The sequence below is a fragment of the Microbacterium sp. NPDC089695 genome (assembly GCF_044749085.1).
Lineage (GTDB): Bacteria > Actinomycetota > Actinomycetes > Actinomycetales > Microbacteriaceae > Microbacterium.
In genome coordinates this window covers 139,983-197,404 of record NZ_JBIVHG010000004.1, presented here as the reverse complement: position 1 = coordinate 197,404, position 57,422 = coordinate 139,983, and the positions used below count along the sequence as shown (strand labels likewise).

General features: G+C 69.6%; 53 protein-coding genes (2 of these 53 cut by a window edge). 41 read left to right on the top strand and 12 right to left on the bottom strand.

Features of this window, described 5'->3' with window-relative positions; genetic code table 11:
- Positions 1-259, bottom strand: partial view of a hypothetical protein gene (locus ACIPYT_RS16720; RefSeq protein WP_401076831.1) — the 5' portion only. It extends 245 nt beyond the left edge of the window; only the first 259 of its 504 coding nucleotides appear in the window; its start codon is at positions 257-259; its stop codon lies off the left edge, out of view.
- Positions 260-763: 504 nt separating this feature from the next.
- On the opposite strand from ACIPYT_RS16720, the gene ACIPYT_RS16715 reads away from it, so the two are divergent.
- The gene (locus ACIPYT_RS16715; protein WP_401076828.1) at positions 764-1,156 is read left to right on the top strand and encodes a hypothetical protein; all 393 of its coding nucleotides are present in this window, start codon (positions 764-766) and stop codon (positions 1,154-1,156) included.
- Between the two features lie 42 nt (positions 1,157-1,198).
- On the opposite strand, the gene ACIPYT_RS16710 is transcribed toward ACIPYT_RS16715, so the two are convergent.
- Genes ACIPYT_RS16710 through ACIPYT_RS16700 form a run of 3 tightly spaced genes read right to left on the bottom strand, consistent with a single transcriptional unit; the run spans position 1,199 to position 6,974 of the window.
- A complete protein-coding gene (locus tag ACIPYT_RS16710; protein WP_401076825.1) occupies positions 1,199-4,663 on the bottom strand; it encodes an error-prone DNA polymerase in 3,465 nt (1,154 codons plus the stop codon).
- Complete coding sequence (locus ACIPYT_RS16705) at positions 4,663-6,201, bottom strand: DNA polymerase Y family protein (RefSeq protein WP_401076823.1); 1,539 nt, start codon at positions 6,199-6,201, stop codon at positions 4,663-4,665. The genes ACIPYT_RS16710 and ACIPYT_RS16705 overlap by 1 nt, the downstream gene beginning before the upstream one ends.
- Positions 6,198-6,974 carry a hypothetical protein gene (locus ACIPYT_RS16700; protein ID WP_401076820.1) on the bottom strand — a complete coding sequence of 259 codons (777 nt, stop codon included), beginning with the start codon at positions 6,972-6,974 and terminating at the stop codon, positions 6,198-6,200. The genes ACIPYT_RS16705 and ACIPYT_RS16700 overlap by 4 nt, the downstream gene beginning before the upstream one ends.
- Before the next feature lie 155 nt (positions 6,975-7,129).
- Here ACIPYT_RS16700 and ACIPYT_RS16695 point away from each other — a divergent pair, with 155 nt between their 5' ends.
- From ACIPYT_RS16695 to ACIPYT_RS16675, 5 genes are read left to right on the top strand one after another with little or no spacing between them, the layout of a single operon-like run.
- Positions 7,130-7,600, top strand: a complete 471-nt coding sequence (locus ACIPYT_RS16695) for a prepilin peptidase (protein WP_401076817.1) — start codon at positions 7,130-7,132, stop codon at positions 7,598-7,600.
- A gap of 34 nt (positions 7,601-7,634) precedes the next feature.
- The gene (locus ACIPYT_RS16690; RefSeq protein WP_401076815.1) at positions 7,635-7,850 is read left to right on the top strand and encodes a response regulator; all 216 of its coding nucleotides are present in this window, start codon (positions 7,635-7,637) and stop codon (positions 7,848-7,850) included.
- On the top strand, positions 7,843-8,487 hold the full coding sequence (locus ACIPYT_RS16685) for a CYTH domain-containing protein (protein ID WP_401076812.1): 645 nt from the start codon (positions 7,843-7,845) through the stop codon (positions 8,485-8,487). Before ACIPYT_RS16690 ends, ACIPYT_RS16685 begins: the two co-directional genes overlap by 8 nt.
- Before the next feature lie 51 nt (positions 8,488-8,538).
- A complete protein-coding gene (locus ACIPYT_RS16680; protein ID WP_401076810.1) occupies positions 8,539-9,690 on the top strand; it encodes a type III polyketide synthase in 1,152 nt (383 codons plus the stop codon).
- On the top strand, positions 9,687-10,400 hold the full coding sequence (locus ACIPYT_RS16675) for a methyltransferase domain-containing protein (RefSeq protein ID WP_401076807.1): 714 nt from the start codon (positions 9,687-9,689) through the stop codon (positions 10,398-10,400). Before ACIPYT_RS16680 ends, ACIPYT_RS16675 begins: the two co-directional genes overlap by 4 nt.
- A gap of 135 nt (positions 10,401-10,535) precedes the next feature.
- Here ACIPYT_RS16675 and lpdA read toward each other — a convergent pair whose 3' ends face one another.
- Complete coding sequence (gene lpdA, locus ACIPYT_RS16670) at positions 10,536-11,933, bottom strand: dihydrolipoyl dehydrogenase (protein WP_401076804.1); 1,398 nt, start codon at positions 11,931-11,933, stop codon at positions 10,536-10,538.
- 9 nt (positions 11,934-11,942) lie between these two features.
- Positions 11,943-12,617 (bottom strand): copper resistance protein CopC, encoded by a 675-nt coding sequence (locus tag ACIPYT_RS16665; protein ID WP_401076802.1) that lies wholly within the window; start codon positions 12,615-12,617, stop codon positions 11,943-11,945.
- A 99-nt stretch (positions 12,618-12,716) separates the two neighbouring features.
- Between ACIPYT_RS16665 and ACIPYT_RS16660 the strand changes: the two genes are divergently transcribed.
- From ACIPYT_RS16660 to ACIPYT_RS16650, 3 genes are all read left to right on the top strand, one after another.
- The gene (locus tag ACIPYT_RS16660; RefSeq protein WP_401076799.1) at positions 12,717-13,202 is read left to right on the top strand and encodes an FHA domain-containing protein; all 486 of its coding nucleotides are present in this window, start codon (positions 12,717-12,719) and stop codon (positions 13,200-13,202) included.
- Complete coding sequence (locus tag ACIPYT_RS16655; RefSeq protein ID WP_401076796.1) at positions 13,202-13,888, top strand: MerR family transcriptional regulator; 687 nt, start codon at positions 13,202-13,204, stop codon at positions 13,886-13,888. Before ACIPYT_RS16660 ends, ACIPYT_RS16655 begins: the two co-directional genes overlap by 1 nt.
- A gap of 98 nt (positions 13,889-13,986) precedes the next feature.
- Positions 13,987-14,532 carry a MerR family transcriptional regulator gene (locus ACIPYT_RS16650; RefSeq protein WP_050723717.1) on the top strand — a complete coding sequence of 182 codons (546 nt, stop codon included), beginning with the start codon at positions 13,987-13,989 and terminating at the stop codon, positions 14,530-14,532.
- Positions 14,533-14,609: 77 nt separating this feature from the next.
- Here ACIPYT_RS16650 and ACIPYT_RS16645 read toward each other — a convergent pair whose 3' ends face one another.
- A complete protein-coding gene (locus ACIPYT_RS16645; RefSeq protein WP_401076793.1) occupies positions 14,610-15,422 on the bottom strand; it encodes a ParA family protein in 813 nt (270 codons plus the stop codon).
- A 93-nt stretch (positions 15,423-15,515) separates the two neighbouring features.
- Here ACIPYT_RS16645 and ACIPYT_RS16640 point away from each other — a divergent pair, with 93 nt between their 5' ends.
- The 3 genes from ACIPYT_RS16640 to def all read left to right on the top strand — a co-directional run bounded on the left by ACIPYT_RS16640 (position 15,516) and on the right by def (position 21,345).
- Positions 15,516-18,923, top strand: coding sequence for a pyruvate carboxylase (locus ACIPYT_RS16640; RefSeq protein WP_401076790.1), 3,408 nt, complete (start codon positions 15,516-15,518; stop codon positions 18,921-18,923).
- A 65-nt stretch (positions 18,924-18,988) separates the two neighbouring features.
- The gene (locus ACIPYT_RS16635) at positions 18,989-20,854 is read left to right on the top strand and encodes a MinD/ParA family protein (protein WP_401076787.1); all 1,866 of its coding nucleotides are present in this window, start codon (positions 18,989-18,991) and stop codon (positions 20,852-20,854) included.
- A complete protein-coding gene (def, locus tag ACIPYT_RS16630) occupies positions 20,854-21,345 on the top strand; it encodes a peptide deformylase (protein WP_401076784.1) in 492 nt (163 codons plus the stop codon). Before ACIPYT_RS16635 ends, def begins: the two co-directional genes overlap by 1 nt.
- Before the next feature lie 58 nt (positions 21,346-21,403).
- On the opposite strand, the gene ACIPYT_RS16625 is transcribed toward def, so the two are convergent.
- Positions 21,404-23,236 (bottom strand): AMP-dependent synthetase/ligase, encoded by a 1,833-nt coding sequence (locus ACIPYT_RS16625; protein WP_401076781.1) that lies wholly within the window; start codon positions 23,234-23,236, stop codon positions 21,404-21,406.
- Positions 23,237-23,366: 130 nt separating this feature from the next.
- Here ACIPYT_RS16625 and ACIPYT_RS16620 point away from each other — a divergent pair, with 130 nt between their 5' ends.
- Both ACIPYT_RS16620 and ACIPYT_RS16615 read left to right on the top strand, forming a co-directional pair.
- Positions 23,367-24,065, top strand: coding sequence for a lysophospholipid acyltransferase family protein (locus ACIPYT_RS16620; RefSeq protein ID WP_401076778.1), 699 nt, complete (start codon positions 23,367-23,369; stop codon positions 24,063-24,065).
- Positions 24,066-24,103: 38 nt separating this feature from the next.
- Positions 24,104-25,444: a class II 3-deoxy-7-phosphoheptulonate synthase gene (locus ACIPYT_RS16615; RefSeq protein WP_401076775.1), complete on the top strand. Its 1,341-nt coding sequence runs from the start codon at positions 24,104-24,106 to the stop codon at positions 25,442-25,444.
- 66 nt (positions 25,445-25,510) lie between these two features.
- On the opposite strand, the gene pknB is transcribed toward ACIPYT_RS16615, so the two are convergent.
- Positions 25,511-27,457: a Stk1 family PASTA domain-containing Ser/Thr kinase gene (gene pknB, locus ACIPYT_RS16610; RefSeq protein ID WP_401076772.1), complete on the bottom strand. Its 1,947-nt coding sequence runs from the start codon at positions 27,455-27,457 to the stop codon at positions 25,511-25,513.
- Between the two features lie 79 nt (positions 27,458-27,536).
- Positions 27,537-28,760 (bottom strand): LysM peptidoglycan-binding domain-containing protein, encoded by a 1,224-nt coding sequence (locus ACIPYT_RS16605; RefSeq protein WP_401076769.1) that lies wholly within the window; start codon positions 28,758-28,760, stop codon positions 27,537-27,539.
- Between the two features lie 203 nt (positions 28,761-28,963).
- On the opposite strand from ACIPYT_RS16605, the gene ACIPYT_RS16600 reads away from it, so the two are divergent.
- The gene (locus ACIPYT_RS16600) at positions 28,964-29,269 is read left to right on the top strand and encodes an Rv2175c family DNA-binding protein (protein ID WP_401076983.1); all 306 of its coding nucleotides are present in this window, start codon (positions 28,964-28,966) and stop codon (positions 29,267-29,269) included.
- An 18-nt stretch (positions 29,270-29,287) separates the two neighbouring features.
- Here the strand turns inward: ACIPYT_RS16600 and ACIPYT_RS16595 are convergent, their stop codons facing one another.
- On the bottom strand, positions 29,288-30,376 hold the full coding sequence (locus ACIPYT_RS16595) for a polyprenyl synthetase family protein (RefSeq protein WP_401076766.1): 1,089 nt from the start codon (positions 30,374-30,376) through the stop codon (positions 29,288-29,290).
- Between the two features lie 96 nt (positions 30,377-30,472).
- On the opposite strand from ACIPYT_RS16595, the gene ACIPYT_RS16590 reads away from it, so the two are divergent.
- The 19 genes from ACIPYT_RS16590 to ACIPYT_RS16500 all read left to right on the top strand — a co-directional run bounded on the left by ACIPYT_RS16590 (position 30,473) and on the right by ACIPYT_RS16500 (position 48,991).
- Positions 30,473-30,850 (top strand): DUF3040 domain-containing protein, encoded by a 378-nt coding sequence (locus ACIPYT_RS16590; RefSeq protein ID WP_401076763.1) that lies wholly within the window; start codon positions 30,473-30,475, stop codon positions 30,848-30,850.
- Positions 30,851-31,126: 276 nt separating this feature from the next.
- The gene (mraZ, locus tag ACIPYT_RS16585) at positions 31,127-31,558 is read left to right on the top strand and encodes a division/cell wall cluster transcriptional repressor MraZ (protein WP_050723728.1); all 432 of its coding nucleotides are present in this window, start codon (positions 31,127-31,129) and stop codon (positions 31,556-31,558) included.
- A 117-nt stretch (positions 31,559-31,675) separates the two neighbouring features.
- Positions 31,676-32,611 (top strand): 16S rRNA (cytosine(1402)-N(4))-methyltransferase RsmH, encoded by a 936-nt coding sequence (rsmH, locus tag ACIPYT_RS16580; RefSeq protein ID WP_401076761.1) that lies wholly within the window; start codon positions 31,676-31,678, stop codon positions 32,609-32,611.
- Positions 32,608-33,180 (top strand): hypothetical protein, encoded by a 573-nt coding sequence (locus tag ACIPYT_RS16575; RefSeq protein WP_401076758.1) that lies wholly within the window; start codon positions 32,608-32,610, stop codon positions 33,178-33,180. The genes rsmH and ACIPYT_RS16575 overlap by 4 nt, the downstream gene beginning before the upstream one ends.
- 40 nt (positions 33,181-33,220) lie before the next feature.
- Positions 33,221-35,011: a peptidoglycan D,D-transpeptidase FtsI family protein gene (locus ACIPYT_RS16570; RefSeq protein WP_401076755.1), complete on the top strand. Its 1,791-nt coding sequence runs from the start codon at positions 33,221-33,223 to the stop codon at positions 35,009-35,011.
- A 28-nt stretch (positions 35,012-35,039) separates the two neighbouring features.
- Positions 35,040-36,452, top strand: a complete 1,413-nt coding sequence (gene murF, locus ACIPYT_RS16565; protein ID WP_401076752.1) for a UDP-N-acetylmuramoyl-tripeptide--D-alanyl-D-alanine ligase — start codon at positions 35,040-35,042, stop codon at positions 36,450-36,452.
- Positions 36,449-37,561 (top strand): phospho-N-acetylmuramoyl-pentapeptide-transferase, encoded by a 1,113-nt coding sequence (gene mraY / locus ACIPYT_RS16560; protein ID WP_401076749.1) that lies wholly within the window; start codon positions 36,449-36,451, stop codon positions 37,559-37,561. Before murF ends, mraY begins: the two co-directional genes overlap by 4 nt.
- Positions 37,551-39,089: a UDP-N-acetylmuramoyl-L-alanine--D-glutamate ligase gene (murD, locus tag ACIPYT_RS16555; protein WP_401076746.1), complete on the top strand. Its 1,539-nt coding sequence runs from the start codon at positions 37,551-37,553 to the stop codon at positions 39,087-39,089. Before mraY ends, murD begins: the two co-directional genes overlap by 11 nt.
- Positions 39,058-40,302 carry a putative lipid II flippase FtsW gene (ftsW, locus tag ACIPYT_RS16550; protein ID WP_401076743.1) on the top strand — a complete coding sequence of 415 codons (1,245 nt, stop codon included), beginning with the start codon at positions 39,058-39,060 and terminating at the stop codon, positions 40,300-40,302. Before murD ends, ftsW begins: the two co-directional genes overlap by 32 nt.
- Positions 40,299-41,375, top strand: coding sequence for a UDP-N-acetylglucosamine--N-acetylmuramyl-(pentapeptide) pyrophosphoryl-undecaprenol N-acetylglucosamine transferase (locus ACIPYT_RS16545; protein WP_401076740.1), 1,077 nt, complete (start codon positions 40,299-40,301; stop codon positions 41,373-41,375). Before ftsW ends, ACIPYT_RS16545 begins: the two co-directional genes overlap by 4 nt.
- A 65-nt stretch (positions 41,376-41,440) precedes the next feature.
- Positions 41,441-42,838, top strand: coding sequence for a UDP-N-acetylmuramate--L-alanine ligase (gene murC, locus ACIPYT_RS16540; protein ID WP_401076738.1), 1,398 nt, complete (start codon positions 41,441-41,443; stop codon positions 42,836-42,838).
- Between the two features lie 2 nt (positions 42,839-42,840).
- Positions 42,841-43,758 (top strand): FtsQ-type POTRA domain-containing protein, encoded by a 918-nt coding sequence (locus tag ACIPYT_RS16535; protein ID WP_401076736.1) that lies wholly within the window; start codon positions 42,841-42,843, stop codon positions 43,756-43,758.
- 212 nt (positions 43,759-43,970) lie between these two features.
- Positions 43,971-45,128 carry a cell division protein FtsZ gene (ftsZ, locus tag ACIPYT_RS16530; RefSeq protein ID WP_401076734.1) on the top strand — a complete coding sequence of 386 codons (1,158 nt, stop codon included), beginning with the start codon at positions 43,971-43,973 and terminating at the stop codon, positions 45,126-45,128.
- Entirely contained in the window at positions 45,125-45,805 is a 681-nt protein-coding gene (locus ACIPYT_RS16525; protein WP_401076731.1) for a YggS family pyridoxal phosphate-dependent enzyme, read from the top strand. The genes ftsZ and ACIPYT_RS16525 overlap by 4 nt, the downstream gene beginning before the upstream one ends.
- 43 nt (positions 45,806-45,848) lie before the next feature.
- Complete coding sequence (locus ACIPYT_RS16520) at positions 45,849-46,322, top strand: cell division protein SepF (protein ID WP_401076729.1); 474 nt, start codon at positions 45,849-45,851, stop codon at positions 46,320-46,322.
- A gap of 3 nt (positions 46,323-46,325) precedes the next feature.
- Complete coding sequence (locus ACIPYT_RS16515; protein WP_401076726.1) at positions 46,326-46,622, top strand: YggT family protein; 297 nt, start codon at positions 46,326-46,328, stop codon at positions 46,620-46,622.
- A 153-nt stretch (positions 46,623-46,775) separates the two neighbouring features.
- On the top strand, positions 46,776-47,378 hold the full coding sequence (locus ACIPYT_RS16510; RefSeq protein WP_401076724.1) for a DivIVA domain-containing protein: 603 nt from the start codon (positions 46,776-46,778) through the stop codon (positions 47,376-47,378).
- 75 nt (positions 47,379-47,453) lie between these two features.
- On the top strand, positions 47,454-48,068 hold the full coding sequence (gene lspA, locus ACIPYT_RS16505; RefSeq protein ID WP_401076721.1) for a signal peptidase II: 615 nt from the start codon (positions 47,454-47,456) through the stop codon (positions 48,066-48,068).
- 2 nt (positions 48,069-48,070) lie between these two features.
- Positions 48,071-48,991 (top strand): RluA family pseudouridine synthase, encoded by a 921-nt coding sequence (locus ACIPYT_RS16500; protein WP_401076718.1) that lies wholly within the window; start codon positions 48,071-48,073, stop codon positions 48,989-48,991.
- A 15-nt stretch (positions 48,992-49,006) separates the two neighbouring features.
- On the opposite strand, the gene ACIPYT_RS16495 is transcribed toward ACIPYT_RS16500, so the two are convergent.
- Entirely contained in the window at positions 49,007-49,606 is a 600-nt protein-coding gene (locus ACIPYT_RS16495) for a TetR/AcrR family transcriptional regulator (RefSeq protein WP_401076715.1), read from the bottom strand.
- A gap of 99 nt (positions 49,607-49,705) precedes the next feature.
- Between ACIPYT_RS16495 and ACIPYT_RS16490 the strand changes: the two genes are divergently transcribed.
- From ACIPYT_RS16490 to hisD, 7 genes are all read left to right on the top strand, one after another.
- On the top strand, positions 49,706-50,323 hold the full coding sequence (locus tag ACIPYT_RS16490; protein WP_401076713.1) for a DUF6230 family protein: 618 nt from the start codon (positions 49,706-49,708) through the stop codon (positions 50,321-50,323).
- Positions 50,314-50,754 carry a DUF6114 domain-containing protein gene (locus ACIPYT_RS16485; protein ID WP_401076710.1) on the top strand — a complete coding sequence of 147 codons (441 nt, stop codon included), beginning with the start codon at positions 50,314-50,316 and terminating at the stop codon, positions 50,752-50,754. Before ACIPYT_RS16490 ends, ACIPYT_RS16485 begins: the two co-directional genes overlap by 10 nt.
- Positions 50,751-51,452, top strand: coding sequence for a hypothetical protein (locus ACIPYT_RS16480; RefSeq protein ID WP_401076707.1), 702 nt, complete (start codon positions 50,751-50,753; stop codon positions 51,450-51,452). Before ACIPYT_RS16485 ends, ACIPYT_RS16480 begins: the two co-directional genes overlap by 4 nt.
- 35 nt (positions 51,453-51,487) lie before the next feature.
- Entirely contained in the window at positions 51,488-52,060 is a 573-nt protein-coding gene (locus ACIPYT_RS16475) for a GNAT family N-acetyltransferase (RefSeq protein ID WP_401076704.1), read from the top strand.
- 67 nt (positions 52,061-52,127) lie between these two features.
- Positions 52,128-55,646: a DNA polymerase III subunit alpha gene (gene dnaE / locus ACIPYT_RS16470; RefSeq protein ID WP_401076701.1), complete on the top strand. Its 3,519-nt coding sequence runs from the start codon at positions 52,128-52,130 to the stop codon at positions 55,644-55,646.
- 133 nt (positions 55,647-55,779) lie between these two features.
- Entirely contained in the window at positions 55,780-57,012 is a 1,233-nt protein-coding gene (locus tag ACIPYT_RS16465) for a hypothetical protein (RefSeq protein ID WP_401076699.1), read from the top strand.
- A gap of 2 nt (positions 57,013-57,014) precedes the next feature.
- On the top strand, positions 57,015-57,422 hold the 5' portion of the coding sequence (hisD, locus tag ACIPYT_RS16460; protein WP_401076696.1) for a histidinol dehydrogenase. The gene runs 897 nt beyond the window's last position; the window shows 408 of its 1,305 coding nt (coding positions 1-408); its start codon is at positions 57,015-57,017; its stop codon lies beyond the right edge, outside the window.

Genomic DNA, 57,422 nt, shown 5'->3' with positions numbered 1-57,422 from the left:
CGTCGGCGTCATCCGCTCCGTGATCGTCGAAGACGCCCACCTCGATGTCCATGTCACCCGCCATGTCGATCGTGTGAAGCCTCAGGAAGAAGGGTCCGCGCGGTTCGATCCTCCGCGCGTGGAGCCAGCCGGCGAGCTCGCTGATCAGCGCGTCACGCACGGCCAGCATCCCGCGGAAGGGGGTGATCACCCGGATGCCGAGGGTCGGCTGCGATGCCCGGTGCTCGACGAGAGGACCCTGCAGGATGTCGAATGCCATGCGGCCATGATCCCGGTCAGCGCGGCGAAAGGCCAGAGGATCGCGACGGATGCTCGGAGGCGCGACCCGGCCGTGTCGCGGCGGACAGGCTGTGTCGCGGCTGACATGGGAGCGATTGCAACGCGAACCGATCCCGTTCCGACCAGGGTGTCGGATCGAGATCGGCTCGCTGTGTGTCCTGCTGTGTGTCCGACCCGCATCCTCCCCCTGAGGATGCGGCCTGGTAGCCCTCTCGAGTCGTCCACCCCAGTGGGATCTCTCGAGAGGGCGCACCGTCCTTCCCGGACGGTAGGGGAGGCGGCGAAGATCTCGCTGCATCCATCGACTGAATCTCCCCAGATTCCAGTCGGTAGCCCCCGCTACTCGTAGCAGAATATCGCGATTCCCGCTTGTCCGCCATTTGGGGGACAAAGAAATCTACGAATGTTTCTACCGAGTTTTCGGCCGTGTCTGGGAGTTCGCATTCACGGTTGCCGTGGCGGTCTTCGCTCTTAGAGTGGACACATGGACAGAAGGCTCGTCGTGCAGGCTCAGCTCGCGATTCCGAACGGCCATCGAATCGATGTCACCGAGCACCTTGATGACGCCACGGGTGAGGCTTCGGTGCTGTCGATCGTCGACCTCGACACCGGAGTCCGGTACCGCCGGATCGACGAGCTCCGCGGTGAGATCCTCCGATGGGTCGGGCGTGTGGTCGAGTGCACCGTGACGATCGGGGCACCTGTCGCCCGCACGACACTGCTCGTGGCGACCGATGACGAGTCCGCAGGGCGTGGCGCCGAGGCGCGGACGGCTCTGCACGGAGCGGACGCCGCGGTCGACGCCGCTAAGGCGGAGGCCGACCGCTGGGGCGGCGGCGACCGTCTTCCCGAGCCGGAGCCCGAGCGCTTCTGGTAGTCGCGCGGACCCGGCGGCGCGAGTTCTTCCGGCCGTGATCCGTCATCGGAAATCCCGCGACCGATGCGCGACTCCGGTGCGGAGATCCTCGAAGGCGTCGGCGAGGATGTTGATGACGCCCTCCGGGGAGCGTTCGAGGATGCCGCGGATGATGAGCGCAGGTGAATCCCGCGCCACCCGGCGGTAACGCCCCCACACCCCGGTCGAGCAGATCACGTTCACCAGTCCGCTCTCGTCTTCGAGGTTCAGGAACGTGACACCGGCTGCGGTCGCCGGCCGCTGCCGGTGCGTCACGAGCCCGGCGACCTCGACCCGGCGACCGGTCTCATGCGACTGCAGATCTCGCGACGAGAGCACGCCCCGATCGCTCAGCGCCGCACGGAAGTGCGCCATCGGGTGGTCGTCGGTCGAGACGCCCGTCGCCCAGAGGTCGGCCGAGAGCCGCTCGTAGCTCGACTGGTCGGCGAACAGGGGAGGCTGCACCGCGACCGTCGTGCCCGGCAGATACCGGGAGCGGTCGTCGGCCGCGGCGCCGGCGAGCCACATCGCCTCCCGACGCTGCAGCCCGAGGCACTCGAACGCTCCCGACGTGGCGAGCGACTCCACCTGCGCAGCCGTGGCGTCGGTGCGCCGCACGAGGTCGTGCAGATCGCGGTACGGGCCGTGTTCCTCGCGCTCCGCCACGATCCGCCGCGCCAGGGGGAGGCCGATGCCGCGCACGCCGCTCAGGCCCAGCCGCACCGCGTACCCGCCGTCGCGCCGATGCGCGGTCGAGACGTCGGGCAGCGATCGATCGAACCGCGGCACCTCCGGCTGGTCGTGGTCGCCGCACGAGGTCAGGCCCGTCGGCATCTTCGCGCGCGAGTCGTCGAGCGCCTCGAGCTGATCGGTGGCGCCCGAGGCGTGCAAGTCGGGGCGACGCACCTCCACCCCGTGCCGTCTGGCGTCCGAGGTGAGCGTCGACGCCGAGTAGAAGCCCATGGGCTGCGAGCGGAGGAGACCTGCGAGAAAGGCCGCGGGGTAGTGCAGCTTGAGCCACGAGCTCGCATAGACGAGCAGTGCGAAGGAGAGGGAGTGCGACTCGGCGAACCCGAAATTCGAGAACGCCTGGATCTGCGCGTAGATGCGGTCGGACTGGTCCTTCGAGAGGCCACGCCGCGTCATCCCCGCGTAGAGCTTGTCGCGCACCTTCTCGATCTTCTCCAGTCCCCGTTTGGAGCCCATCGCGCGCCGCAGCAGATCGGCTTCGTCCGCCGTGCAGTCGCCGATGGCGGTCGCCATCTGGATCAGCTGCTCCTGGAAGATCGGGATGCCGAGCGTGCGCTCCAGGATCGGCTGCAGGTCGCTGTGCGGGTAGGGGATGTCCAGCCGCACCGGCTCCTCGCCCCTGGTCGCACGAGCGCGGTTCTCCTCGTCGAGGGCGTCCTTCGCCATCTTGCGGCGGACGAACGGATGCACGGCCCCGCCCTGGATGGGACCGGGGCGGATGAGGGCGATCTGGATCGCGAGGTCGTAGAAGCACCGGGGCTGCAGCCGGGGGAGCAGGCCGATCTGTGCGCGGGACTCCACCTGGAACACGCCGATCGAGTCGGCTCGGCACAGCATGTCGTAGACGGCGGGCTCCTCCTTGGGCAGGGTCTCCAACGTCCATGCCTCGCCGGTCGCCTCGCGGATCATGTCGAAGCAGTGCTGCAGGGCGGCGAGCATGCCGAGACCCAGCAGATCGAACTTCACGAGCCCCATCCAGGCGGCGTCGTCCTTGTCCCACTGGATGACGGTGCGGTTCTCCATGCGGGCGTGCTCGACCGGAACGACCTCGCCGACGGGGCGAGCAGTGAGCACCATGCCGCCCGAATGGATGCCGAGGTGCCGCGGCGCCTTCAGCAGCTCTCCCGCATACTCGACCACGGTCGGGGGGATGTCGTGGCCCTCTGCCATCTCCAGACCGTGACTCCATCCGTCGACCTGACGAGACCATGCGTCCTGCTGCCCCGGGGAGTGCCCCAGTGCCCTGGCCATGTCGCGGATCGCGTTCTTGGGGCGGTACTGGATGACGTTCGCCACCTGCGCCGCCCGCTCCCTCCCGTACTCGCGGTACACCCACTGGATGATCTCCTCGCGACGATCGGAGTCGAAGTCCACGTCGATGTCGGGCTCCTCCGAGCGCGTGGTCGCCAGGAAGCGCTCGAACGGCAGCCGGTAGAGGATCGGATCGACCGCGGTGATGCCCAGCAGGTAGCACACCGCGCTCGCCGCGGCCGACCCCCGGCCCTGGCACAGGATGCCGAGACGCCGCGCCTCCGACACGATGCCGTGCACGATGAGGAAGTAGCCCGGGAAGTCCTTCTCCTCGATCACGTCGAGTTCGCGGTGGATGCGTCGCCGGCCGTCGTCGTCCAGCCGCGGATACTTCGTCGGCACGGCCTCCCACACCAGATGCCGCAGCCACGTCATGGGCGTGTGCCCCTCCGGCACCTCCTGACGCGGCAGGGCGGGACGCGCCCTGCGCAGGGGGAAAGCGGACGCCGCGGCGAGCTCCAGCCCGTACGAGATGGCTCCGGGGTAGCGGCGGAACCGGGCGGTCATCTCCGCCCCGCTGCGCAGGTGCGCGCCACCGTGGGTGGGGAGCCAGCCGTCGAGCTCGTCCATGCTGCGCACTGCGCGCACCGCGGCCACGGCCTCGGCCAGAGCGGCGCGGTCGGGCGTGGCGTAGTGCACGTTGTTCGTCGCCACGACGGGCAGGCGATGCCGACGGGCGAGGGTCGCGAGGGTGTCGTTGCGCCGTGTGTCCAGGGGGTCGCCGTGGTCGAACAGCTCGACCGCGACGCGGTCGCGCCCGAACAGATCGATCAGACGGCGCAGCGGCGTCACCGCGTCGCCGGCGTCGAGTCCACGGCGGACGCCGCCTTTGCGGCATCCGGTGAGGATCGTCCAGTGCCCGTCGCCCGTCGCCGCGAGCTCTTCGAGGTCGTACACCGGCCGCCCCTTCTCGCCGCCACGCAGGTGCGCGGTCGTCATCGCGGCGGAGAGCCGGTGATACCCCTCGAGGCCGTCGGCGAGCACGAGCAGATGATCGCCCATCGGATCGGCTGTTCCGCGTTGCGGGGCGTCGAGCCCGATCGACAGCTCGGCGCCGTAGACGGTCTGCAGGCGCAGGTCCATGAGCTCGGCGACCTCGGCGAAGCGCGCGGCGCCGTAGAAGCCGTCGTGGTCGGTGAGGGCGAGCGCGGTGAGGCCGAGTCGTTCGGCCTCGGCGAGCAGGTCTTCCGGCGATGAGGCCCCGTCGAGGAAGGAGTAGGAGGAGTGCGCATGCAGCTCGGCGTACGGTACGGCGTCGTCGGGGCGGTCGACGATGGTCGGCGGTGTGCGCTTCTTGCGTGTGCTGACCGGTCCCGGATCCGGGCGGTCGAGCCGGGGCTCGGGGCCGCCGATCGGGTACGGGGACTCCTCGCCGCTCAGCGTGCGTTCGAGTTCGCGCCAGGTCTGAGGAGGGTTGTGCCAGCCCATCAGCGGTACCTCCCCTCGGCCCACCAGCGGTCGCCCGCCGAGAAGACCAACCAGGCCCGATCATGGTCGTCGACGATCTGCAGCCGGTGCCCGCGCTTGCCGCCGGAGCTCTCCCATCGACGCTCGTGGATCGGCCAGGGGCCCGCCCATGCCTGCACCCGGTCGCCGTCGATTCGCGCGGGGGCATCCGAGAGCGCGCCCCGCTCGTCGACGACGATCGTCTCGCCGGCGGACGACTGCACCCCGATCGGTCGGGGAGGGCGGAAGACCTCGGCGGGCAGCGGATCCGGCAGACTGCCCGGCCACGGACGGTCGGGGTCGCGCGGTGCGACGCTCCGTTCGCCCCACGGGGTGAGCACCTGGCGATCGGCGAGCCAGCGTCCGCCGGACAGTGCGGCCGTCACGACGCCCTGGTGGCCCAGCATCGTCTGCACGCGGGAGACGGCGTGATGCAGTCGTTCGTCGGTGCCGGATCCGAACAGGCCGGGCTGGTGGTGGGCGGCGTCGTCGATCGCCACGGGGACGATGCGCACCTCGGCGATGCCGCCGAAGGCCCGGGCCTCGTCGACGGGGTGCTTCGCGGACTCGGTGGCGAGGGCTTCGAGCTGCCAACGCACGCGGTCGACGAGATCGCCCGCGTCGAAGCATGTCGGATGCAGCCACGTGCGCGAGTGCACCCTCCCGTCGTCGTCGGTCAGGTCGATGCGCACCTCGGTGCAGACGACCGAGGCGTCGGCGAGAGCGAGGAGCACCGCGTCGGCCGTCTGCCGCACCGCGAATGCCACCTGATCGGATCCGGCCAGGGGGGACTCGAACTCGATCGAGCGCACGAGCTCGGGATCGGGAGCACGCGGAACGACCGCACGGGAGTCCGCGCCGGCGGCGAGGGCGTGCAGGCGGGCGCCGCGCTCGCCGAAGCGGTCGCGCACCTCGATTCCGTCGAGCGCGGCGAAGTCGCCGAGTGTGCGTACCCCGAGCCGCACGAGCAGACCCGTGAGCTGCTCGTCGCGGAGCACCCGTACAGGCAGCGGATGCAGGAACTCCTCGGCGCGACCCGGCGGGATCACCGTGCAGGGGCCACCGCCCCGCGCCGCGAGCTCGGCGGTGAACGGACCGTCGGCGACGCCGACGCGCGCCTCGGGGTAGCCGGCCTCGGCGAGCATCCGGATCAGCGCGTGTCCGGCCTCGGCCTCCCCCTCGTGGTAGCGGGAGATGCCGCGGGCGCGGAGCGCGGCGAGTCCCGGGCGCAGCAGAGCCGCACCGGGCGCATGCCTCTCGATGAGCTGCAGCACGGGCAGGAACGCCCGCTCGTCTCTGGCCGGATCGTGCGGGAGGATCCGCAGCGAGGAGATCTGCCCCTGCGCCTCCCGCCGACGCTGCCCCGCCCGCACGCCGTGCTCGCGAGCCGAGGCCGTGCAGGCGACGACCGTGTTGGCGTGCACGAGGGCGGTCGGCGGATGCGGGGGCGCGCCCCCGAGGGCGGCACGCAGGGGCCAGTCGGGGAACCACAGCACGAGGACGCGCAGGGGAGCGGTCATCCGGCCACCGCCAACCGGGGGTACAGCGGGGGTGCGGCGTCGGTACCGCTCAGGCTGTGCAGCGGGGTCGGGTCGGCGACGACCTCTTCCGGCACGGTCTCCACGGCACCCGTGCTGCCGGGCAGTCGTACCCGCACGCTCGACGCCAGAGGGCTGTTCCGCGTGCGGGCGGTGACGGTCGCGGTCGATCCCTCGATCAGCCCCCAGCCCTCGCCGATGCCCTGCCATCGCTGGTCGTGCAGGCGGATCGAGCCCTCGCTCTGCGGCCATGCCCCCGAGGTCTCGGACTCGGCGACGAGCAGGGTGCTCCCGCGATCGCGCAGACGCGCACCCAGCCGCGACGCCTCGGCGTCTCGTACCCGACCGCCGGGCTGCACCGCGATCAACGGCACGACCTCCGCGAGGGCGGATGTGGCCGCGAGCCAGCGCTCGCCCGGGTCGGGGACGAGGATCAGTCGCGGCAGGGCGATGCCGAACGCGGCGGCCGCCTCGACGCCGAGCGTCGGCATCCCGACCACCGCACACCAGAGCCCCTTGCCCGAGGCGGCGCTCAGGAGCGCGAGCACGAGACCGGGCGAGGGGGAGACGGTGTACGCGGTGCCCGTCTGGAGCCCCTGTTCGGGGAGCAGGGACGAGAAGGCGGGGTCGAGGGGGAGCAGCGGGTGCTCGCTGCGTCGGCGCTGCATCCGGCTGATCTCGCGGCGCAGCCGCAACACCTCCCCGGCGCGGGAGTCGCCCGCCGGGGAGATCGCCGTCATCGCATCGATCGCCATGCATCCATCCTCGAACGTATCTTCTAATATCTCAACTGGAGGAACACACGTTAGTTCGAACCTCCGACATCGCGTGGATCCCGCCGAGGAGGGACGAGGAGTGGGTTATCCACACGCGTGATCGGTGACCCCACCGGGTCGCCTAGCCTTCGCGCATGGAACCGCGCACCGTGCTCATCGTCTTCGTGTACCTGGTGCTCCTCGTCGTCGCCTGCCGTCTCGCGGTGATCGACGTGCGCACGCATCGGCTGCCCGACCGGATCGTGCTGCCCACCCTCGCCGCGCTCCTCGTGCTGATCGCCGCAGACGCGCTCGTGACCCGCGACACCGCATCCCTGACCGGTGCCGGATGGGGGCTCCTCATCCTCGGCGGCTTCTACGCCGCGCTCCGCGCGATCAGCCGCGGCGGCATGGGCGGAGGCGACGTCAAACTCGCGGCGGTCATCGGCCTGGTCCTCGGCTGGCACGGCTGGCAGGCGCTCGCGATCGGGGCCGCGTCCGCGTTCGTGCTCGGCGCGATGCACGCGATCGTCCTGCTGCTGCTCCGGCGGGCCGATCGCCGCACCCGGATCGCCTTCGGGCCGTGGATGCTCGCGGGCGCCGTCCTCGGGGTCCTCGTGGCGTGACCGCGATCCGACACGGCAGGGCTATGGTGAGGGGATGGCACTCGCACGACTCCACGGAGGCCCGCTGGACGGGCAGATCATCCCTCTCGACGCTGACGCAGACGACAAGCTGATCGTCCCCTACAGCGAGACGCAGATCGTCTACAACCGTCGCGGCGAGCCGCAGAACACGGGTGACGACGACGGTCCCACCGAGGTGGACTACTGGTTCGACGAGTCCCTCGAGGACATCAACCCCTCGGATGACTGACCCGCACGACACGGCCGCGTCCTCCGACGAGCCCTCGCGGGTCGTCGAGGTCGAGCGCAAGTACGACGTCGACTCCGACACCCCGCTGCCCGACTGGGTCGGCCTGCCCGGGGTCGACGCGGTCTCGGCGGGCGAGGTGCGCGAGCTCGATGCGCGCTACCTCGACACCGCTGACGCCGAGCTCTCGCGTTCCGGAGTCGCACTGCGCCGACGCACGGGGGGTCCGGATGCCGGGTGGCACATCAAGGGGCCGCGCGAGGGCGACGGGCGCCTCGAGATCGGCTGGCCGCTCGGAGACGACGAAGGGGTGCCCTCCGGGGTCGCCGAGACCCTCTCGCGCTGGACGACCGGGGAGCTGCTGCCGCTCGCCCGCATCGAGAACTCCCGTACCGCGTTCCACCTCACGGGCCCGGGCGGCGTGATCGCCGAGTTCGTCGACGACCACGTCCGCGCCACCGACCTGCGCGCCGACGTCGTGCGCGAGTGGCGGGAGTGGGAGTTCGAACTCGGACCGGCCGCGCCGGTGGACGAGGCGGGTCGCTCGGCCCTGTTCGCCGCCGTCGAGCGCGCCGTATCGGCCGCAGGAGGCCGCGAGTCGGCATCCGGATCGAAGCTCGCCAGAGCGCTGGGATTCTGAGCGGGGCGCAAGCCCCTTCCCCGGTTCCCCGCCGCATGCTTGAGTGACATCATGAGCCGATCCGTCCTCCTCCGCTCCCTCGCGACGGTGGTCCCCGAGACCGTGATCGCGCAGGACGAGGTCAGGGACGTATTCGCGTCGCAGCCCGGCATCGGCCGTCTCGCTCAGCGCCTGATCGGGGCGTCCTTCAACGAGTCGGGCATCGCCACGCGGCACACCGTGGTCGACGAACTCTCGTCGTCGGTCTCCGTCGACGAGCCGGTGTTCTACGACCGGGAGTCGGGTCTGCTGCTCGCACCGGGCACCAAGGCGCGCAACGACCTCTACGCGCGGGAGGCGACCAGGCTCGTCGTCGAGGCCGCACGGCGGGCGATCGCCGCGGACCCCGACATCGACGCGTCCGACGTCACGCACGTCATCACGGCGTCGTGCACCGGATTCCACGCCCCGGGACCCGACTACGAGGTCGCGCGCGCCCTGGAGCTCTCGGACTCCGTGCAGCGCTATCACCTCGGGTTCATGGGCTGCTACGCGGCCATGCCCGCGCTGCGCGCCGCCCGCCAGTTCTGCCTCGCCGACCCCATGGCCGTCGTGCTCGTGGTGAGCGTCGAGCTGTGCACCCTGCACCTGCGCTCCTCCGACGACCCCGACGTGATCGTGGCCTCCTCGCTGTTCGCCGACGGGGCCGCCGCGGGCATCGTCACCGCACGCGACCTGCCCACCCTGACCGCAGCGGTCGCCCTCGACCGCTTCCACACCGCCATCGCCCCGGAGGGTGAGAAGGACATGGCGTGGACGATCGGCGACACGGGTTTCGAGATGGTCCTCTCCACCGCGGTGCCGCACATCATCGGCGAGACGATCCTCGACGCGGTGCGCCCGCTGTTCGACGCCGACGAGCGGATGCGGAGCGCGTTCGACGCCGGACGCATCGGCGACGAGGTGGTGCACTGGGCCGTGCATCCCGGCGGCCGCGGCATCCTCGACCGCGTGCAGGACCGGCTGCGTCTCACCGACGTCCAGATGGCGCCGGCACGCGGCGTCCTCCACGACTACGGCAACATGTCGAGCGCCACCGTGCTGTTCGTGATCCGCGACATCCTCGCGAGCGGCGCTGCGGACGGGTCCCGGCTCGCGGCGATGGCCTTCGGCCCGGGCCTCACGGCGGAGAGCGCCCTCATGACCGTCGTGGCCGAGGGATGACGATCGACCTGAGCACGCGAGCGACCGATCTCGTCGAGCTCATGGACGATCCGCACGCCGATCTCGGGATGCTGGAGCGCACGTACGACCGGTTCCGTCTCGTGAACGCCGCCGTCGCCCGGCCGGGCCTTCTGCTGCGAGATGTGCTGCCGCGGGCGCGGCAGGGCGCGGTGCGCGTCCTCGACGTCGGGTCGGGCGGCGGCGATGTGAGCCGGATGATCGCGCGTCGCGTGCGACGAGAGGGCCTGGTCGCCGAGGTCACGGCGCTGGACGCCGACGACAGGGCCGTGCGCTGGGCGTCAGCGAACGACGGGGGAGCGGGAGTGCGGTACCGCCGTGCGCTGGTCGCCGACCTCGTCGCGGCGGGCGAGCGCTTCGACGTCGTCTATTCGAACCACGTGCTGCACCACCTCACCGACACCGAGCGACGGGAGATGCTCGACGACACGCGGCGGCTCGTCCTCCCGGGAGGCGTGGTCGTGCATCGCGACATCGCACGGAGTCGGGCGGCCTATCGACTGTTCGACGTCGGTACCGCGGTGCTCGCCTCGACGTTCCTGCGGGGCTCGTTCATCCGGATCGACGGCCTGCTCAGCATCCGCCGCTCGTACACGCCCCGGGAGCTGCGTGCCGTCGCGCCGCCGGGATGGACGGTGCGTGGAGCGCTGCCCGCGCGGCTCGAACTCCGCTGGGAGGAGCCGGTGGACTGACCGGAGCGCACGAAGGGCCCGGATGCCGTGGCATCCGGGCCCTTCCGCTACTGCCTGGGGTTTCGACTCGCTTCGCTCGCTCAACCCTGATCCGTCACGCCTCAACGCTCCTTCGTCGCATTGAGCCGTGCCGCATCAGAAGTTGATCATGTGCCCCGCGAGGCCGTGGAAGCCCTCCTGCAGCGCCTCCGACAGCGTCGGGTGCGTGTGCACGTTGCGCGCGAGCTCGAGTGCCGTGAGGTCCCACTTCTGGGCCAGGGTCAGCTCGGGGAGCAGCTCGGACACGTCGGGGCCGATCATGTGCGCGCCGATGAGCTCGAGGTGCTCGGCGTCGGCGATGAGCTTGACGAAGCCGACGGGCTCGCCGAGGCCGTGCGCCTTGCCGTTCGCCATGAACGGGAACGTCGCGACCTTGATCTCGCGCCCCTCATCCTTCGCCTGCTGTTCGGTGAGTCCGAACGAGGCGACCTGCGGCGAGCAGAACGTCGCGCGCGGCATCATGCGGTAGTCGCCCAGCGTCTGCGTCTCGGCCTTGCCGATGGTCTCGGCCGCCACGACACCCTGCGCCTCTGCGACGTGCGCGAGCTGCAGCTTGGCCGTGACGTCGCCGATCGCGTAGATGCCCTCGACGTTCGTGCGCATGTGGTCGTCGATGTCGATCGCACCGCGCTCGGTGAGCTTCACGCCGGTCTTGTCGAGTCCGAAGCCCTCGACGTTCGGGGCGAAGCCGACCGACATGAGCACCTTGCCGGCTTCGATCGACGACTGCTGGCCGTCCTTGCCGGTGTAGGTGACGGTGACGGACGAGCCGTTGTCGACGACCGACTCGACCTTGGTCGAGGTGAGGATGTCGACGCCGTAGTTCTTGTACTGCTTCGTGATCTCCTTCGACACGTCGGCGTCCTCGTTGGGGAGCGCACGGTCGAGGAACTCGATGATCGTGACCTTCACGCCGTAGTTCGTCATGACGTAGGCGAACTCCATGCCGATCGCGCCGGCGCCGACGATGACGATCGACTCCGGGAGGTCGCGGGTCATGATCTGCTCTTCGTACGTGACGACGTTCTGGCTGAGCTCGACGCCGGGCAGCAGGCGCACGCGCGAACCGGTGGCGATGATGACGTTGTCGAACGTGACCTCTTCGGTCGTGCCGTCGGCCTTGGCGACCGAGATCGCCTTGGGGCCGGTGAAGGTGCCGCGGCCGTTGTACTCGGTCACCTTGTTCTTCTTCATGAGGAAGTGGATGCCCTTGACGCGGCCCTCCGCGACCTCGCGGCTGCGGTCGAACGCCTTGCCGAAGTCGATCGTGAAGTCACCAGAGATGCCGAAGAAGTCGGCCTTGTGCTTCAGGGTGTGCGCGAGCTCCGCGTTCTTCAGGAGCGCCTTGGAGGGGATGCAGCCGACGTTGAGGCAGACACCGCCCCAGTACTTCTCCTCGATGATCGCGGTGGACAGGCCGAGCTGCGCGCTGCGAACCGCAGCGACGTATCCGCCAGGACCTGCACCAAGGATGACGACGTCGTAATGTGGCATGCCTTAAGCCTATCGCCCCGTCGAGTCCTCGGAATCGGGAGAGACGTCCGCCTCGTCCTCCGCGTCGGCTCCGCGTCCGCGTCCCTTCAGGGCGAACGCGACGACGGTGCCCACGGCGATCACGAGCACGCCGGCGATCGCGAGCAGCCAGATCCAGTTCGATGCCGCCGAGCCGTCGTCGGTCGTCGCCGACGGGGTGGGCTCAGGCGTCGCGGCGGACGGCGAGATCGTCTCCTCCGCGGTCGGCGAGGCCGTCGGGGTCTGTGCATCCTGCTCGACGATCGTGCTGGTCGCGACCGTGAAGTAGTACTCGCCGGACGTCGGGTGGCCGTCGCTCGAGACGATCTTCCAGACCACGTGGTACGCACCGGCGGGCGCCTCGGCGGCCAGCGGCTGCGTGACGATCGCGCCGTCGACGGTCGCTGCTCCCTCGGTCACCGACGCCCCTGAGGCGTCGGTCACCACGACCTCGGTGGCGCCGTCGCCCACGATCAGCTTCTCGCTGAAGGTGAGCGTCAGCACGGAGGGTAACGTGTCGACGGTGCCGTCCGCCTCGGGCGACGAGGCGATCAACGCGTCGTGCGCGGATGCCGACAGCGGGGCGATCATCACGAAGAGCGCCGTCAGGAGTGCGGCGGCGAGGGCGATCGGGGTGGCGGATCGGCGTCGAGCTGTGGTTTTCACGTGTCCAGCCTATGGAGTACCGGTATGCAGCGGCTGAGTGCGAACCGGCCTCCCGCGCGAGCCTTCGGATCCGTTAGTCTGGGTTGTCAGGAGGGCACAGTGACAGACAGCGAGAGCCGACCGGCGGGAGACGCCGCGATCCACCGTTCCGGCGAGCAGAGGCACGACGTGACCCAGACGTTCGGGCACGATTCGGATCTTTCCTTCGTGCCGTTCGGCGTGGAGCTCACGGACGTGGAGCAGAGCGCGATCTCAGCGCTGCCCTCCGGTTCCGCCCTGTTGCTGGTGCGCTCGGGCGCGCTGGCCGGGGCCCGATACCTCCTCGACACCGATGTGACGACCGTGGGTCGCCACCCCGAGGCCGACATCTTCTTCGATGACGTGACCGTGTCGCGTCGTCACGCCGAGATCACGCGTTCCGGAACCGCTTTCGAGATCATCGATCAGCGGTCGCTCAACGGCACGTACGTGAACGGTGAGCGCGTCGATCGTAGTGCGCTGGTCGACGGCTCCGAACTCCGCGTGGGCAAGTTCCGTCTGAACTTCTTCGCATCCCCGGTCGATAGAGTCTCGGCGAACGGCTGATGGCGGCGTCCCCCGCCCGTGAACGCTCTGCGTCCGCGGGTCTCCTGAGCATCGGTCAGGTGCTCGCGAGACTCACGCCCGAGTTCCCCGATCTCACGTCGAGCAAGCTCCGTTTCCTGGAGGTGCAGGGCATCGTCACGCCCTCTCGCACCGAGTCCGGGTATCGCAAGTTCTCGAGCCACGACATCGATCGTCTCCGCATCGGGCTCACTCTGCAGCGCGACCACTACCTGCCGCTGAGCGTCATCCGCGAACAGCTCGACGACGCGCAGGCGCACGGCGAGACCGCGGCACTGATCGCACCGCCGTCGATCGCGCCGACGCCGCGACGCTACCGCCGCGATGAACTGCTGTCGGCTGCGGGAGCAGGGCCGCAGCTGCTGAACGATGCGATCAGCACCGGGGTCATCACGGCGCAGGAGTCGTATCCGGAGGCGACCGTCACACTGCTGCGCGGCCTGGTCGCCCTCGATCGCCACGGCATCGAACCCCGTCACCTGCGTTCGCTGCGTCAGGGGGCCGACCGCGAGGTCGCCCTGATCGAGTCGGCCATGTCGGCTCTGCTGCGTCGCACGGATGCCGCGTCCCGGGCCAAGGCGAACGAGCTGGCCCCCACGCTGGCGTCGAAGATCGACGAGGTGCGTGCGCTCTTCGTCAAGGACGCGCTGACCAGACTGCTTTCGTAACGAACTGATTGCGACACACCTTCGCGCTCGCACGGATGTCATTGCCGCTGCCGGGGGCCTGCTCTAGCGTGGAGGTAACAGCCCCGAGGAGGATTCAGATGGATGCGGATGAGCGCGCAGGCGACCCGCGGTTCGTGACCGAACTCCTCTTCACCGACGGCTTGCCCGCCATGGACGACGAGGTCGGGTACCGCGGTGCGGTCGCGGCTCGCGCGGCCGGCATCACCTACCGTCAACTCGACTACTGGGCCCGCACCGAGCTCGTCGAGCCGACGGTCCGCGGCGCGAGCGGATCCGGCTCGCAGCGTCTCTACGGCTTCCGCGACATCCTCGTGCTGAAGCTCGTCAAGAGCCTGCTCGACACGGGCATCTCCCTGCAGCAGATCCGCACCGCGGTCGAGGAGCTTCGTCGCGCCGGCATCCGCGATCTCGCGGGGACCACCCTCATGAGCGACGGCGCGTCCGTGTACCTCTGCACCTCGAACGACGAGGTCATCGACCTCGTCAGCCGTGGACAGGGCGTCTTCGGCATCGCCGTCGGCAAGGTGCTGCGCGAGGTGGAGTCGACGCTCGTCGAGTTCGACCCGACGGCTCCCGACCCGGTCGACGAGCTCAGCGCCCGTCGCGCCAAGCGCTCCGCGTAGGCTCACGCCTCGCACACGAGAAACGGCCACCCTCGCGAGAGGATGGCCGTTCTGCTGTGCGGACGACGACGGGTGCGTCAGGCCTGCGGGCCGGTCTCCGGAACCTGGATGCGTCCGGTGCGGATGATGCGGTCGAGCAGCTGATCGAAGTCCGATGCGAGCTCCTGTGCCGAGTCGCCGGGCCAGATGTGCAGCGGCTTCGCTGCGCCCTGCGCCTGCTGCAGCGAGGTGCGCTCGGGCAGCTGGGGCGACAGCACCAGCGGGCCGAACATGTCGCGCAGCTCCTTGATGCGGAACTGGTGCTCGATCGACTGCGGGCGCACGCGGTTCACGACGATGCCGAGGGGCTGCAGCCGGGGGGAGAGGCCGCGACGGATCTCCTCGATCGCGCGCAGGGCGCGGTCTGCGGCGGCGACCGAGAACAGTCCGGGCTCGGTGACAACCATGACACGGTCGCTCGCCGCCCACGCCGTGCGGGTGAGGGCATTGAGCGAAGGGGCGCAGTCGATCAGCACGAGGTCGTAGTCGGCCTCGACGGCGGCGAGTGCCTCCTCGAGCTTCCAGACGTCGCGCACGCTCGGGTGCGGACCGTCGAAGTTGATGGCGGACGGGCTGCCGATCAGTACGTCGATCGTGCCGGGGTGCACCTTGGCCCAGCCGCTGGAGGTGATCGCCTGACGGACGACCTTCTCCTTCGGGTTCGCCAGGACATCGGCGATGTTGAGCCGACCGGCTACCTGGATGTCCATTCCGGTGGACACATCCGACTGGGGGTCGAGGTCGACGACGAGGGTGCGAACACCACGGGCGAAGGCCGCTGAGGCCAGTCCGAGAGTCACGGTCGTCTTGCCGACGCCTCCCTTGAGAGAGCTGACGCTGAGTACGTGCACGGACTCCACGTTACCTTCCCCTAGGCTGGGTGCACACTCAGCCCCGCCCCGTGCGTGCCGAAAACGTCGCGCATCGAGCTTTCAGAGGTGTGCATGTTCCAGAAGATCCTGGTGGCCAACCGCGGCGAGATCGCGATCCGTGCCTTCCGTGCGGCATACGAGGTGGGGGCGCGGACCGTCGCCGTCTTCCCCCACGAGGACAGAGGCTCGGTGCACCGGCTCAAAGCCGACGAAGCCTACGAGATCGGCGAGCGCGGGCATCCCGTGCGCGCCTACCTCGATGTCGACGAGATCATCCGGGTCGCGACGGAGGCCGGCGCCGACGCGATCTACCCCGGGTACGGATTCCTGTCGGAGAACCCCGAGCTCGCCGAGAAGGCGGCCGCGAACGGCATCGTCTTCATCGGACCGCCCGCGAAGGTCCTCGAGATGGCCGGGAACAAGGTCGAGGCCAAGCGGCACGCGATCGAGGCCGGAGTGCCGGTGCTGCGCTCCACCGAGGCGTCCGACGACGTCGACGAGTTGGTCGCCCAGGCCGAGAGTATCGGGTTCCCGCTGTTCGCGAAGGCCGTCGCCGGCGGTGGAGGCCGTGGGATGCGGCGCGTCGAGACGGCAGCCGAGCTCGCCCCCGCCCTGGCCGAGGCGATGCGCGAGGCCGCGAGCGCCTTCGGCGACCCCCGCATGTTCCTGGAGCAGGCGGTCGTGCGTCCGCGGCACATCGAGGTGCAGATCCTCGCCGACAAGACCGGTGAGACCGTGCACCTGTTCGAGCGCGACTGCTCGGTGCAGCGACGCCACCAGAAGGTGGTCGAGATCGCCCCGGCCCCCAACCTCGACGACGACATCCGCACGGCCCTGCACGGGTACGCGGTCGCCTTCGCGCGCTCGATCGGCTACGAGAACGCCGGCACGGTGGAGTTCCTGCTCGAGACCGCGGGGGAGCGCACGGGCGAGGTCGTCTTCATCGAGATGAACCCTCGCATCCAGGTCGAGCACACCGTCACGGAGGAGGTCACCGACGTCGACCTCGTGCAGAGTCAGATGCGCATCGCCTCGGGACAGACGCTCGCCGACCTCGGGCTGCAGCAGCAGGATCTGCGCGTGCGCGGTGCGGCCCTGCAGTGCCGGATCACGACCGAGGACCCGACCCAGGGCTTCCGTCCCGACACCGGGAAGATCACCACCTACCGATCGCCCGGTGGCGCCGGCATCCGTCTCGACGGCGGCACGGTGCACCAGGGCGCGCAGATCAGTCCGCACTTCGACTCGATGCTCGCCAAGCTCACGTGCCGCGGACGCGACTTCCCCGCAGCCGTCGCCCGCGCCCGTCGCGCCCTCGCCGAGTTCCGGATCCGCGGCGTGTCGACCAACATCCCGTTCCTGCAGGCGCTGCTCGACGACGACGCCTTCGTGGCGGGCGACGTCAGCACGTCGTTCATCGACGAGCGCCCCGAGCTGCTGCGCGGGCGCGCGTCGAAGGACCGCGGGACGAAGATCCTGAACTGGCTCGTCGACGTCACGGTGAACAAGCCGCACGGTGCGCATCCCGGCGTGGTCGACCCGCGCAGCAAGCTGCCGGCGGTCGATCTGACGGCGGAGCCGCTCCCGGGATCGCGCCAGCGGCTGCTCGAGCTCGGCCCCGAGGCGTTCGCGCGGAGCCTGCGCGAGCAGAGCGCCCTCGCGATCACCGACACGACCTTCCGCGACGCGCACCAGTCGCTCCTCGCGACGCGAGTGCGCACCCGCGATCTCGTCGCCGTCGCGCCGTACATCGCGCGCCTGACGCCGGGTCTCCTGTCGGTCGAGGCCTGGGGCGGGGCGACGTACGACGTCGCCCTCCGCTTCCTGGGCGAGGACCCGTGGGAGCGTCTCGACGCGCTGAGGGCCGCGCTGCCGAACGTCGCCATCCAGATGCTCCTCCGCGGACGCAACACGGTCGGCTACACGCCGTACCCGACCGAGGTCACCGAGGCGTTCGTGCAGGAGGCCGCCTCGAGCGGCGTCGACATCTTCCGCATCTTCGACGCCCTGAACGACGTCGAGCAGATGCGGCCGGCCATCGATGCGGTGCGTGCGACCGGGACGGCGGTCGCCGAGGTCGCGCTCTGCTACACGGGCGACCTCCTGAACCCGGCCGAAGACCTCTACACCCTGGACTACTACCTCGAGCTCGCCGACCGGATCGTCGAGGCCGGCGCCCACATCATCGCGATCAAGGACATGGCGGGGCTGCTGCGCCCCGCCGCGGCGGCGAGGCTCGTCTCGGCTCTCCGTGAGCGCTTCGACCTGCCGGTGCATCTGCACACGCACGACACCCCCGGCGGCCAGCTCGCCACGCTGCTCGCGGCCGGCGCCGCCGGGGTGGACGCGGTGGATGCGGCATCCGCACCGCTCTCCGGAACGACCAGCCAGCCGTCGCTGTCGTCGCTCGTCGCCGCGCTCGCGCACACCGAACGCGACAGCGGGATCGACCTCGCCGGCGTCTCCGATCTCGAACCGTACTGGGAGGCGGTGCGCCGCACCTACGCGCCGTTCGAGTCGGGGCTTCCCGGCCCCACGGGGCGTGTGTACCACCACGAGATCCCCGGCGGTCAACTCTCGAACCTGCGCCAGCAGGCGAAGGCGCTCGGCCTCGCCGAGGACTTCGAGCTCATCGAGGACATGTACGCCGCGGCCGACCGCATCCTCGGCCGCGTGCCGAAGGTCACGCCGTCGTCGAAGGTCGTCGGCGACCTCGCGCTGCACCTCGCCGCCGTCAAGGCCGACCCTGCGGACTTCGAGGCGAATCCCGAGAAGTACGACGTTCCCGATTCGGTGGTCGGTTTCATGGCCGGCGAGCTGGGCGACCTGCCGGGCGGATGGCCCGAGCCGTTCCGGTCGAAGGTCCTCGCCGGGCGGTCGGTGCGCGCGGGGCTCACCGAGATCTCCGACGATGACAGGGCCGCCCTTGCCGCAGGCGGAGCCGAGCGTCGGGCGCGTCTGAACGCGCTGCTCTTCCCCGCGCCCACCCGCGAGTTCGCCCAGGTCCGTGAGCAGTACGGAGACCTCTCCGTGCTCGACACGAGCGACTACCTGTACGGCCTGGTGCAGGGGCAGGAGCACCTCGTCGAGATCGACCGCGGCGTGCAGCTGTACGTCGGTCTCGAGGCGGTGGGCGATGCGGACGAGCGCGGCATGCGCACCGTCATGACGACGCTGAACGGTCAGTTGCGGCCGGTGTTCGTGCGCGACCGCTCGATCGCCGTCGACGCACACGAGGTCGAGAAGGCCGACACGTCGGTGCCCGGTCAGGTGGCCGCGCCGTTCTCCGGCGTGGTGACGCTCAAGGTCGCCGTCGGCGACGCCGTGAGCGCGGGACAACCCGTCGCATCCATCGAGGCGATGAAGATGGAGGCGGCGATCACCGCCCCCGTGCCGGGGGTCGTGGAGCGTCTCGCGATCGGGGAGACGCAACAGGTGGATGCCGGAGATCTTTTGGTCGTGATCCGCCCCGAGCACTAATCTTGTGCGGCAGGGCCGCGCTCGATGCAGCGCACCCGAGGCCCGCATGAGTGTGGAGTGACGACGTGATCCCGAAGAATGTGGCAGAACCGCCGGACGAGGAGTCCCGGGGGGTGCTCGACGACGCCGCGTCGATCGACACGACGGGCATCGGCATCATCGGCGGCATCGCGCAGGTGAACGTGCAGATTCCCCAGGACGAGGACGACGCTCTCGAAGACGACGGAGTCGTGGACGGCGAGATCATCGCCGACCTCGTCATCGACGAGCCCGTCGCGGCGGCGAAGGCTGCGGCCGAGATCTCGGATGCCGCCCTCGGTGCACCCATGGTGATCGAGCTGCCGCCCGAGCCGAAGCCCGCGCCGGAACTCGAGCCGCAGTCCGAGCCGGAGCCGGAGCCGGAGCCCGAGTCGGAGTCGGAGCCCGAGTCGGAGCCGGTACCGGAACCCGAGTTGGTGGTCGAGCCTGAGCCTGAGCCTGAGCCTGAGCCTGAGCCTGAGCCTGAGCCTGAGCCTGAGCCTGAGCCTGAGCCGGAGCCGGAGCCGGAGCCGGAGCCTGAGCCGGAGCCGGAGCCGGAGCCTGAGCCGGAGCTGGACCCGGAGCCGGAGCCTGAGCCGGAGCTGGACCCGGAGCCGGAGTCCGAGCCCGAGCCCCAGCCGGAGCCCGCCTCCGCGCAGCGGCAGCGCGAGTCGATCCTCGAGGCGGAGGTCGCCGAGGACACGGCATCCGCGCTCGAATCCGCGACCGCCCCCGCGACGGCGGCGGCAGCCGAGGCGGAGGCCGCCGCCGCGTTCGTCGCGAGGGCGAACGCCGACCTGGAGACCAGATCACGAGCGCGGGCCAGTGTCGCGAGGCCGCAACGCGCCGAGAAGGAGAGAGCCGTGGACGCCCCGACACCCCGCTCGGCGGTCGCGCCGACGACGCGCGCCGCTCGCACCGAGGTGCAGCTGACCTCGAAGCGTCTCGGCGAGCTCAGCGACACCACGCGGGAGAGCAGCGACCTCCTGACCGCCGACCGTCTGCTCGATCCGCACCGCGTGACCAAGCCCGAGCCGGAGGGCGCCTGGAGCCACTTCCTCTACACGATCTCCGGACGGCGCCTCAACATCGGCGACGGACGTCGCGCGCGCGAGCGCAAGGCGCTGACGGCGCGCATCGCCGCGCCACTGCCCGGGGGAGCCCGCTTCATCCCGGTGCTGTCGCGCAAGGGCGGCGTGGGCAAGACGACGATCACCAGTCTGCTGGGGATGGCTCTCGCCGACGCCCGCGAGGATCGCGTGATCGCGGTCGATGCGAATCCCGACCGCGGGACGCTCGCCGATCGCGTCGTGCGTCCGAACCACACGCGCTCGGTCCGCGACCTCGTGCGCATCCACGACGACGTCAAGGGCTATCACGACATCTCGGCGATCGTGGCCCGTGACGCCACACGTCTCGACGTGCTCGCCTCGGACTCCGACCCTCGCATCGCCGAGGCCTTCAGCGACAGCGACTACCGCGACGTCGCCGACGTCGCCGCGCATTACTACTCCCTCGTGCTCACCGACACCGGCACCGGCATCGTGCACTCGGTGATGTCGGCCACCCTCGATCTCGCCGACCAGCTGGTCATCGTGTCGGGCCTCAGCGTCGACGAGGCGCGCCTCGCCTCCGAGACGCTCACCTGGCTCGAGACGAACGGGTACGCCGAGCAGGCACGGGACGCGGTCGTCGTGCTGAACCAGTCGACCCCTGGAGCACCCCTCGTGCGACTCACCGAGCTCGAGGCGCACTTCCGCACCAGAGCGCGGCACGTCGTGAGGATGCCCTACGACCCGCAGATCGCGGGAGGCGGCGCGATCGTCTTCGCCAACCTGCAGCCCGAGACCAGGGTCGCCGCGCGTGAGCTCGCGGCGCTGCTGGTCGAAGGCCTGCGGACGACGGGCGCCTGATGGCGGTCCGCGAGATCCGGGTGTTCGGCGATCCGGTGCTGCGCACGACGTGCGCCCCGATCGAGGCGATCGACGACGGGGTGCGCGCGCTCGTCGCCGACCTCGTCGACACGGTCGAGGTCCCGGGGCGCGCCGGCGTCGCGGCACCGCAGATCGGCGTCGCGCTGCGCGCCTTCAGCTACAACATCGACGGCGACATCGGCTACGTCATAAACCCGGTGCTCACCGAGGTGCGGGGCGAGGCCGTGCCGACCGGCGAAGGCTGCCTGTCGGTGCCCGGCCTGTGGCACGACGCGTTGCGCCATCCCTGGGCGAGGGTCGAGGGCATCGATCTCGACGGAGACCCGGTCGTCCTCGAGGGGGAGGGGCTGCTGGCGCAGGCGCTCCAGCACGAGACGGACCACCTCGACGGGAAGCTGTACCTCTCGCGTCTCGATGCCGAGACACGCAAGGTCGCGATGCGCGAGGTGCGCGAGAGCGCCTGGTTCTGACCCGTGGTCGCATGACGAAGCCCCCGCCGCACGGCGGGGGCTTCGTGCTCTTCGGCGATCAGCCGCCGATCGCGACGTTGGTGGTGGAGACCGGCTCGTCGTAGATGGCGGAGATCTCGTCGGCGAAGTCGTTCATGATCACGTTGCGCTTGATCGACATCTTCGGGGTGAGGTGACCGGAGGCCTCGGTCCACTCGCTGTCGAGGATCGTGAACTTGCGGATCGACTCGGCGCGCGAGACGCGGGTGTTCGCGGCATCCACCGCCTTCTGCACCTCGGCGTGGACGGCGTCGCTCGCGGCGGCCTCGGCGAGCGGCATGTCCTTGTCGAGGCCGTTGTTCGCGAGCCAGGTGGGCAGCATCTCGGGGTCCAGGGTGATGAGCGCCGAGATGAACGGCTTCTGATCGCCGACCACGACGACCTGGCCGATGATCGGGTTCGCGCGGATCGGGTCCTCGAGCGCGGCGGGGGCGACGTTCTTGCCGCCGGCCGTGACGATGATCTCCTTCTTGCGGCCGGTGATGGTCAGGAAGCCTTCGGTGTCGAAGCTGCCGATGTCGCCCGTGTGGAACCAGCCACCGTCGCTGAACGCCTCGGCCGTGGCCTCGGGGTTGTTCCAGTACTCGCGGAACACGTTGATGCCGCGCACCTCGATCTCGCCGTCGTCGGCGAGGCGCACGCCCACACCGGGGAGGGCCGGACCGACCGTGCCGATCTTCGACTTGTCGGCGAGGTTCACGGTCGCAGGGGCCGTCGTCTCGGTGAGGCCGTAGCCCTCGAGGATCACGACGCCGAGGCTGTGGAAGAAGTGGCCGAGGCGGGCGCCGAGCGGCGCGGACCCCGACACCGCGTAGACAACACGTCCGCCCATGGCGTCGCGCAGCTTGCCGTAGACGAGCTTGTTGAAGAGGGCGAACTTGAGGCGCATGCCGAACGGGATGCTCTTGCCCTCTTCGAGGAGCTTCGAGTGCTCGATCGCGACATCGGCGGCGGCGCGGAAGATCTTGCCCTTGCCGCCCGCCTCGGCCTTCTGCTCGGCGGAGTTGTAGACCTTCTCGAACACGCGGGGGACCGCGAGGAGGAAGGTGGGCTTGAAGGATCCGAGGGCGGGGAGCAGCTGGCGCGTGTCGGGCTGGTGTCCCGTGCGCACGCCCGCGTGCACGTTGAGGATGGAGATGAAGCGGGCGAACACATGCGCAGTCGTGATGAACAGCAGCGTCGAGGAGCCCGGCGTCTGCACGACCTCGTCGAGCGCCTTCGCCGAGTTGCGGGAGAGTTCCACGAAGTTGCTGTGCGTGAGCACGCAGCCCTTGGGGCGTCCGGTCGAGCCGGAGGTGTAGATCAGGGTCGCGATGTCGGATCCGACGGCGATGCTGCGCAGCCGCTCGATCTCGGCATCCGTCACCGAGGAGCCCTGCGCCGTGAGCGTGTCGATCGCGCCGAGATGCATCTGCCACACCTCGCGCAGCAGCGGCAGGTCGCCGCGCACCTCGTCGACGCGGGCGAAGTGCTCCGGCGACTCGACGATCAGGGCGATCGCGCCGGAGTCCTCCAGGATCCACTGGATCTGGGAGGGCGAGCTGGTCTCGTAGATCGGAACCATGACCGCGCCCGCGTAGAAGAGGGCGAAATCGATGAGCGACCACTCGTACGTCGTGCGGGCGAGGAACCCGACCTTCTCGCCGGGCTGGATGCCGGCGGCGACGAACCCCTTCGCGAGAGCGACGACCGCGGTCTGGAAGTCGGCGGCGGAGATGTCGCGCCAGTTCTCGCCGTCCGGGACGGCGAACAGGGGGCGATCCGGGGTGGCCTCGACACGCTTCACCAGCAGGTCGGTGATGTTCGCGTCGGGGTCGGCGGGGACGACGGCGGGGACTTCAAACTGGACCACGGCAGCTCCTTCGGTACCGGTCGGGTACGGTGTCCCTCCCGAGTCTAGGGCATGGTATCGGGTCGCATGAAAGGTGGAACTGAGTCGCCGCCGATGGTTCGCGGTGCACGCGGCGCTAGACTTCACATCGATGTTCTACTGGCTGATGAAGTACGTCGCGATCGGCCCCGTGGTCAAGGCGGTCTTCCGCCCCTGGATCGTGGGGCGAGCGAACGTACCGCGGAGCGGCGCGGCGATCCTCGCCAGCAACCACCTCTCGTTCGCCGATTCGATCTTCCTGCCGCTCGTGATCGACCGACCGATGTCCTTCCTCGCCAAGAGCGACTACTTCACGGGTCGCGGGATCAAGGGCTGGGCGACCAAGTTCTTCATGAAGGCCACCGGGCAGATCCCGATCGACCGTTCCGGCGGCAAGGCGTCCGAGGCCTCGCTCAACACCGGACTGCAGGTGCTCGGACGCGGCGACCTGCTCGGCATCTACCCCGAGGGCACGCGGAGCCCCGACGGCAAGCTCTACCGCGGCCGCACCGGCCTCGCCCGCATGGCCCTCGAGGCCAAGGTCCCCGTGATCCCCGTGATCATGGTCGACACCGACACCGCCATGCCGATCGGACAGAAGGTGCCACGAGTGGTGCGTGTGGGCATCGTCATCGGCGAGCCGCTCGACTTCTCGCGATACCAGGGGATGGAGAACGACCGCTACATCCTCCGCTCCGTCACGGACGAGATCATGGTGGCCCTCCAGAGGCTGGGGGAGCAGGAGTACGACGACGTCTACGCATCGACCGTGAAGGACCGCCTCCCGGTGCGCGTCACACGGCGCTCCTGAGGCGTCCCGCGCTCCGCGCGCGCACTAGGCTGGAGGGCATGCTCCAGCACCACATCGACGCGCTTGACGCGTGGCGCGCGCTCCCGATCAAGCAGCAGCCTCAGTGGGGCGACGCCGAGCGCGTCGCCGAGGTCTCCGCGCAGATCGCAGCGCTTCCGCCCCTGGTGTTCGCCGGCGAGGTCGACAACCTCCGTGATCGACTCGCGCGCGCCGCGTCCGGGCAGGCCTTCCTGCTCCAGGGCGGCGACTGCGCCGAGACGTTCGCCGGCGCCACCGCCGATCAGATCCGCAACCGGATCAAGACCGTCCTGCAGATGGCGGTCGTACTGACCTATGGTGCGTCGATGCCCGTCGTGAAGATGGGGCGCATGGCCGGGCAGTTCGCCAAGCCCCGCTCGAGCGACACCGAGACCCGCGGCGACGTCACCCTGCCCGCATACCGCGGCGACATCGTGAACGGCTACGACTTCACCGAGGGCTCGCGTCAGGCCGATCCCGGTCGCCTGCTCCAGGGGTACCACACGGCCGCATCGACGCTGAACCTCATCCGCGCCTTCACGCAGGGCGGCTTCGCCGACCTCCGCGAGGTGCACTCGTGGAACAAGGGCTTCGCACAGAACCCGGCCAACCAGCGCTACGAGCGCATGGCCGCCGAGATCGACCGCGCGATCAAGTTCATGGAGGCGGCCGGCGCCGACTTCGACGAGCTCAAGCGCGTCGAGTTCTTCACGGGCCACGAGGGTCTGCTGATGGACTACGAGCGTCCGATGACCCGCATCGACTCGCGCACGGACACCCCGTTCAACACCTCGGCCCACTTCCTGTGGATCGGGGAGCGCACCCGCGAGCTCGATGGCGCCCACGTCGACTACTTCTCGAAGATCCGCAACCCCATCGGCGTGAAGCTCGGCCCGACCACGACGCCCGAGACGGCGCTCGCGCTGATCGACAAGCTCGACCCGAACCGCGAGCCCGGTCGTCTCACGTTCATCACGCGTATGGGCGCCGGCAAGATCCGCGACGCGCTGCCGCCGCTGCTCGAAGCCGTCCGCGACTCGGGCGCTCAGCCGCTGTGGGTCACCGACCCCATGCACGGCAACGGCATCACGACGCCGACCGGCTACAAGACCCGTCGCTTCGACGACGTGGTCGACGAGGTGCGCGGCTTCTTCGAGGCGCACCGTTCGGTGGGTACGTTCCCCGGCGGCATCCACGTCGAGCTCACGGGCGACGACGTCACCGAGTGCCTCGGCGGATCGGAGCACATCGACGAGGCCGCGTTGGCGACCCGCTACGAGAGCCTGTGCGACCCGCGTCTGAACCACATGCAGTCGCTCGAGCTGGCGTTCCTCGTGGCCGAGGAGCTCGAGAAGCGCTGATCGACCCGCGCGACGACGAAGGCCCTCCCCGGATCGGGGAGGGCCTTCGTCGTGGTGCGACGCGGCTCAGCCGCTGAGCTGGATGGACAGCTGAACGGTGCCGCCCCGCGGGAGAGTCTTGTCGGAGCCGGGGTCCTGCGACGTCACCCTGGCCATCTCGGCGAAGCCCGGGAGGTCGCCCCAGGCCGCGTACGTCGCGGTGAAACCGGCATCCGAGAGGATCTGCTTCGCTTCGACGAGGGTCCGGTCGGTGACATCGGGCACCGGGAACAGTTCGGGACCCTTCGAGACGATGAGGGTCACCGTGTCGCCCGGACGCCAGTTGCCCTGTGTCGCACGGTCGGCCACGCCGATCACGAGATCCTTCTCGAGGCTCTCGCTGAACGCGTAGGCGAGCTCGGGAGCCACCTGGAGCTCCTTGTCGGTGAGCGTCGATGTGGCCTGGTCGACGGACATGCCCGACACGTCCGGGAATGCGCCCGCCGACACGTACAGCTCGACCGTGTCGTCTTCGAGGATCTCGCAGCCGTCGCCGCACGCGTACACATCGCCGCCGTCGCGCGGGGTGACGTAGGCGTTGATGACGCGGCCCTCGTCTGCATCCGAGAACAGCACGAGCGGGTCCTGGGTGACGTTCACCGAGATGTCGGCGAGGTAGTCCCGCGCTTCCTGCTCGTCCATGCCGTTGAGCGCGTCGACCGTGTGGGCGGCCGGCCCGATCGAGATGTACACGGTGACGGTCGTGCCCTTGTCGAGGCGCTGCCCCTGCTCGGGATCCGTCCTGATGGCCTGGTCGCGTGCCACGTCGATCGAGTTCTCCTCGCCCCGCGCGGGGGTGAATCCCTCGGCGGTGAGGGCGTTCGCGGCGTCGTCGTACGACAGCCCGGCGACGTCGGGCACGGCCACGAGCGAACCGGGTCCGGAGCCGAACCACCACCCCACGCCACCGGCGACCGTGGCCAGCAGGAGCACGAGAGTGAGCAGGAGGGCTCCGCGCGCCCGTCGGCGCGAGGAGCGGCGGCGGAGCAGCGTGGCGTTGTCGACGGCCGTCGCCGTCGGCGCGGTGGGATCGGGGAGCACCATCGTGCTCGGCATGACCTTCGTGAGGTCGGCGGAGTCGGCCTGCGCGCGCTGCGGCATCGTGGCAGCCGCGACAGCCGGCGCGATACCGAGATCGCGTTCGATCTCACGCAGTCGGTCGAGCATCTGCTGCGCATCGTCCGGTCGCTCGTCGGGCGACTTCTCGGTCGCCCACAGCACGAGCTCGTCGAGGGGCTCGGGGACGGCGGGATTGCGGATGCTGGGGCGCGGGACCGATTCGGTGGCGTGCTGGAACGCGATCTGCATCGGCTGCTCGCCCTTGTAGGGCTGCTCGCCGACCAGCATCTCGTAGAGCATGATGCCCAGCGCGTAGATGTCGCTGCGGGCATCGGCCGTGCCTCGCGTGACCAGCTCGGGGGCGAGGTACGCGATCGTGCCGAGCAGCTGCTGTCCGGTCGCGGTGTTCGCCGTGGTGGCGCGGGCCAGGCCGAAGTCGCCGATCTTTATGCGGCCGTCCTCGGCGAGCAGCACGTTCTCGGGCTTGACGTCGCGGTGCACGATGCCGGCGCGGTGGGCGGCCGAGAGCCCGGCCAGCACGGCATCCATGATCGTGATGGTCTGCGGCACCGTGAGGCGCTTCTGCTCGCGCAGGAGCTCGCGCAGCGTGATGCCGGGCAGGTACTCCATCACGAGATAGGCGAGCTCGCCGTCCTGGCCTTGGTCGAAGACGTTGACCACATGCGGATCGGCGAGACGGGCCGCCGCACGCGCCTCCTGGATGAAGCGGCTCTGGAACGAGGAGTCGTCGCTCAGGTGCGCGTGCATGACCTTGAGGGCGATGCGGCGCTCGAGCCGGAGGTCGGTCGCGACGTAGACCGTGGCCATGCCGCCGCGGGCGATCCGAGCCCTGACCCGGTAGCGACCGTCGACAAGCCGCCCGATGAGGGGGTCGGCCTGCTGATTGGTCGTCACGTCAAGATTCTATTGAGGACTGCCTGAAAGCCTCGGGAGCGGCTCGCCCCTCGACCCTGCGGGTTTGCCCGGAACCCGCTCATCCGTACGTCGAGAGCCACTGGTACGCCTGCGTCTCCCACAGTCCGTACTTCTCGGGGTAGGCGGAGATCTGCACGGCCTGCGCGGCGTCGGTGAAGCGCATCGACTCCCAGCCGGGGATGTCGAGCAGCCCGCGGGTGGTCTGGCCGTTCGGGTCGGCGGCTCCGCCGAAGAACACCCGGGTGCTGCGGTCGGCGTCGAGGATCTGCTCCGGAAGGCCCCACCCGGTGCTCGGGCGCTGCTGGAAGAGCCCGAGGGAGTCGCGGTCGCCCCAGGCGAGGTTGCGCATGCTGGACTCGACCATCGCGGTCGCGAGGGCGATCGCGATCGCCTGGTCGGAGACGCCGAGCTGCCGGCCGACCCCGATGATGAGAGCGGCGTTGCCGGCCTGCTCGGCGTCGAGCGCGGCGAAGGACTGCGCGGGGGCGGCGGCCGGGGCGGCCGCTGCGGGCGCAGGTGCAGCCGCCACGGCGATGCTCTGTCCCGGGTAGATGATCGCGCCGGCGGCCAGGCCGTTCAGCGTGAGGAGCGCAGCCGTCGACGTGCCGTACTTCTGGGCGATGCCGAACAGCGTGTCGCCCGTGACGACCGTGTGCACCGGAGCGCCCGTGGCCGTCGGTGCCGGTGCCGGTGCCGGTGCCGGCACCGTGACGGGCGCCGCGGCGGCGACGGGCGCAGGAGCACCCGACAGCGCGATGCTCTGCCCCGGGTAGATGACGGATGCGCGGGTGAGCCCGTTCGCGGCCAGCACCGCGTCGACCGTGAGCCCGTATCGCTGAGCGATGCCGAACACCGTGTCGCCGGCGACCACCACGTGGGATGCCGCGGCGACGGGCGCAGGAGTGCTGACCGGAGCTGCCGTGGGCGCCGCAGCGCCGCTGAGCGCGAGCGTCTGCCCGGGGTAGATCACGGATCGCCAGCCGAGGCCGTTCCAGGTGAGCACGTCGACCGTCCGCAGGCCGAAGCGACCCGCGATCGACGCGACGGTGTCGCCGGGTTGCACGACGTACGATGCGGGTGCCGTCTGCAGCGGGACGACCCGACCGAGCGTCTGCGACCTCTCGACCGGGGCCACGGGAGTGTCCGCGACGGCGGGCGCGACGGCCAGGGGGCCGGTCAGAGCCCCGAGCACGGCGGCGGGGACGCCGATCTGCAGATACGTCGTGCGGCGTGCCGCGTTCCGCGATGCGGCGGCATGCTGTCGCTGTGCGTGCTGTCTCACGGGTTTCCCCTTCGTTCGGCGTCTGCCCACGCTGACACGTATGTATACGGAAGTCAACAGAAGTGACGTGTGTGACGGATGTGGCATATCGGCTGCGGGAAATGCGCCGGAGGCGAGGAAGTGAGATAGTGGGCAACGTGTCTGAGCAGTCTGCGAACAGCGAAACCGAGAACGCCGGGGTCACCCCCACCGACTGGCTGACGATGCCCGACCTCGTCGAGGTGCTGGATGAGCCGCTCGGCCGCATCCGCCGTCTCATCGACGAGCACTATCTGATCGGCTCGCGCCGGTCGGGCGTGTTCGCCGTGCCCGCCGTCTTCATCGTCGACGGGCACCCCCTGTCGTCGCTGCGCGGCACCGTGATCGCGCTGCAGGATGCGGGATTCAGCGACGATGAGGTCGTGGACTGGCTCCTCGCCGACGACGACACCCTCGGCCGCTCTCCGATCGCGGCCCTGCTGGCCGGCCACAAGAGCGAAGTGCGTCGCATCGCCCGCACGCTCGCCTGAGCGGAACGGCGCGCCGCGTCAGGCCGCGCGCACGGTCGCCGCGCGGGCGAGATCGCGCAGGTCGCCGACCGCGGCGTTGTCCAGCCGCGCGCCGGACAGCGCGCGATCGGCATCCTTCGCGTAGTCCGCGATCATGCTCTCCACCGTGTCGAGCGCACCGGATCCTTCGATGGTCGCCTGCAGGAACGAGACCTGGGCCGCCGTGAGCTCCGGGTCGCCGAGGAGTTCGTCGAACAGTGCGCGCGCCGAGGCGTCGAGCGCCTGCCGGGTGAGGGCGACCAGCACGGTGCGCTTGCCCTCGCGCAGATCGTCGCCGGCGGGCTTGCCGGTGACGGCGGCGTCGCCGAAGACCCCGAGAACGTCGTCGCGGAGCTGGAAGGCCATGCCGACCGGATGACCGAAGCGTCGCAGGGCGCGCAGCTGCTCCTCGTCGGCCTGTGCCAGAGCGGCGCCGAGGACGAGCGGCTGCTCGATGCTGTATCTCGCCGACTTCAGCGACACCACCCGCAGAGCCCGCTCGACGTGCGAATCGGTCGCGTGCACACTCCAGGCGGACTCCTCGGCGATGTCGAGGAACTGTCCGACGGTCACGTCGCGGCGCATGCGTGCGTACTCGCGGCGGACGGTGTGCGCGTGGGGCAGCGTCTCCACGGCATCCTCGAACAGGTCGTCGCTCCAGGCGACGAGCAGGTCGCCGAGAAGGATGGCCGACGACCGCCCGAAGGCCTCGGCGTCGCCGGACCACCCCGCAGAGCGGTGGGCGCTCTCGAGTGCGCGGTGCGCGGCCGGGCGCCCTCGCCGGGTGTCGGAGTTGTCGATCAGGTCGTCGTGCACGAGCGCAGCGGACTGGAAGATCTCGAGCGCAGCGCAGACGTCCCACAGGGAGTCGGCCTCGACGGCGGTGCGGTCGCGGTGACGGGCGACGGATCGCCACCCGGCGTGGCAGAAGCGCGCGCGCAACCGCTTGCCGCCGAGCAGCGTCTGGGCCGCCGACTCCTCGAGGGCGGCCGCATCAGGGCCGTACTCGACGGACTCGGCGCGCATCCGCTCGAGGAAGATCCGGAGGCGGGTCGCGACGGCGTCGGGGACGAGGGAGGGGGACGACACGACTCCCAGCATACGTAAAGGGAACTGGGGTCGAACGGCTAGCCCGGAGGCTCATACCGCGCGTAGAATGAGGAGACCATACCCGAGGGGGACGAAATGCCACTCTCCGAACAGGAGCAGCGTCTGCTCGATGAGATGGAACGCCATCTCCTGCACAATGACGCCGATGTCGTGAGTGCGCCATCAGGCGACCGAGCACTCAGCTATCGCAATCTGGTCTACGGAGCGCTTCTGCTCCTCGCCGGTGTGGGCGGACTGATCGTCGGCGTGATCCTGGGAGACGTGTGGGGAGTCGTCGTCGGCGTGATCGGATTCGCCGCCATGCTCGGCGGGGTCATGCTCGCGGTCACTCCCGTACGACGTCCGCTCTCCGCCGCGCCGCGCGAGCGGGGATCGGCATCGAAGCCGCAGAGCTCCGCCTCGTTCATGGACCGCATGAACGATCGATGGGATCGTCGCCAGGACGGTCGCTGACCCTCATCTCCACGAAGGCCCGGATGCACGCAGCATCCGGGCCTTCGTCGTGAGTTCGGTGTCCCGGCATCCCTGGCTCGGGATCTTCCCTCCACTGGGCCTCCACTCTCCTCCACCCGCCTGAACTCTGAGAGACCCGCGTGAAAACGCGGGTCTCTTTGTCGTTCCCGGCAACTCGGCGGAGAAAACTGTCGGTTGACCATAGGTTTGTGGAGGAAAGTGGAGTAAAGTGGGGCGCACCTCGAGTTTGGCCGGACGCAGAGGGGGTGATGGCCGATGCTGCTGGGTACGCACTCACCGAAGCTGGACGACAAAGGGCGGGTCATCCTGCCCGCGAAGTTCCGCGAGGACCTGGGTGGCGGCATCGTCGTCACGCGTGGTCAGGAGCGCTGCCTCTACGTCTTCAGCACGGCCGAGTTCGAGGCGATGCATGAGCGGATCCGTCAGGCGCCGCTCGCGAACAAGCAGGCGCGTGACTTCATGCGTCTGTTCCTCTCCGGAGCGAGCGCGGAGATGCCCGACAGTCAGAACCGCATCACCATCCCCGCGCACCTCCGTCAGTACGCGGGCCTGCAGAAAGAGCTCATCGTCACCGGTGTCGGCGCCCATGCCGAGATCTGGGATGCCGAGAGCTGGAACACCTACCTCGCCGCCGGCGAGGAGAGCTACGCCGACCTCGAGCAGGAGGTGATCCCGGGACTGTTCTGACCACGGCCGTGATGCCCCGCCGCTCCCGCCCCGACACACTTCCCCGGTGCCGGGTCGCGAAGCGGAGGGGGATCAGGGCCCTGGTCCCCGACACACAGAGGTCACCCGAGAGAGATCATGAACCTCCGCGACATCCACACCCCCGTGCTGCTCGAGCGCTGCATCGAGCTGCTGGCGCCGTCCCTCCAGGCCGACGGAGCCGTTCTCGTCGATGCCACGCTGGGCATGGGCGGGCACTCCGAGGCGCTGCTCGAGCGGTTCCCGAACATCCGTCTGATCGGCCTCGACCGCGACACCGACGCCCTGCGCATCGCGGGGGAGCGGCTCGCGCGGTTCCGTGACCGCATCACGCTGGTGCACACGGTCTACGACGAGATCGGGCTGCACGCGCAGGGCGCGGCCGGCATCCTGTTCGACCTCGGCGTCTCATCGCTGCAGCTCGACGAGGCCGAGCGCGGGTTCGCGTACTCGAAGGACGCTCCGCTCGACATGCGGATGGACCAGACCAAGGGCGTCACGGCCGCCGAGGTCATCGCGACGTACAGCGAGGGCAACCTCCGCCGCATCTTCGAACGCTACGGCGAGGAGAAGCTGGCCGGTCGCTATGCCCGCTTCATCATCGAGGCGCGGCAGAGGCAGCCGATCCTGCGATCCGGCGAACTCGTCGACATCCTCGTCGCGGCGACGCCCGCGGCGGCCCAGCGCGCGGGCCACCCCGCCAAGCGCGTCTTCCAGGCGCTGCGCATCGAGGTCAACACCGAACTGAGCGTCCTCGGCGACGCGATCCCGGCGGCGATGTCGGCACTCGCGGTCGGCGGTCGCATCGTCGTGATGTCGTACCAGTCGCTCGAGGACCGCCTCGTCAAGCAGGCGTTCGCGGCCGGGGCCGCCTCGACGGCTCCCCAGGGACTCCCCGTCGAGCTGCCCGAGCACGCCCCGCGCTTCCGCATCCTCACGCGCGGCGCCGAACTCGCCGACGACGAGGAGCGAGCCCGCAATCCCCGTGCGATCCCGGTGCGCCTGCGGGCCGCCGAGAAGGTGCGTGACTCATGAGTCTCCTGGCGAGCGTCCGTCCGGCTCGGCCGGCGCAGAACCCGGCGCCGAGCAGATCGCCCCGTCGGCGCCTCGAGCCCGTCACGGCACCGCCGGCCCGACGCAAGCCCAGACTCGCGTACGCGATCGTCGCACTCGCGGGCGCCATGGCGATCGGCGCCGCGCAGATCGGTCTCTCGCTCGCGATCACGCAGGATTCGTTCCTCCTCGCCGGCCTCACCTCGCAGCAGCACGACCTCGATCTCCGCACGGATGCCCTCCAAGAGGATCTGACGGGACTCAGCTCGCCGCAGGCGCTGGCCAGTGGCGCGGCGTCTCTCGGCATGGTCGTCGCAGGCTCGCCCTCGTACCTGCGCCTCAGCGACGGCGCCGTGTTCGGGCAGGGGACCGGCGCCGGTGGGACGTCGACGATCGACCCGAACGGCGCCGGAGCCGTGGCCAACGCCCTGCTGCAGGCGGCCACGGTGCAGAACGCCGACGATCAGACCGCTGACGACGCCGCCGGAGCGACGCAGCAGGAACTGCCTCCCGCGATCACCGACGGGCTCCCGAGCCCCACGACGCGATAGCCCCATCATGACCCGACACACGATCTGACGGAGAGACTCCATGACGACACGAGCCACCCGGACGCCGCGGCGACGCACGGTCGTCGCGCTGGCCGTGATCCTGTCGATCCTCGCGGCGTTCATCGTGCGCCTCGTCGACATCCAGATCGTGCGAGCCGACGAGCACGTGACGCAGTCGCTCGAGTTCATCTCGAAGGGCACGCCGATCTACGGAGACCGCGGGTCCATCGTCGACGCCAACGGCAACGTGCTCGCCGAGAGCGTCGCGGTGTACGACTGGAACGTCGACCCGAAGGTCATGAACCTCATCGACACCGACGAGAAGAAGCCGCCGACGATCACCTGGGCCGACGCCGCCCAGCGCATCGCCGAGATCACCGGACTGGATGCGGAGACCCTGCGCACCGGTGTCGAGGCCGCACACGCGGCGAACCCCGAGTCGCAGTGGTTCGAGATCAAGAAGGGTCTCACCGCCGAGCAGCACATCCAGCTCAAGGAGCTCAAGGCCGAGGGCGTGCCCTACCTCCACTTCGAGGAGCGCGAGACGCGCGTGTACCCGAACGGCGCCGTCGCGGGCAACGTCGTCGGCTTCCTCGACGGCACCGGGACAGCGCAGGCGGGCATCGAGAAGATGGACGATCGCTGCCTCGCGCCGACCAACGGGGAGGAGAGCTACCGCACCGGCAAGGACGGCGTGATCATCCCGGGCAGCGAGACGAAGACGGATGCCGTCGACGGCGGCACCGTGCAGCTCACCATCAACGCCGACCTGCAGTGGTACATGCAGCAGATGATCGCGGAGGAGGCCCAGGCGCAGGGCGCCCAGGGCGGCACCGTCACGGTCGTCGAGGTGAAGACGGGGAAGATCCGCGCGGCGGCGGAGTGGCCGACCATGGACCCCAACGACCTGAACGCCGCATCGCAGGACGGCACTCTCGTCAGCAAGCTGTTCTCCTACCCGTTCGAGCCCGGATCCACGTTCAAGGCCGTGACCGCCGCGGCTGTCATGGAGAACGGCGGGGTCACGATGACGAGCCCCACCGTGTCGGCATCGTCGAGGGAGAAGTTCGACAACGGCGCGGTGATCAACGACGCCTTCGTGCATCCCACCTACCAGTACACGCTCGCCGGCGCGCTGATCGACTCCTCGAACGTCGCCCTGTCGAAGTTCGGAACCATGGTCAGCCCCGATGTCCGGTACGACTACCTGCAGCGATTCGGGGTCGGCGAGTCGACCATCGGCTTCCCCAGCGAGGCGAACGGCCTGCTCCACCCCACGAGCGACTGGGACAACCAGTCGCTGTACACCACCACCTTCGGTCAGTACTTCACCGTGACCGCACCGCAGCTCGCGGGTGCCTACCAGGCGATCGCGAACGGCGGCGAGAAGATCGGGCTGTCGCTCATCGAGTCGTGCACGGCGGCCGACGGCACGGTCGTGACGCCCGACGCGCCGGCGTCCGAGCAGATCATCCAGCCGCAGACCGCGGCCGACCTCACGCGCATGCTGGAGAACGTCGCGGTGCAGGGCGGCAACGCCGAGCGCATCCAGGTACCCGGGTACCGGGTGACGAGCAAGACCGGTACCGCGCAGATCGAAGACGGCAACGGCGGCTACAAGCAGGGTGTGTACTACACCAGCATGGTGGGCTTCGCTCCGGTCGACGATCCGCAGTACGTCGTCGTGGTCACCCTCGACCAGCCGACTAGAATCACATCATCCGCGGCGACGGCGTCGGCCTTCCAGAAGGCCATGACCCAGACCATGAAGACCTACCGCGTGATGCCGTCCTCCACCCCGATGGACGCACTGCTTCCCAAGTTCGAATGAATCGGCGCCTGCTGCGCCTGGAGACGTCATGATCGCCCTGTCGCTTGCTGAGATCGCCGCCGTCCTCGGGGGTGATCTCCGGCTCGTCGGCGCCGTCGCGCCCGACACTCTCGTCGACGGCGTGGTCGACACGGACTCGCGGAACATGGCGCCGGGGTCGATCTTCGTCGCCAAGCCGGGTGCCGAGACCGACGGCCACCACTTCGTCGGTGCAGCTCTCGCCGCCGGCGCCGTCCTCGCGATCGTCGAGCACCCCGTCGACGACGAGATCACGCAGATCGTCGTGCCCGATGCGGTCGCCGCCCTCGCCGATCTCGCCCGTGAGGTCGTCGCGCGTGTGCGTGCGGGCGGGAGTCTGAAGATCGTCGGCATCACGGGGTCGAACGGCAAGACGACCACCAAGAACTTCCTCGCGCGCATCCTCTCCGACGAGGGCGAGACCGTCGCCCCCATCAACTCGTACAACAACGAGGTCGGCGCACCCGTCACGATGCTGAGGATCACGCACGACACCAGGTACCTCGTCAGCGAGTTCGGAGCGGATGCGCCGGGCAGCATCGCCCGACTGGCCGGACTCGTCGAGCCCGACGTCGCCGTCGTGCTCATGGTCGGCCTCGCCCACGCGGGCGGGTTCGGGGGCATCGAGGCCACCGCGCGCGCCAAGTCCGAGCTCGTCGCCGCCGCCGTGCCCGCAGGCACCGCCGTGCTGAACGTCGACGACCCCCGTGTCGCCGCCATGCGCGATCTCGCCGTGTCGCGCGGGATGACCGTCGTCGGCTTCGGACAGGGGGCTGCCGCAGACGTGCGTGCGCGTGACCTCGAGGTCACGGCGGCCGGCACGGACTGCATCATCGAGGCCGCGGGGGAGAGTCGTCCTCTGCACCTGCGCGTCCTCGGAGCCCACCACGTCAACAACGCCCTCGCCGCGATCGCGGCCGCCGGCGTCCTCGGTGTCTCGGCCGCCGACGCGATCGCGCGCCTCGAGACGGTGGAGATCGCCGAGCGCTGGCGCATGCAGCCCCTGGGCAGCGACCGCGTCCGCATCATCAACGACGCGTACAACGCGAGCCCCGACTCCATGGCCGCGGCGCTGCGCACCCTCGCGCAGATCACGGGGCCGGACGAGCGCACGGTCGCCGTCCTCGGCGCGATGAGCGAGCTCGGCGAGACGGCGGGCGAGGAGCACGACCGCATCGGACTGCTCGCCGTGCGCCTCAACATCCAGCGCATCGTGGTCGTCGGGCAGGAAGCCCGGCGCCTCTACATCTCCGCGATCGGCGAAGGCTCGTGGGACAGCGAGGCCGTGTTCTTCCCTGACCAGGACTCGGCGTTCGAGTACCTGCGCACCGAGCTCCGCGACGGCGATCGCGTGCTCGTCAAGTCATCCAACTCCGTGGGCCTCCGGCATCTCGGCGATCGTCTGGGAGAATCGTTCTCGTGAGGTCTCTCATCATGGCGGCGGCCATCTCGCTCGCCTTCACTCTCTTCCTGACTCCCGTCTTCCTCCGGCTCTTCCGCAAATGGGGATGGGGTCAGGTCATCCGCACCCCCGAGGCGATCGAGAATCCCAGCCACGAGGCCAAGCGCGGCACGCCCACGATGGGCGGCGTGATCTTCATCCTCGGCACCATGGTGGGCTACTTCACGGGCGTCTACGTGGGCGGCGGCACCCCCGCGCTCTCGGCCCTGCTCGTCATCTGGCTGATGATCGGTTTCGGCGCCGTCGGCTTCATCGACGACTACATGAAGGTGCGCAGTCAGCGCAGCCTCGGGCTCTCCGGCTGGCGCAAGATCATCGGACAGCTCCTCGTCATCATCCCGTTCGGGATCGTGGCGCTGAACTTCCCCAACAAGTTCGATCAGACTCCGGCATCCGGGTCGATCTCGCTGTTCCGCGACATCCCGTGGCTGAACCTGTTCGCGTTCACGGTCGTGCTCGGCTGGGCGCTGTACCTGCTCTGGATCTCGGTCATCGGCGTCGCGACCTCCAACAGCGTGAACCTCACCGACGGGCTCGACGGTCTCGCAGCCGGTGCGGGCGTCATCGTCGTCGGCGCGTACAGCCTGATCGCGTTCTGGCAGTTCAAGCAGTCGTGCGTCGGCGAAGGCGTCGAGAAGGCTGCGATCGGCGGATGCTACGAGGTGCGCGACCCGTTCAGCCTGGCCATCATCGCGGCGTCCTTCGCCGCGAGCCTGATCGGGTTCCTCTGGTGGAACGCGCCCAAGGCCAAGGTGTTCATGGGCGATGTCGGGTCGATGGCGATCGGCGGCGTGATCACCGCGATGGCGATCCTCACCCGCACCGAGCTGCTGCTGTTCGTGATCGCCGGCGTGTTCGTGATGGCGTCGGGCTCCGTGATCCTGCAGCGCGCGTACTTCAAGGTCACGCGCGGAAAGCGCCTGTTCCTGATGAGCCCGTTCCACCACCATCTCGAGATGCGCGGATGGTCGGAGGTCACGATCGTCGTGCGCATGTGGATCATCGCAGGTCTCCTCGCGGTGTCGGCCGTCGGCCTGTTCTACGTCGAGTGGCTGACCCGTGTCGGCTGACGCACGGCTCGCGACGCTGACGAGCTGGAGCGCCGACTGGTCGGGGCTCCGCGTCGCGGTGCTCGGGCTGTCGATGACCGGCTTCTCCGTCACCGACACCCTGACCGAACTCGGCGCCGAGGTCCTCGTGCTCAGCGAATCCGCCGACGAGGAGTACGCGAAGCTCGTGCCCGTCGTGGGCGCCCGGCTCGAGCTCGGGTCGCTGGCCGAGGTTCCGCAGGCGCTCGTCGACTTCGCCGCCGACGTCGTGATCGCCTCGCCCGGGTTCTCCCCGTCCCACCCCGTGATCCGCTGGGTCCAGGAGTCGGGGATCGCCCTGTGGGGCGACGTCGAGCTCGCCTGGCGGGTGCGCGACAAGGTCACCCGCGCCGACGGCTCGCCCGCCGACTGGGTGCTCATCACCGGCACGAACGGCAAGACGACCACGACGCAGCTGACGGCGACGCTGATGGTGGAGGGCGGCCTGCGCGCTGCGCCGTGCGGCAACATCGGGGTCCCCGTGCTCGACGCGGTGCGCGACCCCGCCGGATTCGACGTGCTCGTGGTCGAGCTCTCGAGCCATCAGCTGTGGTACCTCGGACTCGCGCAGCCCGAGGGGCAGCCGTTCCCGCATGCGGCCGTGTGCCTGAACCTCGCCGACGACCACCTCGTCTGGCACGGCAGCGCCCGCGCCTACCGAGACGCGAAGGCGCTCGTGTACCGCAACACCCGTGTGGCGTGCGTCTACAACAAGGCCGACGAGGCGACCCGGGTCATGGTCGAGGACGCGGAGGTCGTCGACGGAGCGCGTGCGATCGGCTTCGACCTCGGCGTGCCGGGTCCCAGCGACCTCGGAGTGGTCGACGGTCTGCTCGTCGACCGCGCGTTCCTGGATGACAGGGCGCGCAGCGCGCTCGAGCTCACCACGGTCGCCGACCTCGACGACGCGGGACTCGCCGCACCGCACATCGTGCAGAACGTGCTCGCGGCCAGCGCCCTCGCGCGGTCTCTCGACGTGGCGCCCGAGGCGATCCACACGGCTCTTCAGGGCTTCCGTCTCGATGCGCATCGCATCCAGATCGTCGCCCGGCACGCCGGCATCACCTGGGTGGACGACTCCAAGGCGACCAACCCCCACGCCGCGGCCTCCTCGCTGCGCGCCTACCCCGGCGCCGTGTGGGTGGTGGGAGGCGACCTCAAGGGCGTCGACATCACCGAGCTCGTCGCGACCGCGGGGACGACCGCCAGCGCGGCCGTCGTGATCGGCGTGGAGCGCGCAGAGGTCGTGGCGGCATTCGAGCGACACGCGCCCGCGGTGCCGGTCTTCGAGGTGGATGCTGGCGAGACTGGTCACGTCATGAACCGCGTGGTGGAGATCGCTGCGGGGATCGTCGACGGTGAGGGAACGGTCCTGCTGGCCCCCGCCGCGGCATCCTTCGATCAGTTCACGAGCTACGCGGATCGCGGACACCGCTTCGCCGAGGCGGTGCGGGACTGGATAGACCGGGGGAGCGACGATGACGCAGGTCGAACGCCCCCCGCGCTCTGACGCGAGCGGCGCGAGAGGTCTCGCCGCACGGGTGTCGCTCGGACGCCGGTTCACACCGTTGTCGACCGAGTTCCTGATGATCGCGTCGGCCGCGCTGCTGCTCACGATCTTCGGACTGGTCATGGTCCTGTCCGCCACGAGCGCGACCGCCGTCGCGCGCGGCGAGAACCCCATGGACGGCGCGCTGCGCCAGGGTGTGTTCGCCGTGCTCGGCATCCCGCTCATGTTCCTGCTCTCGCGCATGCCCATGCGCTTCCTCAAGCGCATGGCCTGGCCCGCGCTCTTCGCGGCGATCGCCCTGCAGCTGCTGGTGTTCACCCCGCTCGGCATCGAGGACGGCGGAAACCGCAACTGGATCAGGATCGCCGGCTTCACGCTGCAGCCGGCCGAGTTCCTCAAGCTCTCGCTCGCCATCTGGATCGGGTACGTGCTGATGCGCAAGCACACGATGCTCGGCACCTGGCACCACGTGTTCATCCCCGTCGTGCCCGTCGGCGCGCTCGCGATCGGCACGGTGCTCGCGGGCAAGGACCTGGGAACCGCGATGGTGCTGGTGCTCGTGCTCCTCGGCTGCCTGTTCTTCTCGGGCGTCAAGCTGCGTCTGTTCATCCTGCCGGTGATCCTCGGAGTGATCGCCGTCATCACGCTGGCCGTCACGAGCCCCGACCGCATGCGCCGCATCACGGCCACCTGCTCGGACATGTCGGCCTACACGGGCGACTGCTACCAGTCGATCCACGGCATCTGGGGCATGGCCTCGGGTGGTGTGTTCGGCGTGGGACTGGGCAACTCGCAGGAGAAGTACGGATGGCTGCCCGCCGCCGGCAACGACTTCATCTTCGCGATCGTCGGCGAGGAACTCGGGCTCATCGGCTGCATCGTCGTGCTGGCGCTGTTCACGATCTTCACCGTGGGGGCCTTCCACATCATCCGCAAGACCGACGATCCCTTCATCCGCATCGCCGCCGGCGGCATCACGGTGTGGATCACCGGACAGGCCGTTCTGAACATCGGCGTCGTGATCGGCGTGTTCCCGGTCATGGGCGTCCCGCTGCCGTTCATGTCGCAGGGCGGCACGGCGCTTCTCGCGGTCCTCATCGCGTGCGGCGTGCTGCTGGCGTTCGCGCGCACGCTCCCGGGAACCGATGAGAAGGCGGGCGCACGAGCGCTCTCGGCTGTTCGCGGATCGGGGCGGGGTAGGGTCGCACGGTGACCACGTACCTTCTCGCCGGCGGGGGAACCGCCGGCCACGTCAACCCCCTGCTCGCCGTGGCCGACGGGCTCCGCGCCCGCGATGCCGGTGCGCGCGTCCTCGTCCTCGGCACCGCCGAAGGGCTGGAGTCCCGTCTGGTGCCCGCCCGCGGCTACGAGCTGCTCATCGTCGACAAGGTGCCGTTCCCGCGTCGCCCTGACGCACAGGCCGTGCGCTTCCCGTCGCGCTTCCGCCGCGCGATCGCCCAGGTGCGCGACCACATCCGGGCGCACGAGGTCGACGTGGTGGTCGGATTCGGCGGCTACGCCTCGGCACCCGCGTACGTCGCGGCCCGTCGTGAGCGCGTCCCGTTCGTCGTGCACGAGGCGAATGCCAAGCCCGGTCTCGCGAACGTGCTCGGCGCCCGCGGCGCGGCGGCCACCGGCGTGGCGTTCGACGGCACGCCCCTGCGCGGCGGCGAGGTCGTCGGCATGCCCCTGCGTCGCGAGGTCATCGAGCTCGACCGCGCGGCGACGCGTGCCGAGGCCGCGGAGCACTTCGGTCTCGACGCCGACCGCCCCGTGCTGCTCGTGTTCGGCGGTTCGCTCGGCGCGCAGCGGCTCAACGACGCGCTCGCCGATTCCTGGGCCGACATCCTGGCCGCGGGATGGCAGCTCCTGCACGTCACGGGTGAGCGCAGCGACCTCGCCGATCCCGAGGTGCCCGGCTACGCCCTGCGCCGTTACGTCGACCGCATGGACCTCGCGTTCGCGCTGGCCGATCTGATCGTCTCGCGGTCGGGTGCCGCGACCGTGAGCGAGATCAGCGCCCTCGGCATCCCGGCGCTCTACGTCCCGTACTCGGTCGGCAACGGCGAGCAGCGCCTCAACGCGGCCTCCGCGGTCGCGGCGGGTGCGGCCAGGCTGCTCGACGATGCGACGTTCGACGGCGACGCCGTGCGCGGACTCGTGGTGCCGGTGCTGAACGATCCGGCACGCCTGACCGCGATGGCGGAGGCGGCCGGGCGCGTCGGTACGCGCAGCGGCACCGAGAACGTGATCGCCCTCGTCGACCGTGCTCTGGGCGTCGCCTGACGCGCGAATCGCCGCAGGGGTCGAGCAGCCCCTCCGTCCGACCCGAAAAGTAGACTGAAGACGACATGATCAGACCTGACCTCTCCCTCCCGATCCCCGAGTCGATCTCCTCGGCGCACTTCATCGGCATCGGCGGTTCCGGCATGAGCGGCCTGGCCCGGATGTTCCTGGATGCCGGCATCCGCGTCTCCGGCAGCGACCGAGCCGACAGCGACAACCTGCGCGCCCTCGCGGCCGCGGGAGCGACCGTGCACGTGGGCCATGACGCCGCGCACCTGGGCGATGCCGACACGGTCGTGCACACCGGTGCGATCTGGCCCGAGAACCCGGAGTTCGTCACGGCCAAGGAGCGCGGGCTGCACGTCATCCACCGCTCGCAGGCGCTGCACTGGCTCGTCGGATCGCGGCGACTCGTCTCGGTCGCCGGCGCGCACGGCAAGACGACGTCGACCGGCATGATCGTGACGGCGCTGCAGGCGCTGGGCGCCGACCCGAACTTCGTCAACGGCGGCGTGATCGAGCAGCTCGGCACGTCGAGTGCCACCGGCACGGGCGAGCTCTTCGTGATCGAGGCCGACGAGTCCGACGGCACGTTCCTGCTGTACGACACGGCGGTCGCGCTGATCACCAACGTCGACCCCGACCACCTCGACCACTACGGCTCTGACGAGGCCTTCCACGACGCCTTCGTGCGGTTCGCGGATGCGGCGTCGGAGGCCGTCGTGATCTCGAGCGACGACCTGGGTGCGCTCCGGGTCGGCGCCGCGCTCTCGCATCCTCGCGTCCTCACCTTCGGGCAGGCCGAGGGCGCCGACGTGCGGCTCACCGACGTCGTCGCCTCGGGACCGGTGTCGGCGACCCTCACGCACGGTGACGTCAGCGTGCCCCTGCAGCTCGCGGTCCCCGGCGTGCACAACGCGATCAATGCGGCCGGCGCGGTCGCGGTGCTGATCTCCCTCGGTTTCGGACTCGCCGAGTCCGTGACCGCGGTCGAGGGGTTCGCCGGCACCGTGCGCCGACTGGAGCAGCACGGCGTCGAGCGCGGCGTCACGGTGTACGACGACTACTCCCACCATCCCACCGAGGTGCGTGCGGCGCTCGAGGCGATGCGTTCGATCGCGGGATCCGGTCGGGTCATCGCGATCCAGCAGCCGCACACGTACTCGCGCACGCAGCACATGTACCGCGAGTTCGCCGATGTCCTCGAGACCTATGCCGATCACACCGTCATGCTCGACGTGTACGGCGCTCGGGAGGATCCGGTGCCCGGTGTCACGGGCGAGCTCGTGAGCGGCGCGTTCCAGAATCCGTCGCACGTGCACTACGTCGCCGACTGGCAGCAGGCCGCCGACTACACGGCCTCGGTCGCGCGCGACGGCGACTTCGTCGTGACGCTCGGCTGCGGAAACGTCTACCAGATCATCCCGCAGGTGCTCGAGTCGCTGCGGACGACCGGGGCGTAGCGATGCGCAGACCGCCGCCGCTCCCCACGACGCCTGCGGGCGCGACGGAGGGCGCGAGCGCGAGTGCGACCCGCTCGGCATCGCGCGGGGGAGACGCGGATGCCGGACAGGCGACGTCGCCGCCGACCGTCGACGGGACATCGGACGATGCCCAGGGCGAACGTCCGATGTCGACCAGGGACGTCTGGCGGGCTGCTCGCGCTCGGCGCAAAGCGCTCCGTGCCGAGATCCGCCGGTTCACGCAGCGCTCCCGCCGTCGCCGCATCGTCTGGCTGAGCGCGCTGGGAGGGGCGGTGCTGCTGATCGGTGGCAGCGTCGCAGCCGCCTACAGTCCGCTGTTCGCGGTGGAGCGGATCACGGTCGTCGGCGCGACGACGCTGGATGCGTCGGCTGTCGAGACCGCGCTGGCAGCTCAGCTCGGCACTCCGCTCGCCCTCGTCGACTCCAGCGAGGTCAAGGCGGCGCTGCTCGCCTTCCCGCTGATCGAGACGTATGCGCTCGAGGCCAAGCCGCCCCACGATCTCACGGTGCGGATCGTGGAGCGCACTCCGGTCGGCGTGATCCGCTCGGACGCGGGCTACACGGTCGTCGACGCCGCGGGCGTCGCCCTCTCGACCACGTCGGATCAACCGGCCGGTCAGCCGCTGCTCGACATCGCCGGCGGAACCGGATCGGCAGCCTTCGAGAGCGCGGGCCTGGTCGTGCGATCGGTGTCTCCCGACGTACGGGCGGCGCTCACCACCGTCACGGCCACGACCGCCGATGACGTGACGCTGACCCTGAGCACGGGGCTCACGATCGTCTGGGGGAGCTCGGAGCGCTCGGCGCAGAAGAGCGAGGTGCTCACCAAGGCCCTGCTCGCAGCACCGGGGGCATCGACGATCGACGTGACCTCGCCGGACACCGTGGTGATCGGCTGACCTCTTCGGCGGCTGTTCTGCGACGGTCGGCAGCGGATCCGACGGCAAACCGACGACACGCCCGTGTCGCTGCGTCCGCGCGTGCGCGCGGCGCTTACCTTCGAACAAGAGAAACCGATACCGGGAAATACATTACACCTCTAGTTGAGGTTTAAGGTTTAGCCCGGCCGGTGGACACCACAAGACAGGCTCGATTCTTTCGGAGGCCGGCCATGAGCCAGAACCAGAACTACCTCGCCGTGATCAAGGTCGTCGGCGTCGGCGGTGGCGGCGTCAACGCCGTCAACCGCATGATCGAGCTCGGCCTCCGCGGAGTCGAGTTCATCGCCGTCAACACCGACGCGCAGGCGCTGCTCATGAGCGACGCCGACGTCAAGCTCGACGTGGGCCGCGAACTCACCCGCGGTCTCGGAGCCGGCGCCGACCCCGAGGTCGGGCGCCGAGCGGCCGAGGACCACGCCGAGGAGATCGAGCAGGCGCTCACCGGTGCCGACATGGTCTTCGTCACGGCGGGCGAGGGAGGCGGCACCGGCACCGGCGGCGCACCCGTGGTCGCCCGCATCGCGAAGTCGATCGGCGCGCTGACCATCGGTGTCGTCACGAAGCCCTTCTCCTTCGAGGGTCGCCGCCGTCAGAGCCAGGCCGAGGCCGGCGTCTCGAAGCTCAAGGAAGAGGTCGACACCCTCATCGTGGTGCCGAACGACCGTCTGCTCGAGATCAGCGACCGCGGCATCTCCATGATCGAGGCGTTCGCGACGGCCGACCAGGTGCTCCTCGCCGGTGTGCAGGGCATCACCGACCTCATCACGACGCCGGGTCTCATCAACCTCGACTTCGCCGACGTCAAGTCGGTCATGCAGGGCGCCGGCTCCGCGCTCATGGGCATCGGTTCCGCGCGCGGCGCCGACCGGGCGATCAAGGCCGCGGAGCTCGCGGTCGAGTCCCCGCTGCTCGAGGCATCGATCGAAGGCGCGCACGGTGTGCTGCTCTCGATCCAGGGCGGGTCGAACCTCGGCATCTTCGAGATCCACGACGCCGCCGACCTCGTCAAGGAGGCCGCGCACCCGGAGGCCAACATCATCTTCGGAACGGTCATCGACGACACGCTCGGCGACGAGGTGCGGGTCACGGTGATCGCCGCGGGCTTCGACGGCGGCGAGCCGTCGCTGCGTCTCGACCCGATGGTCGTCACGCGCCCCGCGGCGGCGAGCACGCTGCCCGAGGTGTCGCTCTCCACCGAGGAGGACGCAGCGCCCGCGGCATCCGAGTCCCCGGAGAAGACCGAGCAGTCGCCGCAGCGCGTGACCGCGACGAGCATCGAGCCGGCGTTCGCCGACGACGACATCGACATCCCCGAATTCCTCAAGTGACCGAGCTGGCCGCGCGGCTGTCGGCGATCGACGATCGCATCGCCGACGCCGCGCGCCTCGCCGGGCGCGATCCCGCCGGGATCACCCGGATCGTCGTGACGAAGTTCCACCCCGCGTCGCTCGTGCGCGAGCTCTCGGAGCTGGGCGTGCGCGACGTGGGGGAGAACCGGCAGCAGGAGCTCTCGGCCAAGACGGCCGCACTCGGCGACGTCGACGTGCGCTGGCACTTCATCGGTCAGGCGCAGACCAACAAGGCCGCAGCGATCCGACGGAGCGCGGATGCCGTGCACTCGGTCGATCGGGATCGGCTCGCCGTTGCGTTGCACCGCGCCGCCGAGGGGGACGACGTCCTCGACGTGACCGTGCAGGTCAATCTCACCGATGACCCGGGCCGCGGGGGAGTCGCGCCCGCAGAGGCTCGAGCGCTCGCCGAGCACATCCTCGAGCTTCCCTCGTTGCGTCTGCGCGGCGTCATGGCCGTGGCTCCTCTCGACGAAGACCCGGCGCCGGCGTTCGCTCGCCTGCGCGGCATCTCTGAGCAGATCCGAGAAGTCGATCCGACCGCCGACTGGATCTCCGCCGGGATGACCGGCGACTTCGTCGAGGCGATCGCCGCCGGTGCGACACACCTTCGCATCGGGTCGGCAATCACCGGACCCCGCCCCGACCGGGGTTAACCTCTAACCAGACCAGCCCGACACGTTCGAACCGGAGGACACGATGGGTAACCCGCTGAAGAAGACCATGGTGTACCTCGGCCTCGCCGACGAGGAAGAGGTCTACGAGGAGGAGCAGCAGGCTCCGGCCCGTGCCCACCGTGATCGCGACCGCGACCGTGAAGAGCCGGCGCCCGCGCCGATCACCCCGCTGCGTCGTCCCGTCGCCGTGCGTCAGCCCGCAGGAGGGGCCGTGAACGAGATCCTCACCGTGCACCCCAAGCAGTACCGCGATGCCCAGCTCATCGCCGAGAGCTTCCGCGAGGGCGTGCCGGTCATCATCAACCTGTCGCAGATGAGCGACGCCGACGCGCGACGCCTGATCGACTTCGCATCCGGGCTCTCCCTCGGCCTCTACGGCCGTATCGAGCGCGTGACCTCGAAGGTGTTCCTGCTCTCTCCGGAGAACATCGCCGTCTCGGGCCACGGCGGCATCGCGCACGCGGACGCCGAGTCCGCGGGCTTCGACCAGTCGTAACCCGTGGGGCTCGTCTCCGTCATCGCGAGCATCGTCCACACGGCGCTGCTGCTGTATCTGCTCGTCCTCTTCGCACGGCTGATCCTCGACTACATCCCGCTGTTCAACCGTGAGTGGCGCCCCAAGGGCGCCGGCCTCGTCGCCGCGGAGGTCGTGTACACGGTCACCGACCCGCCGGTCCGGTTCTTCCGGCGGCTCATCCCTCCGCTGCGCATCGGATCGCTGTCGCTGGACTTCGGGTTCTCGCTGACGATCCTGATCGTCCTGATCCTCATGAACATCGTGGGGATCTTCCGCTGACACGCCGGGAGTTCCCGGCGACCGGGTGTCGCGGCATCGCGGCGACCAGGCTCGGGGACTATGCTTGGCTCCCAGGTGCGCGCCCCGGGTTCGCGCCACATCACGACCACGCCATTCTCGAAACTGGCAACCGAACTCATCGAAGGAGCCACCATGGCACTTACCCCGGATGACGTCGTCACCAAGCAGTTCCAGCACGTCCGCTTCAAGGACGGATTCGACCCGGACGAGGTCGACGACTTCCTCGACGAGATCGTCATCGAGTGGCGCAAGGCCCTCGAGGAGAACACCGAGCTGAAGGCCAAGCTGGCCGCGTTCGAGTCCGGCGAGGCACCTGCCGCCGCCGCCCCCGCTGCCCCGGCCGCTCCGGTCGTCGAGGCGCCCGCTCCCGTCGCCGAGGCTCCGGCCGAGCCCGCACCGTCGGGTTCCGCCACCGCGACCGCCGGGATCATCGAGCTCGCGCAGCGCCTGCACGACGAGCACGTCGCCGAGGGTGAGGCCAAGCGCGCCCAGCTCATCGCCGACGCCGAGGGCGAGGTCACGCGCATCCGTACCGAGGCCGAGGCCAAGCAGCGCGAGGAGTCCGCGCGACTCGAGCGCGAGCGCAACACGCTCGAGGCTCGCATCACCGAGCTCCGCAACTTCGAGCGCGACTACCGCTCGCAGCTGCGCGGCTACATCGAGGGACAGCTCCGCGACCTCGACGAGAAGTCGGCGTCGACGGACTCGACCCCGGTCTCCGCGATCGGTCTGTAGGTCGTCCTTTTGCCAGGACGCCCTCCTCTTCGTCGGTCGGCGGCCGGTGCGATCGTTGCGATCATCGCAGCGCTCGTGCTGGCCGCCGATCAGTATGTGAAGTACCTCACGATCGAGCACCTGCCCCTGCAGGAGCCGGTGCCCGTGCTCGGCGAGTTCCTCCAGCTGTACTACGTGCGCAACCCCGGAGCGGCCTTCTCGCTCGGTTCCGACGTCACCTGGATCTTCACGATCGCGCTCGCGGTCGTCGCGGTCATCATCGTCTGGAAGGCCTTCGGTCTCCGCTCGCGTCTGTGGGCCGTGGTGCTCGGAGGTCTGCTCGGCGGTGTCCTCGGCAACCTCGGCGACAGACTGTTCCGTGAGCCGGGTTTCGCGGTCGGTCACGTCGTCGACATGATCTCGATGCCGTGGATGCTCCCGGCGATCTTCAACATCGCCGACGTGTTCATCGTCTCGGGCATGATCTCGGTCGCCCTCCTCGTGGTCTTCGGTCTGCGGTTCGACGGCACGCGTGAGCGCGACCACGAGCACGCGGTCGTCGAGAACGACGAGGATGCCGAGGCTGCCGCGGTCGCGGAGGAGCAGGAATCACATTCGGCACGTGACGACCTGGCCGTGGCCGATGCTCCCGTCTCTGCCGACGACGAGCCGGAGACACCCGCCGGGGCGCCGACCTCGGACGGGCGCTGATCGTGGAGTCCCGCTCGCTCCCCGTCCCCGACGGGCTCGAGGGCGTGCGCGTCGACGCCGCCATCGCCAAGATGCTCGGCTTCTCCCGGACGTTCGCCGCGGAGGTCGCCGCAGCCGGAGGCGTGCGGTTGGACGGCGTCGTGCTCGACAAGTCCGACCGCCTGCGCGGCGGAGGGTGGCTCGACGTGGAGTGGCAGCCGAAGGAAGAGCCGCGGATCATCCCGATCGCTGTCCCGGAACTCGGGATCGTGCACGACGACGACGACATCGTCGTGGTCGACAAGCCCACGGGCGTCGCCGCGCATCCCTCGCTCGGCTGGGAAGGGCCCACGGTCGTCGGGGCTCTCGCCGCCGCAGGGTTCCGCATCGCGACGAGCGGCGCGCCCGAACGACAGGGGGTCGTGCACCGCCTCGACGTCGGCACCAGCGGTCTGATGGTCGTCGCGAAGACGGAGTCGGCCTACACGGCCCTCAAGCACGCGTTCAAGGAGCGCACGGTCGAGAAGATCTACCACGCGGTCGTGCAGGGGCACCCCGACCCGCTGGCGGGCACCATCGACGCACCGATCGGCCGCCACCCCGGTCACTCCTGGAAGTTCGCGGTCGTCCCGGACGGCAAGCCGTCGGTCACGCACTACGAGACTCTCGAGGCCTTTCCCGGGGCGTCGCTGCTCGAGATCCATCTCGAGACCGGACGCACCCACCAGATCCGCGTGCACATGGCCGCGCACCGGCATCCGTGCGTCGGGGATCCGCTGTACGGCGCAGACCCGACCTTGTCGGCGCGCCTGGGACTCACCCGGCAGTGGCTGCACGCGCACCAGCTCGCGTTCACGCACCCGGCGACGGGGGAGTGGGTGCAGTTCGAGTCGCCGTACCCGGCGGACTTCCAGCACGCTCTCGACGTGCTCCGCGGCGACTGACCGTCTGCGCTCGCGTCAGAAGCGCGCGTCGGTCGCGGCGGCCACGACGCCGTCGAGAGTCTTCTCGAGGAAGTCGACCACGGCATCATCGTCGACCTGACGATCGACCACGAGTTCGAGCAGCGCCTCCTCGGTGAACGACACCCAGGCGCGCAGCGCCACGCGCAGGGCGGTTTCGTTCGGGACTCCGAGCTCTTCGAAGGCCTCCCGCAGCCGGAGCGCATTGCGTTCACGGGACTCGTCGACGATCGCCCGCACCGCGGGATCGCCGCTCGCGACGCCGCGGACGAGCGACGAGAACGTCCCGCTGTGGTCGCGCACGAACCGGACTATCCGCAGCAGGGTGTCCCTGATCCGCTCGCGCGGCGGCAGGTCGAGTCGGGGCTCGGTGGCGAGGAGCAGGCTGTCTCTGGCGGTCGTGACGATCGCGCGCTCGACGCCGTGGCGGCTCTCGAAGTAGTGGAAGATCAGGGCGCGCGATACACCGGCCTGGCGGGCGAGCTCGTCGATCGTGAGCTCGTCGAGCGGATGGTCGACGAGGAAGCGCACGCCGATCGCGACGAGCTGGGCGCGTCGTTCCTCCGGTGACAGGCGGGAACGGCGCTCGGACGACATGTGTGAAGCCTAACGAGTGCAGGTATTGACTCTGAATCAATAAAGCATAGGATCGGAACGTCGTGCGGACGGAGTCGTCCGCCCGCAGGAGGAGGATCGATGAAGTTCCCGAAGCCGACCGCAGTCCTGTCCGCCGCGACGTCGTCGCGTGCCGGACGCCTCACACTCGCCGCCGTCCCGGTGGGCATCGTGGCCGCCGTACTGCTCGGAGGAGTCGCGCAGGGCGCCGTCCCCGTGTCGTTCGCGGTCTCGGGCAGCCAGTTCCAGATCGGGGCGAGTCAGCTCGAGGGCACCGGGTTCTCCCAGTACGCGGGCGTGGCCACCGACACCGAGGGCGTCGAGCACACCGTGGCGATCGCGAACATCAAGAGCGCAGAGCTCAGCGACCTGTGCCAGTCGGTGATCACCGAGACGCCGCTCGGCACCGTGGGCATCCTCATCAAGGCCGGCGGTGACGGCGAACCGGCCACCGCGAGCGACCTGCAGATCGGGATGACCGGGCTGCGCGGCGACGCCTCCTTCGGCGGCATCCGCATCGGCGTCGACGCCTCCACCGTGAACACCGAGGCGAAGGGCGCCGCCGGCGACTTCGCGCAGGACTCCGACACGATCTCGATCTCGAACCTGCAGCAGACGGCCTGGAGCACGCAGGCGTCCGTCTTCACGCTGAAGGGGATGTCGCTCGAGCTCACGGACGGCTCGCAGGGATGCTTCTGAACGGGGACGAGGCGGTGACGGAACGCTCCGAGGTGGTCGAACGGGCGCCGGGAGGCTTCCGCTCCTGGCGTCGGCAGCGTCCCTTCGTGGGCGGCATCCTGGTGGCGCTCGGCGGCGTCGAGATGTTCTTCTCCGGCCAGCTCGACCTCGGGCACCTGCACGTGCAGCTCGGGATCGAGGGGCTGCAGGCGACGGTGATCCCGGTCGTCCTCGTGCTTCTCGGCATCCTGGCGATCACGATGCCCGCGCATCACGTGTTCTACGGCGTGATCGCCCTCGCGGTCGGCCTGTACTCGCTGATCGGCGTCAACCTCGGCGGGTTCCTCATCGGGATGCTGCTCACCGCGGTCGGCGGCGTCCTCGTCGTCGCGTGGATGGCGCCCAGGGACCGTCAGCGGGAGCCGGTCGACGACGAGCCGGCCGCGACGTGAACCGGCGCCCGCACCTCAGTGCCGTCGCCGTCGTCGTCGCGCTCCTCGTGACACCGATGGCGGTGGGAGCGGCGGCTCCGCGTCCGCACGAGGGATTCTGCATCCCACTGATCTACTGCCCTGACCCCGAGCCCGAGCCCGGCGCACCATCGGAGAGTCCCGCCCCGACGGATCCCGCAGATCCGACGAGTCCGGTCGATCCGCTGTTGCCCGCGGATCCCGTCGCGCCCGTGGCGCCGGCGCCCGTGGAGCCGGTGCCTGCGCCGGTCGACGACGCGGCGCCCGTGTTCACCGGAACGCCCGCAGCGATGGGATCCGAGTCGTTGTCGTTCACAGGACTGTCCGGCATCTCGATCGTCACGGTCCCGACCGTGGACGGCGCGGGAGTCCGCGTGCTCAAGATCACGGCCGACACGATCACGATCGACGGGTTCTCGCTCACGGTGCGACCGCCCGACGGCCCGGGGCTCGTGACCACGGCCGACACGATGTCGCTGCAGGGACACGTGAGCGTGTACCTGGGGTCTGTGAGCGCGTCCGCGCTCGGGGGTGAGCCCCTCACGATCGGCCTCGACACGCCGCCGCCGCTCACCGACATCGAGCCGGGCCTGCTGAACGTCACGATGGGCCTGGTGGGCAGCACCGCCGACTCGATCACCTACTCGAACACGGACCAGCGGATCGTCGAGCTCGACTAGCGGCGGATGTCGGCGGGGTGGAGCAGACTGGGCGCATGAGCATCGAGGTCAGGCCCGCGACGGAGTACGACGACGTCGCCGTGCTCGTCGGACCGAAGAAGCCGACGTCGAACGTGTGCTTCTGCCTGAGCTATCGCGTCGGCAGCAAGGAGAACCGGTCCCTCACCGGCCCCGCACGAGGTGAACGGGTGCGCGAGCTCTGCCGGGAGGACCCGCCGCCGGGTGTGATCGCGTATCTCGATGACGAGCCGGTCGGCTGGGCTGCGCTGCATCCGCGCAGCGCCACCAGCTTCGCGACGAACAGATCGATCCCACACGTCGACGACCTCGACGTCTGGTCGCTCTGGTGCCTGCGCGTGCGCCCGGGGCACCGCAAGAAGGGCATCACGCACGCGCTGGTCGATGGCGCGGTCGCCTACGCACGCGACCGCGGGGCCCCCGCAGTGGAGGCCTACCCGGTCGACAACCGCGGCGAGAAGGTCGATCTGACGATGGCGTACGTGGGGACACGCGCGATGTTCGAGCGGGCCGGATTCACGAAGGCCGCCGATACGGAGTCCGTCCTGAACGGCTTCCCGAGGGTGCTCATGCGGCTCGATCTGCGGTGAGATGCGCTCGGTCGCTCAAGCATGCTCGTCGGGTCCCGATGTCCGAGGCCGAAAGTAGACTCGGAGCATGGCCTCCGACTCCTTCGTCCACCTGCACGTGCACAGCGAGTACTCGATGCTCGACGGTGCGGCGAAGATCGCGTCGATGACCCAGGCGGCCGCCGACTACGACATGCCGGCGATCGCCGTGACCGACCACGGCAACACGTTCGCGGCCTTCGAGTTCTACAAGGCGGCGAACGCCGCGGGTGTGAAGCCCATCATCGGCCTCGAGGCGTATGTGACCCCGGGAACCCACCGCAGCGACAAGACCCGTGTGCAGTGGGGATCGCCCGATCAGAAGAGCGACGACGTCTCGGGTTCCGGCGCGTACACCCACATGACCATGTGGAGCGAGACGACGCAGGGCATGCACAACCTGTTCCGACTCAGCTCGCTGTCGAGCATGGAGGGCTACTACTTCAAGCCCCGCATGGACCGCGAACTCCTGCAGACGTACGGCAAGGGCCTGATCGCCACGACCGGCTGCCCCTCCGGTGAGATCCAGACCAGGCTTCGTCTCGGGCAATACGACGCGGCGCGCGCGGCCGCGGCGGAGTTCCAGGATCTGTTCGGCAAGGAGAACTACTTCGCCGAGATCATGGACCACGGTCTCTCGATCGAGCGCCGCGTGATGTCCGATCTCATCCGGCTCGCCAAGGATCTGAACATCCCGCTCGTCGGCACGAACGATTCGCACTACACCCACCAGCACGAGGCCGACGCGCACGAGGCGCTCCTGTGCGTGCAGTCCGGCTCGACGCTCGACGACCCGAATCGCTTCAAGTTCGACGGCGACGGCTACTACATCAAGACGGCCGCCGAGATGCGCCAGCTCTTCCGCGATCACCCCGAGGCGTGCGACAACACACTCCTGATCGCCGAGCGCTGCGAGGTGGAGTTCAACACCGCCGCCAACTACATGCCGCGCTTCCCGGTGCCCGACGGCGAGACCGAAGACAGCTGGCTCGTCAAGGAGGTCGAGGCCGGCCTCCACTACCGGTACCCGAACGGCATCCCCGACAAGGTCCGCAAGCAGGCGGAGTACGAGACCGGCATCATCCTGCAGATGGGCTTCCCCGGATACTTCCTCGTCGTCGCCGACTTCATCAACTGGGCCAAAGACAACGGCATCCGTGTCGGCCCGGGGCGTGGCTCCGGAGCGGGATCCATGGTCGCCTACGCCATGAAGATCACCGACCTCGACCCGCTCGAGCACGGCCTGATCTTCGAGCGGTTCCTCAACCCCGACCGCGTCTCGATGCCCGACTTCGATGTCGACTTCGACGACCGTCGCCGCGGCGAGGTCATCGAGTACGTGACGAAGAAGTACGGCTCGGAGCGAGTTGCGCAGATCGTCACCTACGGCACGATCAAGTCCAAGCAGGCGCTCAAGGACGCCGGCCGTGTGCTGGGCCTCCCGTTCAGCATGGGGGAGCGCCTCACCAAGGCCATGCCGCCGCCCGTGATGGGCAAGGACATGGAGCTCGGCGGCATGTTCGACTCCGCGCACAAGCGCTACAAGGAGGCGAGCGAGTTCCGCGCGCTCATCGAGACCGACCCCGAGGCGAAGACGGTGTTCGACCGGGCGCTCGGACTCGAGGGGCTCAAGCGCCAGTGGGGTGTGCACGCCGCCGGCGTCATCATGTCGTCCGAGCCGCTGCTCGACATCATCCCGATCATGCGCCGCGAGCAGGACGGGCAGATCGTCACGCAGTTCGACTACCCGTCGTGCGAGTCGCTCGGACTCATCAAGATGGACTTCCTGGGGCTCCGCAACCTCACGATCATCTCCGACGCACTCGACAACATCCGCATGAACAGGGGAGAGGAGCTCGATCTCGAGCACCTCGCGCTCGACGACCGCGGCGCCTACGACCTGCTCGCCCGCGGCGACTCGCTCGGCGTGTTCCAACTCGACGGCGGGCCGATGCGCTCACTCATGCGCCTCATGAAGCCCGACAACTTCGGCGACATCTCGGCTCTCATCGCGCTGTACCGTCCCGGCCCCATGGGCGCCAACTCGCACACGAACTACGCGCTGCGCAAGAACGGCGCGCAGCCGATCACGCCGATCCACCCCGAGTTCACCGAGTCGCTCGCCGACATCCTCGAAGAGTCCTACGGCCTGATCATCTACCAGGAGCAGGTCATGGCGATCGCTCAGCGCGTCGCAGGGTTCTCGCTCGGACAGGCCGACATCCTCAGACGCGCGATGGGCAAGAAGAAGAAGTCCGAGCTCGACAAGCAGTTCGAGGGATTCCAGGCCGGGATGCACGCGAACGGCTATTCCGACGGCGCCGTGAACGCGCTGTGGGAGATCCTGCTGCCGTTCTCCGACTACGCCTTCAACAAAGCTCACTCGGCTGCGTACGGGGTCGTGTCGTACTGGACCGCCTATCTGAAGGCACACTATCCCGCCGAATACATGGCCGCGCTGCTCACGAGCGTGGGCGACTCGAAAGACAAGATGGCGCTCTACCTCAACGAGTGCCGTCGCATGGGCATCAAGGTGCTGCCGCCCGACGTCTCCGAGTCGATCAACTACTTCGCGGCCGTCGGCGACGACATCCGCTTCGGTCTGGGCGCGGTGCGCAACGTCGGCAGCAACGTCGTCGACGGCATCGTCGCCTCGCGCAAGGACGAGCGGTTCACCTCGTTCCATCATTTCCTCGACACGGTTCCGTTGCACGTGTCGAACAAGCGCACCGTCGAGTCGCTGATCAAGGCCGGCGCGTTCGACACGATGGGCGACACGCGCCGTGCGCTCATGGAGATCCACGAGGATGCCGTCGAGGCAGCCGTCGACCGCAAGCGCAACGAGGCCCAGGGAGCGATCGGGTTCGACTTCGACAGCCTGTACGACGGCATGGAGGAGGCCGCACCCGCGAAGGTGCCGACCCGCCCCGAATGGATCAAGAAGGACAAGCTCGCGTTCGAGCGCGAGATGCTCGGGCTGTACGTGTCCGATCACCCGCTCGCAGGGCTCGAGGTTCCGCTCGCGAAGCACGCCTCGATATCGATCCATGACCTCAACAACTCGGAGGATCTGCAGGACGGCGACCAGGTGACGGTCGCCGGACTCGTCACGAGCGTGCAGCACCGCGTCGCGAAGGCCAGCGGGAACCCGTACGGCATGATCACGGTCGAGGACTTCAACGGCGAGGTGACGGTCATGTTCATGGGCAAGACCTACACCGAGTTCCAGCACACGCTGCAGCAGGATTCGATCCTCGCGGTGCGCGGCCGGGTGTCCCGACGCGACGACGGGCTCAACCTGCACGCCCAGTCCGCTTTCGCACCCGATGTGGGCTCGTTCGACGCTGCGGGGCCCCTCGCGCTCGTGCTCGCCGAGCAGCGGGCGACCGAACGGGTCATGCAGGATCTCGCCGACATCCTCCGACGGCACAACGGTGAGACCGAGGTCATGCTGCGCGTGCATCGCGGGGGGACGGCCAAGGTGTTCGAGGTGCCGATGCCCGTGAAGGTCTCGGCCGACCTGTTCGGCGACCTCAAGTCGCTGCTCGGCCCCTCCTGCCTCGGCTGATCATCGATCGCCGACGATCCCCGACGCGTCGTCATCCGATGTCGCGCCCGGCGCCCTCTCCGGGGCACCCGGTAGGATCTTGACCCGTTGGGTGCGAGGCGTCCGAACCCGCACCGTGACGAAAGGACCACGCATGAGCACGGAATCCCCCTTCCTGAACAGTGATCCCGCGGATGCCGACGGGGCGACCGCCGCGTCCGTCGCCTCCGACGACGAGACCTTCTCAGACGACGACGGCGTTCTGTACGACGACGAGGTCACGCCGGAGTACGGCATCCTCGGTGTGACCCTGCGCGAGCTGCTCATCCTCGGCGTCTGGGTCGTGCTGTTCGTCCTGTCGTTCGTGCCGCTCGGCTGGGGACCCGCGCTCTGGGCGCAGGGCATCTCCTGGGTGCTGCCGATCGGTGTGCCCACCGTCGCTGTCTTCCTGCTCATGCTGCGCCGTTTCTCGCCGGAGGGCATCCGTCGCGTCGGGTCCCTCGGGATCGACCAGTTCGCCTCGGTCGCGTTCTCGGTCGCCGCGGTGTGGTGGGCCCAGTTGCTGTGGGAGTACCTCGCCGTCGTGATCGGCACCGGTGTCTCCGCTGTCGTGTGGGTGCCGTGGGTGCAGTTCGCGCTGAGCCTGGCGCTCGTCGCGCTCACCGTCTTCGCGCCGCTCATCCCGGGGCTCGCCGAAGACTTCCACGGGCGCCTCGTGACGCTCGCGCACCGTAACGCGAACCCCGCACGTCCGGTGATCGCTCGTCCCCGTGCGGAGCGTCCGGTCCCCGAGCCCGCCGAGCAGTCCGCGGCGGACGGCGCCGCGCCCACTGCCCCTGCGTACGCCGCCGATGCGCCGACGACCCTCCCCGCCGGCGGACTCGACGTCGAGCTGTCCGGCCAGCAGGCGACCGACGAGGTCGCCCGCCTCGACCTCGCGGCGCAGGTGCCGCTGTCGTCCCACGCATCGGGCGGCGGGACGGGCACCGAGCAGACGACGTCCGACGAGGAGTACACGCCGTCGTACTCGCGGCGCTCGTGGAACGACGAGCCCGACATCGCCACCGACACCGGGAGCATCGAGTCGATGCTCGGCGCGCCCGCGCAGGAGATCGGCGCGCCGCAGACCGAAGCCGTCGCGACGGCTGACGACGTCGCCGATCTCGATGCGACGAACCCGCGCGAGCCCGCGCCCGCCGCGCAGCCCTTCTGGATCCTCGCGCCCACGGAGCGCGACGTGCACGACGAGCGCGGGGAGGCGATCTTCCGCATCGGTCCGACGGCCTGGGCACTCGTGATCGAGGACCGCGGCGGCGCGTTCGTCGTGCGTCACGATGACGGCCGCATCGGGTACCTGCACGACATCTCCGACATCACGAAGGGCTGACGGTGCGCACGATCGATCTGCGAGGGCGAGAGCTCTCGCCCGCCGACATGCTCGCTGCCGTGCCGCGTGCCACCCAGGCCAGGGCCGAGGCCCTCGACACCGCTGCCCGCATCGTCGACGACGTCAGGGAACGAGGCGACGCCGCACTGCGTGAGCAGGCCGAGCGCTTCGACCGCGTCACGGGGCACGACATCCGCGTTCCCGCCGCGCACATCGACGATGCGCTGGCCGCCCTCGCCCCCGAGGTGCGCAGCGCGCTCGAGGAGGCGATCCGACGCGTGCGTCTCGCGTCTGCGGCGCAGGTTCCCGCGCCGCAGACGACCCGGATCGGCGACGGCGCCGTCATCACCCAGCGCTGGCAGCCGGTGCAGCGCGTCGGCGTGTACATCCCCGGCGGCAAGGCCGTGTAC

Coding starts and splice junctions, on each gene's coding strand:
- ACIPYT_RS16715 (WP_401076828.1), top strand. CDS start 764: ATGGACAGAAGGCTCGTCGTGCAGGCTCAGCTCGCGATTCCGAACGGC.
- ACIPYT_RS16710 (WP_401076825.1), bottom strand. CDS start 4,663: ATGGGCTGGCACAACCCTCCTCAGACCTGGCGCGAACTCGAACGCACG.
- ACIPYT_RS16705 (WP_401076823.1), bottom strand. CDS start 6,201: ATGACCGCTCCCCTGCGCGTCCTCGTGCTGTGGTTCCCCGACTGGCCC.
- ACIPYT_RS16700 (WP_401076820.1), bottom strand. CDS start 6,974: ATGGCGATCGATGCGATGACGGCGATCTCCCCGGCGGGCGACTCCCGC.
- ACIPYT_RS16695 (WP_401076817.1), top strand. CDS start 7,130: ATGGAACCGCGCACCGTGCTCATCGTCTTCGTGTACCTGGTGCTCCTC.
- ACIPYT_RS16690 (WP_401076815.1), top strand. CDS start 7,635: ATGGCACTCGCACGACTCCACGGAGGCCCGCTGGACGGGCAGATCATC.
- ACIPYT_RS16685 (WP_401076812.1), top strand. CDS start 7,843: ATGACTGACCCGCACGACACGGCCGCGTCCTCCGACGAGCCCTCGCGG.
- ACIPYT_RS16680 (WP_401076810.1), top strand. CDS start 8,539: ATGAGCCGATCCGTCCTCCTCCGCTCCCTCGCGACGGTGGTCCCCGAG.
- ACIPYT_RS16675 (WP_401076807.1), top strand. CDS start 9,687: ATGACGATCGACCTGAGCACGCGAGCGACCGATCTCGTCGAGCTCATG.
- lpdA (WP_401076804.1), bottom strand. CDS start 11,933: ATGCCACATTACGACGTCGTCATCCTTGGTGCAGGTCCTGGCGGATAC.
- ACIPYT_RS16655 (WP_401076796.1), top strand. CDS start 13,202: ATGGCGGCGTCCCCCGCCCGTGAACGCTCTGCGTCCGCGGGTCTCCTG.
- ACIPYT_RS16650 (WP_050723717.1), top strand. CDS start 13,987: ATGGATGCGGATGAGCGCGCAGGCGACCCGCGGTTCGTGACCGAACTC.
- ACIPYT_RS16640 (WP_401076790.1), top strand. CDS start 15,516: ATGTTCCAGAAGATCCTGGTGGCCAACCGCGGCGAGATCGCGATCCGT.
- def (WP_401076784.1), top strand. CDS start 20,854: ATGGCGGTCCGCGAGATCCGGGTGTTCGGCGATCCGGTGCTGCGCACG.
- ACIPYT_RS16620 (WP_401076778.1), top strand. CDS start 23,367: ATGTTCTACTGGCTGATGAAGTACGTCGCGATCGGCCCCGTGGTCAAG.
- ACIPYT_RS16615 (WP_401076775.1), top strand. CDS start 24,104: ATGCTCCAGCACCACATCGACGCGCTTGACGCGTGGCGCGCGCTCCCG.
- ACIPYT_RS16600 (WP_401076983.1), top strand. CDS start 28,964: ATGCCCGACCTCGTCGAGGTGCTGGATGAGCCGCTCGGCCGCATCCGC.
- ACIPYT_RS16590 (WP_401076763.1), top strand. CDS start 30,473: ATGCCACTCTCCGAACAGGAGCAGCGTCTGCTCGATGAGATGGAACGC.
- mraZ (WP_050723728.1), top strand. CDS start 31,127: ATGCTGCTGGGTACGCACTCACCGAAGCTGGACGACAAAGGGCGGGTC.
- rsmH (WP_401076761.1), top strand. CDS start 31,676: ATGAACCTCCGCGACATCCACACCCCCGTGCTGCTCGAGCGCTGCATC.
- ACIPYT_RS16575 (WP_401076758.1), top strand. CDS start 32,608: ATGAGTCTCCTGGCGAGCGTCCGTCCGGCTCGGCCGGCGCAGAACCCG.
- ACIPYT_RS16570 (WP_401076755.1), top strand. CDS start 33,221: ATGACGACACGAGCCACCCGGACGCCGCGGCGACGCACGGTCGTCGCG.
- murF (WP_401076752.1), top strand. CDS start 35,040: ATGATCGCCCTGTCGCTTGCTGAGATCGCCGCCGTCCTCGGGGGTGAT.
- ftsW (WP_401076743.1), top strand. CDS start 39,058: ATGACGCAGGTCGAACGCCCCCCGCGCTCTGACGCGAGCGGCGCGAGA.
- murC (WP_401076738.1), top strand. CDS start 41,441: ATGATCAGACCTGACCTCTCCCTCCCGATCCCCGAGTCGATCTCCTCG.
- ACIPYT_RS16535 (WP_401076736.1), top strand. CDS start 42,841: ATGCGCAGACCGCCGCCGCTCCCCACGACGCCTGCGGGCGCGACGGAG.
- ftsZ (WP_401076734.1), top strand. CDS start 43,971: ATGAGCCAGAACCAGAACTACCTCGCCGTGATCAAGGTCGTCGGCGTC.
- ACIPYT_RS16520 (WP_401076729.1), top strand. CDS start 45,849: ATGGGTAACCCGCTGAAGAAGACCATGGTGTACCTCGGCCTCGCCGAC.
- ACIPYT_RS16510 (WP_401076724.1), top strand. CDS start 46,776: ATGGCACTTACCCCGGATGACGTCGTCACCAAGCAGTTCCAGCACGTC.
- ACIPYT_RS16495 (WP_401076715.1), bottom strand. CDS start 49,606: ATGTCGTCCGAGCGCCGTTCCCGCCTGTCACCGGAGGAACGACGCGCC.
- ACIPYT_RS16490 (WP_401076713.1), top strand. CDS start 49,706: ATGAAGTTCCCGAAGCCGACCGCAGTCCTGTCCGCCGCGACGTCGTCG.
- ACIPYT_RS16485 (WP_401076710.1), top strand. CDS start 50,314: ATGCTTCTGAACGGGGACGAGGCGGTGACGGAACGCTCCGAGGTGGTC.
- ACIPYT_RS16475 (WP_401076704.1), top strand. CDS start 51,488: ATGAGCATCGAGGTCAGGCCCGCGACGGAGTACGACGACGTCGCCGTG.
- dnaE (WP_401076701.1), top strand. CDS start 52,128: ATGGCCTCCGACTCCTTCGTCCACCTGCACGTGCACAGCGAGTACTCG.
- ACIPYT_RS16465 (WP_401076699.1), top strand. CDS start 55,780: ATGAGCACGGAATCCCCCTTCCTGAACAGTGATCCCGCGGATGCCGAC.